General features: G+C 67.8%; 60 protein-coding genes and 1 tRNA gene (2 of these 61 running past the window's edge). 30 read left to right on the top strand and 31 right to left on the bottom strand.

Features of this window, described 5'->3' with window-relative positions:
- The 3 genes from ACFOPI_RS11405 to ACFOPI_RS11395 all read left to right on the top strand — a co-directional run.
- Positions 1–56: the 3' end of a rubrerythrin family protein gene (locus tag ACFOPI_RS11405; RefSeq protein WP_066158576.1), read on the top strand. It extends 367 nt beyond the left edge of the window; the window shows 56 of its 423 coding nt (coding positions 368–423); its start codon lies off the left edge, out of view; it ends in the stop codon at positions 54–56.
- A gap of 103 nt (positions 57–159) precedes the next feature.
- Positions 160–1509 (top strand): (Fe-S)-binding protein, encoded by a 1350-nt coding sequence (locus ACFOPI_RS11400; RefSeq protein WP_382173915.1) that lies wholly within the window; start codon positions 160–162, stop codon positions 1507–1509.
- Positions 1510–1520: 11 nt separating this feature from the next.
- Positions 1521–2111 carry a DUF3501 family protein gene (locus ACFOPI_RS11395; protein ID WP_382173913.1) on the top strand — a complete coding sequence of 197 codons (591 nt, stop codon included), beginning with the start codon at positions 1521–1523 and terminating at the stop codon, positions 2109–2111.
- A gap of 3 nt (positions 2112–2114) precedes the next feature.
- On the opposite strand, the gene ACFOPI_RS11390 is transcribed toward ACFOPI_RS11395, so the two are convergent.
- Entirely contained in the window at positions 2115–2807 is a 693-nt protein-coding gene (locus ACFOPI_RS11390; RefSeq protein ID WP_382173912.1) for a pseudouridine synthase, read from the bottom strand.
- A 79-nt stretch (positions 2808–2886) separates the two neighbouring features.
- Here ACFOPI_RS11390 and ACFOPI_RS11385 point away from each other — a divergent pair, with 79 nt between their 5' ends.
- From ACFOPI_RS11385 to queF, 4 genes are read left to right on the top strand one after another with little or no spacing between them, the layout of a single operon-like run.
- Positions 2887–3687, top strand: a complete 801-nt coding sequence (locus ACFOPI_RS11385) for a CsgG/HfaB family protein (RefSeq protein WP_382173910.1) — start codon at positions 2887–2889, stop codon at positions 3685–3687.
- Positions 3688–3693: 6 nt separating this feature from the next.
- Complete coding sequence (gene yaaA, locus ACFOPI_RS11380; protein WP_382173908.1) at positions 3694–4470, top strand: peroxide stress protein YaaA; 777 nt, start codon at positions 3694–3696, stop codon at positions 4468–4470.
- A gap of 21 nt (positions 4471–4491) precedes the next feature.
- Complete coding sequence (locus ACFOPI_RS11375) at positions 4492–5397, top strand: 2OG-Fe(II) oxygenase (RefSeq protein WP_382173907.1); 906 nt, start codon at positions 4492–4494, stop codon at positions 5395–5397.
- The gene (gene queF / locus ACFOPI_RS11370) at positions 5394–6236 is read left to right on the top strand and encodes an NADPH-dependent 7-cyano-7-deazaguanine reductase QueF (protein ID WP_382173905.1); all 843 of its coding nucleotides are present in this window, start codon (positions 5394–5396) and stop codon (positions 6234–6236) included. Before ACFOPI_RS11375 ends, queF begins: the two co-directional genes overlap by 4 nt.
- Here queF and ACFOPI_RS11365 read toward each other — a convergent pair whose 3' ends face one another.
- Genes ACFOPI_RS11365 through ACFOPI_RS11345 form a run of 5 tightly spaced genes read right to left on the bottom strand, consistent with a single transcriptional unit; the run spans position 6237 to position 9752 of the window.
- On the bottom strand, positions 6237–7016 hold the full coding sequence (locus ACFOPI_RS11365; RefSeq protein WP_382173903.1) for an anti-sigma factor: 780 nt from the start codon (positions 7014–7016) through the stop codon (positions 6237–6239).
- A gap of 8 nt (positions 7017–7024) precedes the next feature.
- Positions 7025–7594 carry a sigma-70 family RNA polymerase sigma factor gene (locus ACFOPI_RS11360; RefSeq protein ID WP_382173902.1) on the bottom strand — a complete coding sequence of 190 codons (570 nt, stop codon included), beginning with the start codon at positions 7592–7594 and terminating at the stop codon, positions 7025–7027.
- Positions 7595–7608: 14 nt separating this feature from the next.
- On the bottom strand, positions 7609–8277 hold the full coding sequence (locus ACFOPI_RS11355) for a plastocyanin (protein ID WP_382173900.1): 669 nt from the start codon (positions 8275–8277) through the stop codon (positions 7609–7611).
- A gap of 12 nt (positions 8278–8289) precedes the next feature.
- Positions 8290–8772, bottom strand: a complete 483-nt coding sequence (locus tag ACFOPI_RS11350) for a group I truncated hemoglobin (RefSeq protein WP_382173899.1) — start codon at positions 8770–8772, stop codon at positions 8290–8292.
- 26 nt (positions 8773–8798) lie between these two features.
- The gene (locus tag ACFOPI_RS11345; protein WP_382173897.1) at positions 8799–9752 is read right to left on the bottom strand and encodes a DUF3034 family protein; all 954 of its coding nucleotides are present in this window, start codon (positions 9750–9752) and stop codon (positions 8799–8801) included.
- A 214-nt stretch (positions 9753–9966) separates the two neighbouring features.
- On the opposite strand from ACFOPI_RS11345, the gene ACFOPI_RS11340 reads away from it, so the two are divergent.
- From ACFOPI_RS11340 to ACFOPI_RS11330, 3 genes are read left to right on the top strand one after another with little or no spacing between them, the layout of a single operon-like run.
- Positions 9967–10566 carry a ferritin-like domain-containing protein gene (locus ACFOPI_RS11340; protein WP_382173895.1) on the top strand — a complete coding sequence of 200 codons (600 nt, stop codon included), beginning with the start codon at positions 9967–9969 and terminating at the stop codon, positions 10564–10566.
- A 5-nt stretch (positions 10567–10571) separates the two neighbouring features.
- The gene (locus ACFOPI_RS11335) at positions 10572–10958 is read left to right on the top strand and encodes a c-type cytochrome (RefSeq protein WP_382173893.1); all 387 of its coding nucleotides are present in this window, start codon (positions 10572–10574) and stop codon (positions 10956–10958) included.
- A 43-nt stretch (positions 10959–11001) separates the two neighbouring features.
- The gene (locus tag ACFOPI_RS11330; protein WP_066255704.1) at positions 11002–11553 is read left to right on the top strand and encodes a DUF3455 domain-containing protein; all 552 of its coding nucleotides are present in this window, start codon (positions 11002–11004) and stop codon (positions 11551–11553) included.
- Positions 11554–11560: 7 nt separating this feature from the next.
- On the opposite strand, the gene ACFOPI_RS11325 is transcribed toward ACFOPI_RS11330, so the two are convergent.
- Entirely contained in the window at positions 11561–12622 is a 1062-nt protein-coding gene (locus ACFOPI_RS11325) for a histone deacetylase family protein (RefSeq protein WP_382173891.1), read from the bottom strand.
- A gap of 154 nt (positions 12623–12776) precedes the next feature.
- On the opposite strand from ACFOPI_RS11325, the gene ACFOPI_RS11320 reads away from it, so the two are divergent.
- From ACFOPI_RS11320 to ACFOPI_RS11305, 4 genes are all read left to right on the top strand, one after another.
- The gene (locus ACFOPI_RS11320; RefSeq protein ID WP_382173889.1) at positions 12777–13289 is read left to right on the top strand and encodes a TspO/MBR family protein; all 513 of its coding nucleotides are present in this window, start codon (positions 12777–12779) and stop codon (positions 13287–13289) included.
- 54 nt (positions 13290–13343) lie between these two features.
- Entirely contained in the window at positions 13344–14558 is a 1215-nt protein-coding gene (locus ACFOPI_RS11315) for a 6-phosphofructokinase (protein WP_382173887.1), read from the top strand.
- 72 nt (positions 14559–14630) lie between these two features.
- Complete coding sequence (locus tag ACFOPI_RS11310) at positions 14631–15278, top strand: YitT family protein (RefSeq protein WP_382173886.1); 648 nt, start codon at positions 14631–14633, stop codon at positions 15276–15278.
- A gap of 80 nt (positions 15279–15358) precedes the next feature.
- Entirely contained in the window at positions 15359–15919 is a 561-nt protein-coding gene (locus ACFOPI_RS11305) for a thermonuclease family protein (protein ID WP_382173884.1), read from the top strand.
- Here the strand turns inward: ACFOPI_RS11305 and ACFOPI_RS11300 are convergent.
- From ACFOPI_RS11300 to gpmA, 3 genes are all read right to left on the bottom strand, one after another.
- Positions 15904–16659 (bottom strand): HesA/MoeB/ThiF family protein, encoded by a 756-nt coding sequence (locus ACFOPI_RS11300; protein ID WP_382173882.1) that lies wholly within the window; start codon positions 16657–16659, stop codon positions 15904–15906. The genes ACFOPI_RS11305 and ACFOPI_RS11300 overlap by 16 nt on opposite strands.
- A 34-nt stretch (positions 16660–16693) precedes the next feature.
- Positions 16694–18169 carry a S41 family peptidase gene (locus ACFOPI_RS11295; RefSeq protein ID WP_382174926.1) on the bottom strand — a complete coding sequence of 492 codons (1476 nt, stop codon included), beginning with the start codon at positions 18167–18169 and terminating at the stop codon, positions 16694–16696.
- Between the two features lie 117 nt (positions 18170–18286).
- Positions 18287–19030 (bottom strand): 2,3-diphosphoglycerate-dependent phosphoglycerate mutase, encoded by a 744-nt coding sequence (gene gpmA / locus ACFOPI_RS11290; protein ID WP_382174923.1) that lies wholly within the window; start codon positions 19028–19030, stop codon positions 18287–18289.
- Positions 19031–19139: 109 nt separating this feature from the next.
- On the opposite strand from gpmA, the gene ACFOPI_RS11285 reads away from it, so the two are divergent.
- From ACFOPI_RS11285 to ACFOPI_RS11270, 4 genes are all read left to right on the top strand, one after another.
- Positions 19140–19550, top strand: coding sequence for a rhodanese-like domain-containing protein (locus tag ACFOPI_RS11285; protein ID WP_382173880.1), 411 nt, complete (start codon positions 19140–19142; stop codon positions 19548–19550).
- A 13-nt stretch (positions 19551–19563) separates the two neighbouring features.
- Positions 19564–19821 carry a glutaredoxin 3 gene (gene grxC / locus ACFOPI_RS11280; RefSeq protein ID WP_382173879.1) on the top strand — a complete coding sequence of 86 codons (258 nt, stop codon included), beginning with the start codon at positions 19564–19566 and terminating at the stop codon, positions 19819–19821.
- A gap of 95 nt (positions 19822–19916) precedes the next feature.
- Positions 19917–20360 carry a protein-export chaperone SecB gene (gene secB, locus ACFOPI_RS11275; protein ID WP_066158533.1) on the top strand — a complete coding sequence of 148 codons (444 nt, stop codon included), beginning with the start codon at positions 19917–19919 and terminating at the stop codon, positions 20358–20360.
- A gap of 21 nt (positions 20361–20381) precedes the next feature.
- Positions 20382–21404, top strand: coding sequence for an NAD(P)H-dependent glycerol-3-phosphate dehydrogenase (locus tag ACFOPI_RS11270; RefSeq protein WP_382173877.1), 1023 nt, complete (start codon positions 20382–20384; stop codon positions 21402–21404).
- Here the strand turns inward: ACFOPI_RS11270 and panC are convergent.
- Both panC and panB read right to left on the bottom strand, forming a co-directional pair.
- Positions 21401–22267: a pantoate--beta-alanine ligase gene (gene panC / locus ACFOPI_RS11265; RefSeq protein ID WP_382173875.1), complete on the bottom strand. Its 867-nt coding sequence runs from the start codon at positions 22265–22267 to the stop codon at positions 21401–21403. The two genes, ACFOPI_RS11270 and panC, sit on opposite strands and share 4 nt — an antisense overlap.
- Positions 22268–22308: 41 nt before the next feature.
- A complete protein-coding gene (gene panB, locus ACFOPI_RS11260; RefSeq protein WP_382173873.1) occupies positions 22309–23199 on the bottom strand; it encodes a 3-methyl-2-oxobutanoate hydroxymethyltransferase in 891 nt (296 codons plus the stop codon).
- 81 nt (positions 23200–23280) lie between these two features.
- Between panB and nadC the strand changes: the two genes are divergently transcribed.
- On the top strand, positions 23281–24144 hold the full coding sequence (gene nadC, locus ACFOPI_RS11255) for a carboxylating nicotinate-nucleotide diphosphorylase (RefSeq protein ID WP_382173871.1): 864 nt from the start codon (positions 23281–23283) through the stop codon (positions 24142–24144).
- A gap of 8 nt (positions 24145–24152) precedes the next feature.
- The gene (gene nadA, locus ACFOPI_RS11250; RefSeq protein WP_382173869.1) at positions 24153–25256 is read left to right on the top strand and encodes a quinolinate synthase NadA; all 1104 of its coding nucleotides are present in this window, start codon (positions 24153–24155) and stop codon (positions 25254–25256) included.
- 78 nt (positions 25257–25334) lie between these two features.
- Here nadA and rpoZ read toward each other — a convergent pair whose 3' ends face one another.
- From rpoZ to ACFOPI_RS11235, 3 genes are read right to left on the bottom strand one after another with little or no spacing between them, the layout of a single operon-like run.
- Positions 25335–25538 (bottom strand): DNA-directed RNA polymerase subunit omega, encoded by a 204-nt coding sequence (gene rpoZ, locus ACFOPI_RS11245; RefSeq protein WP_066158523.1) that lies wholly within the window; start codon positions 25536–25538, stop codon positions 25335–25337.
- 28 nt (positions 25539–25566) lie between these two features.
- Complete coding sequence (gene gmk / locus ACFOPI_RS11240; protein ID WP_066158521.1) at positions 25567–26187, bottom strand: guanylate kinase; 621 nt, start codon at positions 26185–26187, stop codon at positions 25567–25569.
- A 4-nt stretch (positions 26188–26191) separates the two neighbouring features.
- Positions 26192–27109, bottom strand: a complete 918-nt coding sequence (locus tag ACFOPI_RS11235) for a YicC/YloC family endoribonuclease (protein WP_382173867.1) — start codon at positions 27107–27109, stop codon at positions 26192–26194.
- A 61-nt stretch (positions 27110–27170) separates the two neighbouring features.
- Here ACFOPI_RS11235 and ACFOPI_RS11230 point away from each other — a divergent pair, with 61 nt between their 5' ends.
- Genes ACFOPI_RS11230 through hemW form a run of 5 tightly spaced genes read left to right on the top strand, consistent with a single transcriptional unit; the run spans position 27171 to position 31634 of the window.
- Positions 27171–28178 carry a serine/threonine protein kinase gene (locus ACFOPI_RS11230; protein WP_066255659.1) on the top strand — a complete coding sequence of 336 codons (1008 nt, stop codon included), beginning with the start codon at positions 27171–27173 and terminating at the stop codon, positions 28176–28178.
- Complete coding sequence (locus ACFOPI_RS11225) at positions 28175–29074, top strand: PP2C family protein-serine/threonine phosphatase (protein WP_382173864.1); 900 nt, start codon at positions 28175–28177, stop codon at positions 29072–29074. Before ACFOPI_RS11230 ends, ACFOPI_RS11225 begins: the two co-directional genes overlap by 4 nt.
- A 9-nt stretch (positions 29075–29083) precedes the next feature.
- Positions 29084–29812, top strand: a complete 729-nt coding sequence (rph, locus tag ACFOPI_RS11220) for a ribonuclease PH (RefSeq protein WP_382173862.1) — start codon at positions 29084–29086, stop codon at positions 29810–29812.
- The gene (rdgB, locus tag ACFOPI_RS11215; RefSeq protein WP_382173861.1) at positions 29809–30417 is read left to right on the top strand and encodes an RdgB/HAM1 family non-canonical purine NTP pyrophosphatase; all 609 of its coding nucleotides are present in this window, start codon (positions 29809–29811) and stop codon (positions 30415–30417) included. Before rph ends, rdgB begins: the two co-directional genes overlap by 4 nt.
- A complete protein-coding gene (gene hemW / locus ACFOPI_RS11210) occupies positions 30414–31634 on the top strand; it encodes a radical SAM family heme chaperone HemW (RefSeq protein WP_382173859.1) in 1221 nt (406 codons plus the stop codon). Before rdgB ends, hemW begins: the two co-directional genes overlap by 4 nt.
- 11 nt (positions 31635–31645) lie before the next feature.
- On the opposite strand, the gene ACFOPI_RS11205 is transcribed toward hemW, so the two are convergent.
- The 5 genes from ACFOPI_RS11205 to ACFOPI_RS11185 all read right to left on the bottom strand — a co-directional run bounded on the left by ACFOPI_RS11205 (position 31646) and on the right by ACFOPI_RS11185 (position 38542).
- Positions 31646–34261 (bottom strand): sensor histidine kinase, encoded by a 2616-nt coding sequence (locus tag ACFOPI_RS11205; protein ID WP_382173858.1) that lies wholly within the window; start codon positions 34259–34261, stop codon positions 31646–31648.
- Between the two features lie 29 nt (positions 34262–34290).
- Positions 34291–34674, bottom strand: a complete 384-nt coding sequence (locus ACFOPI_RS11200) for a response regulator (RefSeq protein WP_382173856.1) — start codon at positions 34672–34674, stop codon at positions 34291–34293.
- Positions 34671–35822: a sensor histidine kinase gene (locus ACFOPI_RS11195; protein ID WP_382173854.1), complete on the bottom strand. Its 1152-nt coding sequence runs from the start codon at positions 35820–35822 to the stop codon at positions 34671–34673. Before ACFOPI_RS11195 ends, ACFOPI_RS11200 begins: the two co-directional genes overlap by 4 nt.
- Before the next feature lie 53 nt (positions 35823–35875).
- Entirely contained in the window at positions 35876–37492 is a 1617-nt protein-coding gene (locus ACFOPI_RS11190; protein WP_382173852.1) for a glycosyltransferase family 39 protein, read from the bottom strand.
- A gap of 156 nt (positions 37493–37648) precedes the next feature.
- Positions 37649–38542, bottom strand: coding sequence for a LysR family transcriptional regulator (locus tag ACFOPI_RS11185; protein WP_382173850.1), 894 nt, complete (start codon positions 38540–38542; stop codon positions 37649–37651).
- A gap of 123 nt (positions 38543–38665) precedes the next feature.
- Between ACFOPI_RS11185 and ACFOPI_RS11180 the strand changes: the two genes are divergently transcribed.
- The 3 genes from ACFOPI_RS11180 to ACFOPI_RS11170 are packed head-to-tail and all read left to right on the top strand — an operon-like array spanning position 38666 to position 40508.
- Complete coding sequence (locus ACFOPI_RS11180; protein WP_382173848.1) at positions 38666–39532, top strand: MBL fold metallo-hydrolase; 867 nt, start codon at positions 38666–38668, stop codon at positions 39530–39532.
- Positions 39533–39543: 11 nt separating this feature from the next.
- Positions 39544–40179, top strand: a complete 636-nt coding sequence (locus tag ACFOPI_RS11175; RefSeq protein WP_382173846.1) for a DsbA family protein — start codon at positions 39544–39546, stop codon at positions 40177–40179.
- Between the two features lie 41 nt (positions 40180–40220).
- A complete protein-coding gene (locus ACFOPI_RS11170) occupies positions 40221–40508 on the top strand; it encodes a hypothetical protein (protein WP_382173844.1) in 288 nt (95 codons plus the stop codon).
- Positions 40509–40588: 80 nt separating this feature from the next.
- Here ACFOPI_RS11170 and ACFOPI_RS11165 read toward each other — a convergent pair.
- The 8 genes from ACFOPI_RS11165 to ACFOPI_RS11130 form a co-directional block, all read right to left on the bottom strand.
- Positions 40589–40676: transfer RNA gene (locus ACFOPI_RS11165), tRNA-Ser, on the bottom strand.
- 31 nt (positions 40677–40707) lie between these two features.
- Positions 40708–41376, bottom strand: a complete 669-nt coding sequence (ureG, locus tag ACFOPI_RS11160; RefSeq protein ID WP_382173842.1) for an urease accessory protein UreG — start codon at positions 41374–41376, stop codon at positions 40708–40710.
- Between the two features lie 11 nt (positions 41377–41387).
- The gene (locus ACFOPI_RS11155) at positions 41388–42155 is read right to left on the bottom strand and encodes an urease accessory protein UreF (protein WP_382173841.1); all 768 of its coding nucleotides are present in this window, start codon (positions 42153–42155) and stop codon (positions 41388–41390) included.
- Positions 42085–42672, bottom strand: a complete 588-nt coding sequence (ureE, locus tag ACFOPI_RS11150) for an urease accessory protein UreE (RefSeq protein WP_382173840.1) — start codon at positions 42670–42672, stop codon at positions 42085–42087. The genes ACFOPI_RS11155 and ureE overlap by 71 nt, the downstream gene beginning before the upstream one ends.
- A gap of 20 nt (positions 42673–42692) precedes the next feature.
- Complete coding sequence (gene ureC / locus ACFOPI_RS11145) at positions 42693–44411, bottom strand: urease subunit alpha (RefSeq protein WP_382173838.1); 1719 nt, start codon at positions 44409–44411, stop codon at positions 42693–42695.
- Between the two features lie 2 nt (positions 44412–44413).
- Positions 44414–44719, bottom strand: a complete 306-nt coding sequence (locus tag ACFOPI_RS11140) for an urease subunit beta (protein ID WP_382173836.1) — start codon at positions 44717–44719, stop codon at positions 44414–44416.
- A 10-nt stretch (positions 44720–44729) separates the two neighbouring features.
- Positions 44730–45320 carry a HupE/UreJ family protein gene (locus tag ACFOPI_RS11135; RefSeq protein ID WP_382173835.1) on the bottom strand — a complete coding sequence of 197 codons (591 nt, stop codon included), beginning with the start codon at positions 45318–45320 and terminating at the stop codon, positions 44730–44732.
- 19 nt (positions 45321–45339) lie between these two features.
- Positions 45340–45642, bottom strand: coding sequence for an urease subunit gamma (locus ACFOPI_RS11130; RefSeq protein WP_382173833.1), 303 nt, complete (start codon positions 45640–45642; stop codon positions 45340–45342).
- A 221-nt stretch (positions 45643–45863) separates the two neighbouring features.
- On the opposite strand from ACFOPI_RS11130, the gene ACFOPI_RS11125 reads away from it, so the two are divergent.
- Both ACFOPI_RS11125 and ACFOPI_RS11120 read left to right on the top strand, forming a co-directional pair.
- Entirely contained in the window at positions 45864–49268 is a 3405-nt protein-coding gene (locus tag ACFOPI_RS11125) for a hybrid sensor histidine kinase/response regulator (protein WP_382174920.1), read from the top strand.
- Positions 49268–50305: a response regulator transcription factor gene (locus tag ACFOPI_RS11120; protein WP_382173831.1), complete on the top strand. Its 1038-nt coding sequence runs from the start codon at positions 49268–49270 to the stop codon at positions 50303–50305. Before ACFOPI_RS11125 ends, ACFOPI_RS11120 begins: the two co-directional genes overlap by 1 nt.
- A gap of 54 nt (positions 50306–50359) precedes the next feature.
- Here the strand turns inward: ACFOPI_RS11120 and ACFOPI_RS11115 are convergent, their stop codons facing one another.
- The 3 genes from ACFOPI_RS11115 to ACFOPI_RS11105 all read right to left on the bottom strand — a co-directional run.
- On the bottom strand, positions 50360–50914 hold the full coding sequence (locus ACFOPI_RS11115) for a DUF3617 domain-containing protein (RefSeq protein WP_382173829.1): 555 nt from the start codon (positions 50912–50914) through the stop codon (positions 50360–50362).
- 97 nt (positions 50915–51011) lie between these two features.
- A complete protein-coding gene (locus tag ACFOPI_RS11110) occupies positions 51012–52082 on the bottom strand; it encodes an aldose epimerase family protein (RefSeq protein WP_382173827.1) in 1071 nt (356 codons plus the stop codon).
- Positions 52083–52095: 13 nt separating this feature from the next.
- A protein-coding gene (locus tag ACFOPI_RS11105; protein ID WP_382173825.1) for an L-talarate/galactarate dehydratase crosses the window boundary here: on the bottom strand, positions 52096–52617 show its final stretch. Its footprint extends 615 nt past the window's final position; 522 of the gene's 1137 nt are visible here — the last part of the coding sequence; its start codon lies beyond the right edge, outside the window; it ends in the stop codon at positions 52096–52098.

The following is a 52617-nucleotide window of genomic DNA, read 5'->3' as shown; positions in this document are numbered from 1 at the left end:
CCGAGCGCTCGCACGCGAATCGCTACCAAAAGGCCCTGAACGAGCTGGTGGACTGATCCCACTCTCTGCGCGCCGCACCCGCGGCGCGTTTTTGAAAGCGCTTTTTGCGAGCGCTTTCAAAAACCCACGAGCCAACCCGCACAGACGAGGACAAGAGACATGGCCACCGAAGGCAACCTGCAGGCGCCGACGCGCCATCCGCTGGACTGGAAGAACCCCGACTTCTATGACGAAGAGAAGTGCTTCCACGAGCTGGAGCGCATCTTCGACATCTGCCACGGCTGCCGCCGCTGCGTGAGCCTGTGTGGCTCGTTCCCGACCCTGTTCGACCTGGTGGACGAAGGCCCGAGCGGCGAGGTCGACGGCGTGCAGAAGGCCGACTACTGGAAGGTGGTGGACCAGTGCTACATGTGCGACCTCTGCTACATGACCAAGTGCCCCTACACGCCACCGCACGAGTGGAACCTGGACTTCCCGCACACCATGCTGCGCGCCAAGGCGATCAAGTTCAAGAAGGGTGAGGTCAAGACCAGCGAGAAGCTGCTGGCCTCCACCGACGTGCACGGCCAGTTCGCCGGCATTCCCATCGTGGTCCAGACGGTCAACGCGGTGAACCGGACGAAGTTCGCCCGCGGCGTGATGGAAAACGTGATGGGCGTGGACAAGAACGCCTGGCTGCCCGATCTGGCGACCCAACGCTTCCGCTGGGCCGCGCCCGACGCCAAGGCCGCCAAGGTTGTCGACGGCGAGAAGACGCCGGGCAAGGTGGCCATCTTCTCCACCTGCTACATCAACTACAACGAACCCGGCATCGGCCTGGACCTGCTCAAGATCCTCGACCACAACGACATCCCCTACACGATCGTCGAGAAGGAAAAATGCTGCGGCATGCCCAAGCTGGAGCTGGGCGACCTGGACTCGGTGCAGGCCAGCAAGGAGGCCAACGTCCCGGTGCTGGCGAAGTACGCGCGCGACGGGTTTGCCATCCTCGCCGCCGTGCCCAGCTGCGCGCTGATGTTCAAGCAGGAGATCCCGCTCATGTTCCCCGACGACGCCGACACGCAGCTCGTCAAGGAACACATGTGGGACCCGTTCGAGTACCTGATGGCGCGCAAGCGCGACGGCCTGCTCAAGACCGAATTCCCCCAGAAACTGGGCAACATCAGCTACCAGATCCCCTGCCACGGCCGGGTGCAGAACATCGGCAAGAAGACCGAAGAGATGCTCAAGATGGTCCCGGAGACCACGGTGAACACCATCGAGCGCTGCTCGGGCCACGCCGGCACCTTCGGTGTCAAGAAGGGCACGCACCAGCAGGCCATGAAGATCGGCAAACCGGTGTTCAAGGCCATGGCGACCATGAAGGACGGCGCCAAGCCCGACTACATCAGCTCCGACTGCCCGCTGGGCGGCCACCACATCGCACAGGGTTTTGAAGTGAACGGCCACGGGGCGCCCGAGCTGCAGCATCCGCTCAGCCTGGTCGCCAAAGCCTACGGACTCAAGTAAGCGAGAACACCATGCAACTCACCGGACACATCACCCCCGACAGCCTCATGAGCCTGGAGGCCTACAGCAAGTGGCGCAAGGTTCACAAGGGCGAGGTGATCGCGCACCGCAAGCTGCGCAGCGTGCAGCTGGGCGAGCACCTGAACCTGCAGTTCGAGAGCGAGACCACCATCCGCTACCAGATCCAGGAGATGCTGCGCATCGAGAAGATCTTCGAGGAAGAGGGCATCCAGCAGGAGATCGAGGCCTACGCGCCGCTGGTGCCCGAAGGCAGCAACTGGAAGGCGACGATGATGATCGAGTACATCGACGTCAACGAGCGCAAGCGCGAACTCGCGCGCCTGATCGGCGTGGAAGACCGCATGTTCGTCGAGGTCGAAGGCTACGAACGTGTCTACGCCATCGCCGACGAAGACCTGGACCGCGAGAACGAACAGAAGACCAGCGCGGTGCACTTCGTGCGTTTCGAGTTCACACCCGCCATGCGCGCGGCCATCAAGGCCGGCGCTGCCGTCAAGCTCGGCTGCGACCACACGCACTACCCCGCGCACCTGCAGATTCCGGCCGAGACGCTGGCGAGTCTGGCGGGGGATCTGAAGTAAGTCTCAGGCGCGGGGCCAGCGCGACCAGTCCGGATCGCGGGGTGCCTGCAGTGCCAGCGTGGCGCCGCTGACCGGGTGATGCAGCGCCAAGTGGCTCGCATGCAGCCACAGCCGCTGCACCCCGAGAAACGCCGCCACCGCCCGGTTCAACGGCCCCTTGCCGTGCGTCGCGTCGCCGATGATCGGGTGGGCGATGTGCTTCATGTGGCGCCGCAGCTGGTGGCGGCGGCCGGTCAGGGGTTGCAGCTCGACCAGGGCGCAGCGTGTGGCCGGGAAACTGCCCTGCGGCATCGGCAACTCGTAGCGCTCCTGCGTCACAAACCGGGTCTGCGCGTCCTGCACCTCTTCGCGTTCGACGCGCATGTCGTCGGGCATGCGCTTGAGCGGATAGTCGATCAGGCCGGCGTCGGCGGGCCAGCCGCGCACGATGGCGTGGTAGGTCTTGCGCATGCCATCACCCGATTCGAAGGCACGGCCGAGCAGGCTGGCGGTTGCCGCGTCCAATGCGAACAGCAGCACGCCGCTGGTGCCCTTGTCGAGCCGGTGCACCGGCCAGACCGGCTGGCCGATCTGGTCGCGCAGCAGTTGTACTGCAAAGCGCGTCTCGCCGGCGTCCAGCCCGGTGCGGTGCACCAGCAGGCCGGGCGGTTTGTCGATGGCGATCAGGTGGTCGTCCCGGTGCAGGATGCGCAGCATGGGGCGATTGTCCGGTGACTGATGTGTCCGGATGCCACGGGTACACTCGGTTTTTCCTGTTTTTTCCCCTGGAACCGCCATGTTTCGACGCGTCCCGACCCTTGCCGCGCTGGCCTTTTCGCTGTTGCTGGCCGCCTGTGGCAAGCAGGGGGTGGAGCTGGGCGAAGGAGGCTCCGTCGTCAAGGGTTCGGCAGGCCCGGACGGCGCGCACAACGCCGCCACGGAACTGAGGACCTGCACGGCGCCGGTTGCGGTGGTGGCGCTGATGGAGAACCCCAACGGGTATGTCGGCATCGGCCGCGGCGGCCTGCCCGATTCGCCCCTGCCGCTGGTGCGCGTCATGATGCAGCAGAGCGGGTGCTTCCGCATCGTCGACCGCCACTCGGGCCTGAACGCCACGGTCAAGGAGCAGGACCTCAAGGAGTCCGGCGTGCTGCGCCAGGACGACACCACGGTCAAGAAGGGCCGCGGCATCGTTGCGCAGTACACCCTGGTGCCCAGCCTGACGTTTTCCGAGCAGGACGCGGGCCGCCAGATCGGCGGCATCCTGGCGCAGATTCCGGGGCTGAACGTGATCGCCGGTGCGGCCGAGAACGTCAAGCTCAAGGAAGCTCAAGTTGTGCTGCTGCTGACCGACAACGAAACCACGGAGCAACTTTCTGCTGCCACCGGCGCCGCACGCAGCACCGATCTGGGCATTGGTGGCCTGGCCATCGGCAAGGCCGGCGGCGCGGGCGGTCTGGGCTGGAGCAACACCAACGAGGCCAAGGTGATCGCAGCGGCCTTCCTGGACGCGCACAACCACCTGGTCGATGAGGTGCAGCGTCTGGTCGAGAAGCCGCTGCCCGAACCCGTGCCCACCAAGAAGAAGGCTGGCTGAGCCACCATGCTGTTTGTCATTTCCCCCGCCAAGGCGCTCGACTACGAGACGCCGGCCCACGTCAAGACCTTCACGCAACCGCTGTTCGTGGAGCAGGCAAGCGAGCTGATCGACGTGCTGCGCGAGAAGTCGCCGCAGCAGGTGGCCGAGCTGATGGACCTGTCGGACCAGCTCGCAGGCCTGAACGCCGCGCGCTACCAGGCCTGGTCGCCCAAGTTCACCGCCAAGAACTCCAAGCAGGCCGTGCTGGCCTTCGATGGCGACGTGTACGGCGGGCTGGATGCGAAGACGCTGAACGAGGACGAGCTGGACTGGCTGCAGCAGCACCTGTGCATCCTCAGTGGCCTGTACGGCGTGCTGCGCCCGCTGGACCGCATGCAGCCCTATCGGCTGGAGATGGGTACGCGGCTCAAGACCGACAAGGGCAGCAACCTCTACCGCTTCTGGGGCAGCCAGATTGCCGACTACCTCAATAGCCGCGCCCGCGCCGACAAGAGCCCGGTGCTGGTCAACCTCGCGAGCGAGGAGTACTTCAAGGCGGTGGACCTCAAGGCACTGCAGCCGCGCGTGGTGAATTGCGTGTTCGAAGAGAAGAAGGGCGCGAACTACAAGATCGTGAGCTTCTTTGCCAAGCGCGCGCGCGGCCTGATGGTGCGCTACGCGCTGCAGCACCGGGCGTCCACACCCGAGCAGCTCAAGGGCTTCGATCTGGAGGGCTACCGTTTTGCGCCCGCCGCCAGCGAGCCCGACCGTTTCGTGTTCCGGCGCGACCAGGGCGCCTGACCGCCGAGAGAGGAGACGACCATGACCCAGACCGTCACCCCCGAACTGCGCCAGTGGATCATCGAGCAGTCCACGGCGGGTTGCATGCCCGAGGCGGTGCTCGACGCCATGGTCAAGGCCGGCTGGCAGGCGGATGTGGCCGAGGCTGCGCTGGAGCAGACCCTGCGTGACCACCTGCAGAAGCTCGGTGCCGGCCGCGCCGCCGCGCCCGCCCCGGGCCAGGCCCCAGCCCAGCAACCGGCCCAGGCCACGGCCCGCGAGATGGCCACGGTGCGCGTGCCCGACATCGCGCTCAGCGGGTCGCCGCGCCGGCTGGACGCGGGCGACCGCATGGTCGACGTGATCATCTCGGTGACGCAGCCGCGGGTGGTGGTGCTCGGCGGCCTGCTCAGCCACGAGGAATGCGACGGCCTGATCGAGGCCTCCCGGCCGCGCCTGGCGCGTTCGCTCACCGTGCAGACCGCCACCGGCGGCGAGGAGCTCAACCCCGACCGCACCAGCAACGGCATGTTCTTCAACCGCGGCGAAAGCGAGCTGGTCAAGCGCATCGAGGCGCGCATCGCACGCCTGGTGAACTGGCCGGTGGAGAACGGCGAAGGCATCCAGGTGCTCAACTACAAGGTGGGTGCGGAATACAAGCCGCACTACGACTACTTCGACCCCAACGAACCGGGTACGCCGACCATCCTCAAGCGCGGCGGCCAGCGCGTCGGCACGGTGGTCATGTACCTCAACGAACCGCCGCGCGGCGGCGGCACCACCTTCCCGGACATCGGTCTGGAGGTGGCGCCGGTGCGCGGCAATGCGGTGTTTTTTTCCTACAACCGGCCGCACCCCGGCACCATGACCCTGCACGGCGGCGCGCCGGTGCTCGAAGGTGAAAAATGGGTGGCGACCAAATGGATGCGCGAACGGGTATTCGAATGACGCCAGACCAATCTCCCCTGGGCAAGACCACCGACTACGTCGACCAGTACGACCCGTCCCTGCTGTTCCCGCTGCCGCGCGAGCCCAAGCGTGTCGAAATCGGCATCACCGGCAGCGTGCCCTTCCTGGGCGCCGACCTCTGGACCGCCTTCGAGCTGAGCTGGCTGAACATGAAGGGCAAGCCGCAGGTGGCCATCGCCCACATCACGATTCCCTGCGAGAGCACGCACATTGTCGAGAGCAAGTCGCTCAAGCTCTACCTCAACAGCTTCAACAACACGCGCGTGGACAGTGCGGACGCGGTGCGCGACCGCATCCGCGACGACATCAGCCGAGCCATTTGGGGCGGGGAGGCGGTGAAGTCGGTGGCCGGCGTGCGGCTGCTGCTGCCGCCGCTGTTCGAGTGCGAGCCGGTGAAGGAGCTCGAAGGCGTCTCGATCGACCGCCTGGATGTCGAGTGCGACACCTACCAGCCTGCGCCGCAGCTCCTGAGCGCGGCGCTGGACGAGAAGCCGGTGGACGAGGTGCTGGTCAGCGACCTGCTGCGCAGCAACTGCCCGGTGACCGGCCAGCCCGACTGGGGCAGCGTGCAGATCCGCTACAGCGGTCCACAGATCGACCAGGCCGGGCTGCTGCAGTACATCGTGAGCCTGCGCAACCACAACGAATTCCACGAACAGTGCGTCGAGCGCATCTACATGGACATCATGGCGCGCTGCAAGCCGGCCAAGCTGATGGTCTATGCGCGCTACACGCGCCGCGGCGGGCTGGACATCAACCCCTGGCGCAGCAGCCACCCGCAGCTGCCGCCGGCCAACACGCGTACTGCGCGGCAGTGATCAGAGCATCTTCTGGATCAGCGCGCCCTTGAACAGCACCGGTCCGGTCGGTCCGGTCTCGCTGGGCACGCCGCCCTTGGGCTCCAGGCTGATCGCCAGCGCGGGCACCTCGCGCACATCGCCTTCGCCCGCCGCAAGTTGCAGCAGCTTCTCCTGGCTCAGCACGCCCAGCGAACGCGGCTTGCTGCCCGGCGGCAGGGCCCAGAGCTGCAGCGACTTGTCGGCCGCTTCCTGGTAGCCGCCCACGCGCTGCAGCGTCAGCTTGCGGTTCTTCGGGTCGAAGGTCACCAACATCGAGGCGCTGGCCTGCTCGTCGTTGAGCACAGCCACGTATTCGATCTGCGGCTGGTTGCCCAGCTTCGCCTGCAGTTCGTCGATCTGTGCCCCGAGCCGGTCGCGCAGGCCCACGGTGGTGACCACGGCCAGCACGGTGGCCAGCGCGCCGGCACCGGCCGCGCCGCGCCAGAGCGCCAGGCTGCGCCACCAGCCGGTGGGGGGCGGCGGCGCTGGTGCCGCGCGGGCCGCGGCCATGGCGGCCTGCTCGCGCTCGGCCTCGATCAGGTTGTGGATGCGCGTCCAGACCACGGGCGAGGGCGTCACCGCGGGCTCCAGCTCGGTCATGCTGGCGACGCGGCTCTGCCAGACCAGGGCCGCCGCGCGCACCGGCGCACGCTCGCGCGCCAGGGTTTCGAAGCGGCGGCGCGCGCCGCCGCGCAGGGTGCCGATGGCGTAGGCCGCGGCCAGTCGGTCCAGCAGCTCGGGGTGTCGGTGGATGTCCATGGCGTTCCTCAGGCAAACCTTGCCATGCACACACGCAGCTGGTCCAGCCCGCGGCGGATCCAGGTCTTGACGGTGCCCAGCGGCAGCCTGAGCTGTTCGGCCAGCTCGCCATGGCTGAGGTCGCGCAGGTAGGCCAGGCTCACCACCTCGCGCTGCTTGTTCTCCAGCCGCGTCAGGCACTGGTGCAATGCCCAGGCCTGCTGGCTGGCCAGGCTGGTGTGCATCGGGTCGGGCGTGTCGCCTTCGAGCCGGTCGGCCATGCCGTCGTCGTCGATGTCGTCGCTCAGGTGCTCGCGCTCGGCCTTGCGCCGGCGCAGCAGGTCCAGCGCGCGGCTGCGCACGATCAGGCCCATCCAGGCCATGGGCGGGCTGAGTGAGGCGCGGTAGTCGGGGGCGGTGCGCCAGACCTGCAGAAAGGTTTCCTGCAGCGCGTCCTCGGCCCACTCGTGGCGCTCCAGCACCCGCAGCGCCAGGCCGTAGAGCTTGCCGCTGGTGAGGTCGTAGAGCGACTTGAGCGCGGCCTCGTCGCGCTGCGCCACGCGGTCGAGCAGCGCCATCAGGGTCTGGTCGGTGTCCATGCGGTGGGCGGGTCTCAGTAGGTGCTGCCGGAGTCGAACTGCACCCGGCGCGCCTTGCGCGGCTGAACCAGGGTCGGCACGTTCACCGTGGTGACCGGCTGCACCTGCAGCGCAACGCTGGCCTGGTCGACCAGCTGGTCCGGGTGCCAGACCCGCAGCTGCATCGCGCCCTCGGGCACCTGGGGCAGGGTGGCGGTGCCATCGGCGGATGTCTTGGCGGCCCAGGGCGTGGACGCCACGTAGACAAAGCCGCGCATGGAGCCGTGCAGGTGACAGCCGAGCTGGATCGGCCCGGCCTTCTCCATCGCGACTTCGCTGCTGGGAGGCGTCTGCCCCTGCACACGTCCCGCCAGCCGGAATTCAAAGGCGGTGGTGCCCGCGGCCAGCAGACTGGGCGTGCCGCCCTTGACGTGGTGGTCCCAGCGGTCGAGGTTGGAGAAGCGGATCTTCGAGCCGACCGGCACCACGCTCAGCATGGGGTCGAACTGCATCTTTTCCTGCGTCACCGTCTGGCTGACCGGCTGCGCCGCCGGCACCGGCTGGCCGGCGGCCGGCTCCAGCACCACCACTGCGTCGGGCAGCGGCTTGCCGTCTCGGGCGAGCACGGTGACCTGCACGGTGGCGGCCTGTGCCGCAGAAAGGCCGGCCAGCAGGCAGGCGGCCAGAAGGGGGGCGTGGCGCATGGGGTCTCCTTGTTATCGGACGTTGATCACGTCGCGGTGCATCGGGGCCAGCAGCGCGAGCAGCTGATTCTGCCGGGCAAACGGAATCCCGCGGGCGTCCATGCTCATTTGCAGCACCTCAACCAGCGCGTTGAAGTCGGCGCGGGTCACGTCCATGTTGCTGTGGGCTTCTTTCATGTTGGGGCCGTTGTAGACGCAGGGGCCGCCCGAGAGCTGACAGATCTGGTCGGTCAGCTGCTTGGCGAGGTTGGCGCCGTTGGCTTCCTTGAAGGCCTCGGCCAGGCGCGCGTCGGCCTTGAGGCGGTTGACGAAGTCGTTCATCAGGGTGCGCAGGCCGGTCTGGCCGCCCAAGGCGTCGTACAGGCCGGGGGCCGGGGCCACCGGGTAGGCCGATGCGGCCGAGGGCGCCAGGGGTTTGTCCATGGACTGGGCGCTGGCCGGGGCGCCGATCAGGGTCAGCAGCGACAGGGCGGAGAGGGTGATGAGCTGTTTCATGGTGGTGGTGTGTGTGGAGGGGGAGTTCAGAACGCGAACTGGGCGGAGAGGTAGGTGCCGGTCTGCTTCTTGCCTTTCGTGGTGGCCGGCACGACGGTGCCCAGGTCCACATAGGCCAGGGTGAGCGAGACGTTCTTGCTCGGTGCCCAGGCGATGAAGATGTCCTTCCAGTCGCCGGCGCGCAGGCCGTCGCCCAGGCCGGCGGCGGCGCCGGCCTTGTTCAGCTTGTCGGGCATGGCCCGGTACTCGAAGCCGACCGCCAGGTTCTTGCGCAGCAGGTAGGCGACCGAGAGTTCGGGCATCAGCTCATAGCCGTTGTCGGCACCGCCGAGCGTGGCGCCGTGACCGAGCAGGCCGCCCTGGTTGGCCTTGGTGGCGCGCAGCGTGCCGTTGACGAGCAGGCCCTGGGCCAGGAACAGCTTGGTGGCGCTCACATAGAGATCCGTGCCCGAGCGCTTGGCGCCCAGGGCCGACAGCGTGGCGTCCAGCCCGGTCGAGCCCAGGCGCTTGGCCATCACGCCGACCGCGATTTGCGGCATCAGGGAGTCGCTGTCGAGGATGGCATCGCCCGCCACGCGGAACTTGGCGCCGACGATGTCCTGTTTCAGTTTCAGGCCGGGCAGGCCCAGCAGGGTGCCGGTGATGCCGGTGTCGAAGTCCTGCCGGGCCACGGACAGTTCGACCCGGTCGTTGATGCCGACCGCGGCGCCGAAGGCGTTGAGCTTGTAGTCCTGCGTGCGCGCATGGCTGAGATGGGTCGAAAAGCCGGTCTGGCCTTCGCTCGCCTGGCTGCCGATCACGGCCCAGGGCGAGAGGCCGCCGCCGGCCGCGCCGTCGATGGTGCTCACGCCGCCGGTCAGCAGCAGCTTGCCAGTGTCGGCTTGGGCGGGTGCGTGGGCCAACAGGGCAGCGGTGGCGCCCAGGGCGAGCAGGTGGCGGGCGGGGTGCCGGCGCAGTGGGGAGTGGAAGGTGTGGGGCATGGTGGGGTGTGTGGGTTGGGGAAGGGTGCCGGTTGCTGAGCAGACCCGACCCACTCTTTACGCGGCCGGCGGGCCAACGGATTCAGGCACGGCATGTCCACAAAAAAATTGTGGGTTTCTGAATCCGTCGGGGGACCGGCCTGCGTATCAGAACCGTCGGTGCTGATTTCTCGACCGGCGCTGTTTCCCTCACCCACCACACAAGGACCCCACCATGTCGAACATCATCCTTCCCGCTTCCGAACTCGTCGGCCCGCCCGCCTCGCGCCGCAACTTCATGCGCCGCGGCGGCGCGCTCTCGGCCGTGGCCGTGGCCCTGCTGGCCGGCAAGGACGCCCTGGCCCAGGGCATGTCCGCCGATGTGTCCAAGGACGTGTCCATCCTCAACGTGGCGCTTGGGCTGGAGCACGAGGCCATCAACGCCTACCAGCTGGGCGCCGGCAGCGGCCTGCTGCAGAAGGGTGTGCTGGATGTGGCCGTGAGCTTCCAGGGCCACCACAAGGCGCACCGCGACGCGCTGATCGCCACCATCCAGAAGCTGGGCGGCACGCCGGTGGCCGAGAAGAAACTGGACGACTACGCCAAGGCGCTCAAGGCCGACACGCTGCGCAACCAGGCCGACGTGCTGGACCTGGCCGCGCGGCTGGAGCTGGGCGCCACCAACGCCTACCTCGGCGTCATCCCCTCGCTGGGCAGCAAGGACCTGGCCAAGGTGGCGGCGCGCCTGGCGGCCGACGAGACCATGCACTTCACCGTGCTGACCAACGCCCTGGGCCGTCCGCTGCCCGGTGGCGCCCTGAGCTTCGGCGCCTGATGGCCATGTCGTTGCGCCGCGCCGCACTCGCGCTGGGTCTGCTGGCCGCTGCGCTGCCGGCGGCCCAGGCCCAGTCGGGCGATGTGGCGCGTGGCCGCGGGCTGTTCGAGTCGCGCTGCGGCGGCTGCCACAGCCTGGACGAGAACCGCGTCGGGCCCGCGCTGGGCAATGTGGTGGGCCGCGCGGCGGGAAAGAAGGCGGACTTTGCCTACTCCGCCGCGCTGGCCGCCGCCACCCATGTCTGGACACCCGAGAAGCTGCAGGCCTGGCTGACCGACCCCGAGGCCCTGGTGCCCGGCCAGGCCATGGGCTACCGGCTGTCCGAAGCGGCCGACCGGCGCGACGTCGTCGCCTTCCTGCAATCCCTCGCCACGGGCCAGCCGGTCCGCTGAGTTCCGTTCACCCACCTATATAGATACACACAGGAGCTGTTCCATGTTCTCCCGCTTCACCACCACCGCGCTGGGCGGCGCCGCCGTCCTCGCGCTCTCCGCCTGCGCCAGCGGCCCCACCATGGCCCCGTTCTCGCAGGCCGATCTGCCGGCCGCGGTGCAGGTGCCCGCCGGCCACCGCGTGGCCTTCGAGACCGCTGCCGCCGGCGACATCACCTACCAGTGCCAGGCCAAGAAGGACATGGCCGGGCAGTACGAGTGGGTGTTCATGAGCCCCGACGCCGGCCTCAAGGGCCGCAAGGGCGAGCGCCTGGGCAAGTACTACGGCCCGCCCGCCACCTGGGACTTCAACGACGGCTCCAAGGTGAGTGGCGCGCAACTGGCGGTGGCGCCCAACGGCAGCGGCAACATCCCGCTGCAGCTGGTCAAGGCCAACCCGGCCATGGGCAGCGGCATGGCCCAGGGCGTGAGCCACATCCAGCGCGTGGCCACCAAGGGCGGCGTGGCCCCGGCGGCACCCTGCGACGCGGCCACCATGGGCAGCAAGCGCGTGGTGACCTACACGGCCGACTACATCTTCTGGAAGCCGGCCTGAGCCGGCGTCAGATCGAGCGGCAGTAGGCTTCGAGCAGGTTGACCGCGTTGACGCCGACCTCGTCCACCGCGTAGCCACCTTCGAAGGTGAACACGGTGGGCAGGCTGGCGGCGGCGAGCAGGCGGCCGACGGTGTCGTAGTCGCTGCTCTCCAGCGTGAAGCCGGAGATCGGGTCGCCCTTGAAGGTGTCCATGCCCATTGGCACGACCAGGGCGTCGGCGCCGAAGTCCTCCACCGCCTCGATGGCGGTGTCCAGCGCGGCGCACCAAGCGGAAAAGCCGGTGCCGCGCGGCAGCGGGATGTTGAGGTTGAAGCCTTCGCCGGCTCCCGCGCCGCGTTCGCTGGCGTGGCCCAGGAAGAACGGGTACTCGGTCGCCGGGTCGCCGTGGATCGAGACGGTCATCACGTCGGCGCGCTCGTAGAAGATGGTCTGCGTGCCGTTGCCGTGGTGGTAGTCGATGTCCAGCACCGCGACCTTGGCATGGCCCAGGTCACGCAGCGCCTGCGCGGCGATGGCGCCGTTGTTCAGGAAGCAGTAGCCGCCGAAGAAGTCCGGTCCCGCGTGGTGGCCCGGCGGACGCGTCAGCGCAAACGCCGCGCGGGCGCCACCGTGCACCTCGCGCGCCGCCGCCAGCGCACAGGCCGCGCCGGACCGCGCGGCGGTCCAGGTGCCGGCCATCAGCGGCGAGCCCGAATCGAACGAGAACAGGCCCAGCCGCGCCGCAAAGTTCTGCGGCAGCACATCGGTGCGGAAGGCGTCTTGGTTGCCCAGTGGCCAGACCGAGGGCAGAGCGTCGCGCTGCGCGTTCGCCGGGTCCATCGCGACCCATTCGTCCCAGGCGCCGGCCAGGAACTGGGTGTAGCGCGCGTCGTGCACACGGGCAATGGCGGCGTCCAGGTCGGTGTCGCCCACCTCGGGCAGGAACAGCCCGCCCTGCGAGCGCCGCTGCAGCTCGGCCAGCACGTAGTCCAGCCGTGCGGGCACTTCGTGGCAGGGCACCATGCGGCCACGGAACATCTCTTCGCGCCCCTGGTGCAGAGCGTGGTGGGGGTTGTGGAAGGTCTTCATGCGGAGCAGTGTCTCATCTGGGCGGCGCCGAGCCAAGGGGCGCGGCGCGGGCCATTCGCGATGGCTGCGGGCAAGGCCGAAAAAGCCCGCTACGATGGCCTGCGCGGCCATTGACGGCCGCGTGTCCGATCCACCCGAGAGTTCCCGTCCAGCGATGAATGCCCCCATCCGAGCGCTCACGCGCACCGAACAGACCCTCGGCCTCGTCGGCTGGCTGGCCCTGTGTTTTCTCACCGCCGGGGCGGGTGCGGTGGCGTCGGCCAATGCACAGTCCTTCTACGCCGCGCTGGTGCAGCCGTCGTGGTCGCCGCCGGGCTGGCTGTTCGGCCCGGTGTGGACGGTCCTGTTCACCCTGATGGCGGTGGCCGCCTGGCTGGTCTGGCGCGCGGCGGTGCGGCCTTCGGACCGGAACCGGGCGCTGGTCCTGTTTGTGGTCCAGCTCGTGGCCAACGCGCTGTGGAGCTGGCTCTTTTTTGCATGGCAGAAGGGCGGCTGGGCTTTTGCCGAGGTCGTCGTGTTCTGGCTGCTGATCGCGGCCACCTGCGTCGCCTTCTGGCGCGTCCGCCCGCTGGCAGGTTTGCTGCTGCTGCCCTACCTGGCCTGGGTGGCGTTTGCCGCGTACCTGAACTGGGTGCTGTGGCAGGCCAACCCCGCCATCCTGGGCTGAACCGCACGCGCGCCGCCCGTCTGTCCATCGTTTCACTTGCTGGAGGAAACCACCATGTCGTCCGGAAAAATCCTCGTCGCCCAGGGCGGCGGCCCCACCGCCGTCATCAACCAGTCCCTCGTGGGCGTGGCGCTGGAGGCGCGGCGCTTCCAGAACGTGCAGCGCATCTACGGCGCGCGCCACGGCGTGCGCGGCATCGTGGACGAGAACTTCGTCGACCTCACGCAGGAGACCAGCCACAACCTCGAAGCCGTGGCGCGCACGCCGGCTTCGGCGCTGGGTTCCACGCGCGACAAGCCCGACCTCAAGTACTGCCAGGAGATCTTCAAGGTGCTCAGGGCGCACGAGATCGAGCACTTCTTCTACATCGGTGGCAACGACTCGTCGGACACGGTGCGCATCGTCAGCGAAGAGGCGCGCAAGGCCGGCTACCCGCTGCGGTCCATCCACATCCCCAAGACCATCGACAACGACCTGGTGGGCAACGACCACACGCCGGGCTTTCCGTCGGCGGCGCGCTTCGTGGCGCAGGCCTTCGCCGGGGCGAACCTGGACAACGCGGCCCTGCCGGGCGTGTACGTGGGCGTGGTGATGGGCAGGCACGCGGGCTTCCTCACGGCGGCGTCGGCGCTGGGCAAGAAGTTTCCGGACGACGGCCCGCACCTGATCTACGTGCCCGAGCGGGTGTTCGAGATCCCGAAATTCCTGGCCGACGTGAAAACCATGTACGACCGTTACGGCCGCTGCGTGATCGCGGTCAGCGAGGGCATCCACGACGCCTCGGGCCAGCCCATCATCACCCAACTGGCCAAGGACGTGGAGAAGGACGCGCACGGCAACGTGCAGCTCAGCGGCACCGGCGCGCTGGCCGACCTGCTGTGCGAGGAGATCAAGGCCAAGCTGGGCATCAAGCGCGTGCGCGGCGACACCTTCGGCTACCTGCAGCGCAGCTTCATCGGCTGCGTGAGCGACGTGGACCAGCGCGAGGCGCGCGAGGTGGGCGAGAAGGCGGTGCAGTTCGCCATGTGGGGCCAGGTGGATGGCTCGGTGGCGATCAAGCGCACCGGCTTCTACTCGGCCGACTACGAACTGCTGCCGCTGGTGGCCGTGGCTGGCAAGACACGCACCATGGAGGACGAGTTCATCGCGCCCAGCGGCACCGACGTGACCGACGCCTTCCGGCTCTACCTGCGGCCGCTGCTGGGCTCGGACATGCCCGATGCCTTCCGCCTGCGCTACAACCCGGTGGCCAAGGTTCTGCGTCCCTGAGCGGTGCTGACCTGGGTCAAGGCGGCGGGCGGCCACTGCGGCGACACTGTGCGCCCCCCTGACGACCGACCAATGCCGATGACCGCCGTTGCCCGATCCACCGCCATGCCCGCTGCCGCCGCAGTCCCCTCCCGCCACCGGCCGCACGAAGACGTGCAGGCCCTGCTCACCGGCACCCTGTTCGTCGGTCTGGGCGTGGTGCTGTTCGGCCACGTCGGCCTGCTCAGCGGCGGCACGGCCGGGCTGGCTTTTCTGCTGCACTACGCCACCGGCGTGAGCTTCAGCCTCTGGTTCTTCCTCATCAACTTGCCGTTCTACTGGCTGGCCTGGCGCCGCATGGGCGCGCCGTTCGCGCTCAAGACCTTCGCCGCGGTGGGCCTGCTCTCGCTCTGGGCTTTCCTGATCCCGCGCTGGATCTCCATCGGCGCGCTGGCCCCCGGCTTCGCCGCGGTGGCGGGTGGGCTGCTGGTGGGCGCGGGCATGCTGATGCTGTTCCGCCACCGGGCCAGCCTGGGTGGTTTCAACGTGCTGGTGCTGTACCTGCAGGAGCGCTTCGGCTGGCGCGCCGGCCACATCCAGATGGGGCTGGACTGCGCCATCGTGCTGACCGCGTTCGCGCTGCGCGAGCCGGTACAGATCGCCTGGTCGGTGCTGGGCGCGGTGGTGCTGAACATGACGCTGGCGATCAACCACCGGCCGGGCCGGTACATGAATGTATGAAGAGGCCCCCCCTGCGCCGCTTCGCGGCTTCCCCCCGGAGGGGGGACGCACCCTGTGGCCCGGCGAAGCCGGTTCCACGGGTGCCTTGGTCCTTGTTCGCGCCGCTGCTTCTGGTGTTCGGCGCATCGCTGGTGCTCGCGCAGTCTCCTGCTTCTTCGGGTTTCCGTCCTAGGTTTGGCGAGGCCTACGAGGCCAGGGTGACGCGGGTGCCGGATGGGGACACCTTGTGGGTGAAGCCGCTGGCGGGTGGGACCTACCGCAAGCTTCGGCTGGATGGGGTGGATGCGCCGGAGATCTGTCAGGACGGGGGCGTGGCGGCGCGGGAAGCGCTGACCACCCGTTTGCTGGAGCAGACGGTGACGGTGACCGAGCGGCGCCGCGACGACTATGGGCGGGCGCTGGTGCGGCTGAAGCACCGGGGTGAGGACGTGGCGGGCTGGCTGGTGCGCGAGGGCTGGGCCTGGTCGTACCGCTGGCGGCACAGCGACGGACCGTTTGCCATTGAGGAGGTGCTGGCCCGCAAGGACCGCAAAGGCATCTTCGCGTCGGCGGGTGCCGAGAATCCGAGGGACTTCCGCAAGCGCCACGGGCCCTGCCCGATGCCGCCGCGAGCCGAAGCGAAGGCTCAACCAGCGCGTTGAGCGCAGACCGCGCAGTGCGGCTGGCGCGGCAGGGCGATGGTGTTGAAGGCCAGATCGCGGCCGTCGATCATCAGCAACTGCCCGGTCAGGCGCGAGCCCAGGCCGCTGAGGATCTTGAGTGCCTCGGCCGCCTGCATGGTGCCCACGATGCCCACCAGCGGCGCGAACACGCCCATGGTGGCGCAGCGGGTTTCTTCCACACCGGCGTCTTCGGGGAACACGCAGGCGTAACACGGCGAGGCGGCGTCGCGCGGGTCGTACACCGCCAGCTGCCCGTCCATGCGGATGGCGGCGCCCGAGACCAGCGGCACGCCGTGGCGCACGCAGGCGCGGTTGACCATGTGGCGGGTGACGAAGTTGTCGCAGCAGTCGATCACCACATCGATCTCGGGCAGCAACTGGTCCAGCAGCGAATCGTCGGCGCGCTGCACCAGGGCCGTGACCTGCGGGTCGGGGTTGATGGCGGCGATGGCATGGCGCACCGACTCGGCCTTGGGTGTGCCCAGGCGTTCGAGGTTGTGAGCGATCTGGCGCTGCAGGTTGGTCGCGTCGACGGCGTCGTGGTCGACCACTGTGATGCGCCCGACCCCGGCGCTGCCCAGGTAGAGCGCCACCGGCGACCCCAGGCCGCCGGCACCGATCACCAAGGCGTGCGACGCCAGCAGCTTCTCCTGGCCTTCGATGCCGAGTTCGTTGAGCAGGATGTGGCGCGAGTAGCGCAGGAGCTGCTGGTCGTCCAAGATCGCGCCACCGACCCGTTCACCGGGCCGGGGATCAGTTCTCTTTCTTCTCTTCCGGACGCTCGGTCAGGGTCTTGCTGACCAGCACCGGACGGCCCTTGAGCTTGTTGAGCGCCTGCTGCAGCTGGAAGTCTTTGTCGCTGCCGAATTCCGGCACCAGGCGCTGGCCCGGGTTCTTCTTGGACTCTTCTTCCAGACGCTTGCGGGCTTCTTCGCGCTCCTGGTCGCGCTGCTGCTCGGCCGCGCGCTGGGCGTCGGTCATGCGCTCGCCGGCCTTGGCCTCTTCGCCATTGGTCAGATGCTTGGTCAGGTCGGCCTCGCGGGTGCGCAGGGCGGCGAACAGATTGCCTTCGGGCGTCTCGTCGACCATCACGTCGGGCACGATGCCCTTGGCCTGGATCGACTTGCCGGCTGGCGTGTAGTAGCGCGCGGTGGTGAGCTTCAGGCCCGTGTCTGGGCCCAGCGGGCGCACGGTCTGCACCGAGCCCTTGCCGAAGGTCTGGCTGCCCAGGATGGTGCCGCGCTTGTGGTCCTGCAGCGCGCCAGCCACGATCTCGCTGGCCGAGGCCGAGCCTTCGTTGACCAGTACCACCAGCGGCACAGTCTTGAGGGCGCCGTTGGTCGCCTTGGTCAGACGGGCGATCGGGTCCGGACCGCCGCGGCGCAGGTAGTGCTGCGGGTTGGCGGTGTAGGTGAACTTGCTGTCGGCCAGCTGGCCGTTGGTCGAGACGACCGTGACGTTCTCGGGCAGGAAGGCCGCCGACAGGGCCACTGCGGCGTCCAGCAGGCCTCCCGGGTCGTTGCGCAGGTCCAGCACCAGGCCCTTGAGCGGACCGGCCTTGTACAGCTCCTCGACCTTGCGGGCGAAGTCGTCGACGGTGCGGTCCTGGAACTGCGAGACACGCACCCAGGCGTAGCCGGGTTCGACCAGCTTGCTCTTGACGCTCTGGGTCTTGATCTCTTCGCGCGTGATCGTGACCGGGAAGCTGCGGTTCTCGTCCTTGCGGAAGATCGTCAACAGCACCTTGGTGCGCGGCTCGCCGCGCATGAGCTTGACGGCGTCGTTGATCGACAGGCCCTTGACGGCGGTGTCGTCGATCTTGGTGATCAGGTCGCCGGACTTGAGGCCGGCGCGGAAGGCGGGCGAGTCCTCAATCGGCGAGACCACTTTGACCACGCCGTCTTCCATGGTGATTTCGATGCCCACGCCGACAAACCGGCCGCTGGTGCCTTCGCGGAATTCCTTGAAGGACTTCTTGTCGAAATACTGGGAGTGCGGGTCCAGGCTGGACACCATGCCCGAAATCGCCTCGGAGATCAGCTTCTTTTCGTCGACCGGCTCGACATAGTCGCTCTTGACCATGCCAAACACGGCGGCGAGCTGCTGCAGCTCCTCCAGTGGCAGGGGGGCGAGCGAGCCGCGCGCCACCGCCTGAAGCTGCACCGTGGTCAGCGCACCGGCCACGGCGCCTGCCGCCACCCAGCCGACGATTTTCAGCTTCTGATTCACTTGCTTGCCCATCCATTCACCCCGAAAAAAACGCCGGCCCGGGCGGTTGCGCCTCGGGCCTGCGAACCAATATACACCTAGGAGTCAAGCCTTGTGATTCGGTTCCGTCCGGGCGGCTCAGCGTTTGCCCTGAGCGGCCACGGCGGCGGCGGCCTTGGCGGCTGCTTCGGCGTCGCCCAGGTAGTAGCTCTTGATGGGCTTGAGGTCGGCGTCGAGTTCGTAGACCAGCGGGATGCCGTTGGGGATGTTCACGCCCACGATGTCGGCGTCGCCGATGTTGTCCAGGTACTTGACCAGGGCGCGGATCGAGTTGCCGTGGGCGGCGATCACGATGCGCTGGCCGGCCTTGATGGCGGGCGCCAGCGAGTCGTTCCAGCAGGGCAGTACGCGGGCGACGGTGTCCTTCAGGCATTCCGTCAGGGGCACGGCGTCGGCCGGCAGCTTGGCGTAGCGCAGGTCCTGGCGCTGGCCGCGCGGGTCGTTGGCCTCCAGGGCCGGCGGCGGCGTGTCGTAGCTGCGGCGCCAGATCAGCACTTGCTCGTCGCCGTACTGCTTGGCCATGTCGGCCTTGTTCAGGCCCTGCAGGCCACCGTAGTGGCGCTCGTTCAGGCGCCAGTCCTTGACCACCGGCAGCCAGCTGCGGTCCATCTCATCCAGGCAGTAGTTCAGCGTGTGGATGGCGCGCTTGAGCACCGAGGTGTAGGCGATGTCGAACTCGTAACCCTCGGCCTTGAGCAGCTTGCCGGCGGACATGGCCTGGGAGACGCCGGTGGGGGTCAGCTCCACGTCGGTCCAGCCGGTGAAGCGGTTTTCGAGGTTCCAGGTGGATTCGCCGTGGCGGATCAGGACGAGCTTGTACATGGGCGTGAAGGCGTTGGGGGCAGGAAAAAGGGGCATGGGGGCTGGCCGGACCGCGCCGGACAGCCCCACATTCTAAAATCCCGGGCTTGTCTGACCTGAAAGGTGCTTCGTGAGTTTTTTTCTCGACAACTGGATGCTGTTTGCCATCGCCCTGGCCTCGGGCGGCATGTTGATGTTTCCCGCCCTCACATCGGGCGGCGGTGCGGCGGGCCTGACCCCCACCGAAGTGGTGCAGCTGATCAACCGTGAGAAAGCCGCGGTGGTGGATGTGTGTGGGCCCGACGAGTTCGCCGCCGGACACGTCACCGGCGCCAAGAATGTGCCGCTGCCCGAGCTGGAGGCCAAGCTGGGGGGCGTCGTGAAGAACAAGAGCCTGCCGCTGGTGCTGGTCTGTGCGTCCGGCATGCGCTCCAAACGTGCGGTGTCGATCGCCAAGAAGCTGGGTTACGAGAACGCCCATTCGCTGACCGGCGGCATGGGCGCCTGGCGCTCGGCCAACTTGCCGGTCGAGAAGGCCTGAAACGGAGCGTGCCATGGCCCATGTGAAGATCTATTCCAGCGACTACTGCCCGTACTGCTCGCGCGCCAAGGCGCTGCTGCAGCAGCGCGGCGTCACCGACTACGAGGAGATCGTGGTGGACGGACGGCCCGAGGTGCGTGCGCAGATGACGCAGCTCACCGGCCGCACCAGCGTGCCCCAGATCTTCATCGGCCAGACCCATGTGGGTGGCTGCGACGACCTGCACGCGCTGGACCGGCAGGGTGGTCTGGAGCCCTTGCTGAAGGCCTGAGCCGTTCCTGCGCTGCTGAGATAATCCCCGTCCGGCCCGCTTCGGGACCCCTCCCGGGCGGGCCCTGTTCATTCCCGAATCATCCGAAAGCTCTTATGGCCGACCAAGATCCCGTTTTCCAGATCCAGCGCGTCTACCTCAAGGAGGCGTCCCTGGAGCAGCCCAATTCCCCGGCCATCCTGCTGGAACAGGAGCAGCCCTCGGTCGACATCCAGCTGGGCGTGGAAGCCACCCCCGCCGCCGAAGGTGTGTACGAAGTGGCCGTGACCGCCACGGTGCAGACCAAGATCAAGGACAAGACCGTGTTCCTGGTCGAGGTCAAGCAGGCCGGCATCTTCGAGATCCGCAATCTGCCGGAGGACCAGATGGGTCCGATCATGGGCATCGCCTGCCCGCAGATCGTCTACCCCTACCTGCGTGGCAATGTGGCCGACCTGATCCAGCGCGCCGGCTTCCCGCCCGTGCACCTGGCCGAAATCAACTTCCAGGCGATGTACGAGCAGCAACAGGCGCAGGCCGCCGGCGCCGTCACGCAATAAGCCAGGCTTGATCCGCAGGCGATGAACATCGTCGTTCTCGGTGCCGGTGCCTGGGGCACAGCGCTGGCCATTGCGGCCGCCCGTCTGCCGGGCGATCCTCACAAGGTGACCCTCTGGGCGCGCGACGCAGCGCAGGTCGCGGCCATGCGCGCAGCGCGTCAAAACACCCGGTATCTGCCGGGCATTGCGTTGCCGGCCGCCTTGCTGCTCGCTGGCGATGAGTCGCCCTGGCCCGCGGCCGCTCTGGCCGACGCCGGTCTGGTGGTGGTGGCCACGCCGATGGCCGGACTGCGCGGCATGCTGGAGCGGCTGTCTGGCCACCCGTCGCCAGTGGCTTGGCTGTGCAAGGGCTTCGAGGCACCCAGGGAGGGCGATGGGGCGCCGGGCCTCCTCGGTCATGAGATCCAGGCCGCCGTGGCGCCCGGCTTGAAGACCGGCGTGCTCAGCGGCCCCAGTTTTGCGCAAGAAGTGGCGCGTGGCCAGCCGACAGCCCTGGTGGCGGCCAGCGCCCATGCCGAGGTCCGCGAGGCCCTGGTGACCGCGTTCCATGGTCCGTCGCTGCGCATCTATGCCAACGACGATGCGGTGGGGGTCGAAGTCGGCGGGGCCGTCAAAAACGTGCTGGCCATTGCCACCGGGCTGTGCGACGGCCTTGCGCTTGGGCTCAACGCCCGCGCGGCGCTGATCACGCGTGGGCTGGCCGAGATGACGCGTCTGGGGCTGGCGCTGGGCGCACGTGCGGACACCTTCATGGGGCTGTCCGGCCTTGGGGATCTGGTACTGACCGCGACCGGCGATCTGTCGCGCAATCGCAAGGTGGGCCAGCTCCTGGCGCAAGGGCTGAGCCTGCAACAGGCGGTGGATTCCCTGGGCCACGTCGCCGAAGGCGTCTACAGTGCCCGCACGGTGGTGCAGCGCGCGCGTCTGCTGGGCATCGACATGCCGATCAGCGAAGGCGTGGTGGCCCTGCTGGATGGCCGTCTGCAACCTGCGCAGGCCGTCGCGGCCCTGATGGGGCGCGACCCCAAGGAAGAAACCCTCTAGATTTCGAAGTTGTCGATGAGGCGGGTGCGTCCCAGTCGGGCGGCGCCCAGCACCACCATCGACTGCGGCGTCAGCGCGTCCTCCGCGCGGGGCGGCTGCAGGTCGGCGCGGCGCCGCACGGTCAGATAATCCGGTTGCCAGCCCCGCAGGGCCAGGGCCCGCATGGCTTGCGCCTCCAGTGCCTCGCGCTTCTCGGGCAGAGAGCCGGCGGCGGCCAGCGCGTCGCGTGCCAGTGCGCGCAGCGACATCGACAACTGCACCGCCTCGGCGCGTTCGGTCTCGCTCAGATAGCCATTGCGCGAGCTGAGCGCCAGGCCGTCGGCCGCCCGTTGCGTTTCACCGGCCAGGACCTGGATCGGCATGCAGAACTGCTGCACCATGCGCCGGATCACCATCTGCTGCTGGTAGTCCTTCTTGCCGAACAGGGCGTAGCGAGGCCCTTTGGCCTCAGAGAACACGCACTGGAACAGCTTCATCACCACGGTGCAGACGCCGATGAAGAAGCCAGGCCGGAAATGGCCTTCCAGAATGTCCGCCAGATCCGCAGGCGGCTGGATCTTGTAGCCCTGCGGTTCGGGGTACAGCTCTTTTTCGGGCGGCGCGAAGACGATGTCGCAGCCGGCCTGCTCCAGACGGGCGCAGTCGGCCTGCAGGGTGCGCGGGTAGGTGTCGAAGTCCTCGTGCGGCGCGAACTGCAGCCGGTTGACGAAGATGCTGGAGACCGTCACGTCGCCCAGCGGTTGTGCCTGGCGGACCAGGTCGAGGTGGCCATCGTGGAGGTTGCCCATGGTGGGCACGAAGGCGGGGGACCGGAAGGGGGCCAGCGCTTCGCGCAGGTCGGCAATGGTGTGGACGAGTTGCATGTGAGGAAGCGGATCTGTTCGGGTGGTGCCGCGGGAAGGGTTCACCAGGCGTGCAGCTGGTCGTCCGGGAAACTGCCGTCCTTCACGGCGGCGACGTAGGCGGCCATGGCATCGCGCACGCTGGCGGCGCCGTCCATGAAGTTGCGCACGAATTTGGGGTTCTTGCCCAGGTTGATGCCCAGCATGTCGTGCATCACCAGCACTTGGCCGGCCGTGCCCTTGCCGGCGCCAATGCCGATGGTGTGGCAGGTGGGCAGCGCGACCGTGATCTCGGCGGACAGGGCCGCCGGCACCATTTCCAGCACGAGCATGGTGGCGCCAGCGTCCTGCAGTTCCAGCGAGTGGGTGCGCAGGGTGCGTGCCGCGGCCTCGTCGCGCCCTTGCACACGGTAACCGCCCAGCGAGTGGACGGTCTGGGGCGTCAGGCCCAGGTGAGCGCAGACCGGAACGCCGCGTTCGACCAGAAAACGCACGGTGTCGGCGGTCCAGCCACCACCTTCGAGTTTGATCATGTGGGCGCCCGCATGCAGCAACTGCGCCGCGCTGCGCATGGCCTGTTCCTTTGACTCGTGGTAGCTGCCAAACGGCAGATCGCCGATGACCCAGGCGGTACCTTGCACACGCCGCAGGCCGCGCACCACGCTTTCGGTGTGGTACACCATGGTTTCCAGCGTAACGCCGGCCGTGCTCGACAGCCCCTGGCAGACCATGCCCAACGAGTCGCCGATCAGGATGCATTCCACGCCTGCTGCGTCAGCCACCGCCGCGAAGGTGGCGTCGTAGGCGGTGAGCATGGTGATTTTTTCGCCCCGATCACGCATTTCCTGGAGGCGGGGCAGGCTGACCGGCTTGCGCTGCGGCAGCGGGGATGCCGAGGGCAGGGTGCCGTAGGGTGTGCCGGTGGCAGGTGCTTGGGAGGCGGTCTGGCTCATGGTGATGTCCCCTCGGCGGGTGGTCGATTTGGGGCGGACTATAGTCCATCCCGCCCATTCGTTCCCGTTATGCTCCGCCCCATGAAACACCTCTCTGAATTCAATGCCTCGGACCTGGCCGAGCTGGCACGCAGCGACGTGGCGCGAGCGCTGGCCGAGGACGTCGGTGCGGGCGACCTGACCGCTGCGCTGGTCGATGCCACCCGCCCGGCGCGGGCCCGCATCCTGGCCCGTGAAGCGGCGGTGATCTGTGGCCGTCCCTGGGTGGAGGCGGCGGTGCTGGCCTGCGATCCGTCGGCGCGCCTGAGCTGGCAGGTGCAGGAAGGCGGGCGCTGTGGCGCCGACCAGGTGGTGCTGCACATCGAGGGCAATGCCCAGGCCCTGCTGACCGCTGAACGCACCGCGCTCAACTTCCTGCAACTGCTGTCCGGGGTGGCGACCAAGACGTCGGTGTTTGTCGATGCCGTAAAAGGCACGCGCGCGGCCATCGTCGACACCCGCAAGACCATCCCCGGCCTGCGCCTGGCGCAAAAGTACGCCGTGAAAACCGGTGGTGGTGTGAACCACCGCATCGGCCTGTACGACGCGGTGCTGATCAAGGAAAACCACATTGCAGCGGCGGGTGGCGTGGCTGCGGTGCTCAAGCGGGTGCAGGAAACAGCCCCTCAAGCGCGCTTCGTCGAGATCGAGGTTGAGACGCTGGTGCAGCTGGACGAGGCCCTGGCCTGCGGCGCGACCATGGTCTTGCTGGACAACATGGACATCCCGACGTTGCAGGAGGCGGTGCGCCGTAACGCCGGACGGGCCATCCTCGAGATTTCCGGCGGCGTGAACCTGGACACCGTGCGAGCTCTTGCTGAAACCGGCGTGGACCGTATCTCCATCGGGGCACTGACCAAGGACGTCAAGGCCACCGACTTTTCCATGCGCTTCGAAACCCTGTGAGCCCCACCATGACCGCCAACGCCATCATCGACGTCGAGTACGAACAGCCCGCCTGCCCGACGAGGCACGCCTGGGCAAGGGTGCCCGTCGAGCCCGGACCGAAGCAGCGTGCCGAACTCAAGGAACGCATCCGAGCGCTGCTGAAAGAGCGCAATGCGGTGATGGTCTCGCACTACTACGTGCACCCGGACCTGCAGGATCTCGCCGTCGAAACCGGGGGGATTGTCAGCGACTCGCTGGAGATGGCGCGTTTCGGACGTGACCACGCGGCGCAGACGCTGGTCGTGTCGGGGGTTCGTTTCATGGGTGAGACGGCCAAGATCCTCTCGCCCGATAAGACCGTGCTGATGCCCGATCTGGACGCCAATTGTTCGCTGGATTTGGGTTGCCCCATCGACGAGTTCAGCGCCTTCTGCGACCAGCATCCGGACCGCACGGTGGTGGTCTACGCCAACACCAGCGCCGCCGTGAAGGCCCGCTCGGACTGGCTCGTCACCTCCAGCTGCGCGCTGGACATCGTCCGGGCGCTCAAGGACAAAGGCCACAAGATCCTGTGGGCGCCCGACAAGCACCTGGGGGGGTACATCCAGCGCGAGACCGGGGCCGACATGCTGATGTGGACGGGGTCGTGCATCGTGCACGACGAGTTCAAGGCCTTCGAGCTCGAAGCGCTCAAGAAGGAGCACCCCAAGGCCCGTGTGCTGGTCCATCCCGAGAGTCCTGCCGAGGTGGTGAAGCTGGCCGATGCGGTGGGCTCGACCTCCGCGATCCTCAAGGCGGCGCGAGAGATGGAGGCGCGCGAGTTCATTGTTGCCACCGACAACGGCATGATGCACATGCTGCGCCAGCAAAACCCGGACAAGGTCTTCATCGAGGCCCCCACCGCCGGTAACAGTGCCACCTGCAAGAGCTGCGCGCACTGCCCCTGGATGGCCATGAACGGGCTGGCGGGCGTGGCCCGCGTGCTGGAGACGGGCGAGAATCAGATCCACGTCGACCCGGCGCTGATCCCGCGCGCGCGCCTGCCGATCGACCGCATGCTGGCCTTCACGGCCGCACACAAGGCCGGTCAGGACGCGGGTGCGCTGGTTCCCAACATCGGAGCCGCCTGATCGGGCGACCCTCCAGGCCAAAGAAAAAGCCCGCTGATCAGCGGGCTTTTTCTTTGGGGCAAGTCTGATCTTGGTCGATCAGGTCGGCACTTTCTTCAACATCTCCAGGCCCACCTTGCCTTCGGCGATCTCGCGCAGGGCGGTCACACCCGGCTTGTTCTTGCTTTCGATCTTCGGTGCATGCCCCTGGCTGAGCATGCGGGCGCGGTAGGTGGCAGCCAGTACCAGCTGAAAGCGGTTGGGAATCTTTTCCAGACAGTCTTCGACGGTGATGCGTGCCATGTGCGGGCCTCGGTAGGAAAGCGGGGTATCAGGAGATATTGAGCGCTTGGAAGGTGTCGCTGCGGGCGATGCGCTGGGCGGTGAACCGCAGGCGCTGCGCGTGGACGATGGCCTTGAGGTCGAACAAGGCGCGCTCAAACAACTCATTGATTATAACGAAATCGAATTCCTTGGCATGAGCCATCTCCTGGGCGGCATTCTTGAGTCGCACCTCAATCACGTCAGCGCTGTCTTCGGCGCGCCGCTCCAGCCGGGAGCGCAGTTCCTCCCAGCTGGGCGGCAGGATGAAGATGAGCACGGCGTTCGGAAAGATGCGCTTGACCTGGATGGCTCCCTGAAAGTCGATCTCCAGCACCACATCGGCCCCCTGGGCCATGCGCTGCTCGATCGCGTGCTTGGAGGTGCCGTAGCGGTTGCCATGCACGTGGGCCCATTCCAGGAACGCATCCTGTGCCACCATCTGGTCGAAGGTCTCGCGGCTGACGAAGTAGTACTCGCGACCATGCACCTCCTGGCCTCGTGGCGCGCGCGTGGTGTGCGAGATGGACGGCGAGACGCGCTGGTCCAGCTCCATCAGGGCCTTGACCAGGCTGGACTTGCCGGCCCCGCTGGGGGCCGCAACGACAAACAGGTTTCCCGGGTATTGCATCAGTTCATTCCAGGTTCTGGACCTGTTCACGCATCTGTTCGATCAGCACCTTCATGTCCACCGAAATGCGGGTGAGTTCGAGGCTGGAGGACTTGGAGCCCAGGGTGTTGGCTTCCCGGTGCAGTTCCTGGATCAGGAAGTCCAGCCGTTTTCCCACGTCGCCGCCTTTCTTGATGAGCCGCTCGATCTCCACCAGGTGGGAGTCCAGCCGCGTCAGTTCTTCGGCCACATCGATGCGGATGGCGAAGGCGGTGGCCTCCGCCAGGGCGCGCTCCTGCACCGTGTCGGTGGACAGGGGTGGCGTGCCGCCGGTGTTGCCGGCACCCAGCGCCTCGTTCCAGCGGTCGATGAAGCGCTGGCGCTGTTGTGCCACCAGTTCGGGGATCAGTGGTTGGGCTTCGCGGGCGAGCAAGCGCAACTGCTTCAGGCGGTCCAGCAGCATGTCCGCCAGCCGTTTGCCCTCGCGTTCACGCGCACCCACAAAGCTGTCCAGAACGGTCTGGGCGAGGGTGAGCAGGTGGTCGTGCAGCCCGCTGGGCAGGGCCTGCTGGCGGGAGGTCAGCTGGATGAGTTCGGCGACTGACAGGGGGGTGGCTTTGGGGTGCCAGGCGACGATGCTGTCCTGCAGGCCGACCAGACGCTGCAGTTCGGCGGGCGAGGGCGCACGCAGCCCGCCTTCCGCGCGGCCTTCGATCCAGGCGCGGATCTCGACCTTGCCGCGTTTGAGGCGCGCGCCGAGCAAGTCCCGCAGCGCGGGCTCGGTGCCACGCAACTCGTCGGACATCTTGAAGGCCAGATCCAGGAACCGACTGTTGACCGATCGAATCTCCATGCCCAGCACGGGCAGGGGGTCGCGTCCGGCCTCGTCCGCAGGCCCGGTGTACTGGGCTGTGGCATAGCCGGTCATGCTGTAAACTGCCATGAGACTGGGTCCGATCCGGTTGAATGGTCCACAACGAGGCGTTCCGGACTCCTCCCGAATTATGTCAAAGGTCAAACCAGCTTCCTTGCCACCGGACACGGTGATCGGTGGTTACCGGATCGTTCGCAAGCTGGCGGCGGGCGGTTTTGGCGTCGTTTACCTGGCTGTCGATACCGAAGGTCAGCAGGTGGCCGTCAAGGAATACCTGCCGTCGTCGCTGGCCACCCGCGCTCCGGGCGAACTGTTGCCGCAGGTCCAGCCCGAAAAGCTTTCCCTGTACCGCCTGGGCCTCAAGAGCTTCTTCGAGGAGGGCCGTGCGCTGGCCCAGATCTCCCACCAGTCGGTGGTGAGCGTGCTGAATTTCTTCCGCGAGAACGAGACCGTGTACATGGTCATGAACTACCTGGAGGGCTCGTCCCTGCAGGAGTTCATCATCACCGCGCGTGAACTGAAGAAGCAGAAGGTGTTCCGTGAGTCGACCATCCGCTCGCTGTACGACGAGGTGCTGCGCGGTCTGCGCATCGTGCACCAGCACAAGATGCTGCACCTGGACATCAAGCCGGCCAACATCTTCATCACCGACGACAACCGTGCGGTGCTGATCGACTTCGGCGCCGCACGCGAGGTGCTGAGCAAGGAAGGCAACTTCATCCGTCCGATGTACACGCCCGGCTTTGCCGCGCCCGAGATGTATCGCCGCGATTCGAGCATGGGTCCGTGGACCGACATTTACGCCATCGGCGCCTGCATCTACGCCAGCATGCAGGGCTATCCGCCCAACGATGCGCCGCAGCGGCTGGAGAAAGACCGCCTGTCGCTGGCGTTGTCCCGTCTGCGCGGTGTGTACTCCGACAACCTGATCGAGGTGGTCGAATGGTGCATGTCGCTTGATCCGCTGTCCCGCCCGCAATCGGTGTTCGCTCTGCAGAAGGAACTCAGCCGAGAGACCGAACGCAGCTACACCAAGCTGACAGTGGCCGAGAAGATGCGCCTGCAGTTCGACAACATCGTGTCTGACAACAAGAAGTCGACCCGCAAAACCACCGCTGGCGGAACCAAGTTCAAATGAAGTTTTCGGTCTACCAGATCAGCCGACAGGGTGGTCGGGAGCGCAACGAAGACCGGATGGGCTACGCCTACACGCGTGAGTCCGGCCTGTTTGTGCTGGCCGACGGCATGGGTGGGCATCCCGAAGGCGCCATGGCCGCCCAGCTGGCACTGCAGACGCTGTCGGCCTACTTCCAGAAAGCCGCCAACCCGACGGTTCGTGAGGTGCCGGAGTTCCTCTCCAGCGCGCTGATGGCGGCGCACCACCAGATCATCCGCTACGCCGCCGAAAAAGGCATGCTGGACACGCCGCGCACCACGCTGGTGGCAGCGGTGATGGAGCGTGGTTCCATGCACTGGGTGCACTGCGGCGACTCGCGGCTGTACCTGATCCGCAACGGTGAGTTGCTCACACGTACGCGCGACCACTCCTACATGGAGCAGCAGGCGCATCTGGGGCGGGCCACCTCGCACATCAACCGCAACATTCTCTTCACCTGCCTGGGATCGCCGGCCAAGCCGGTGTTCGACCTCTCCGGGCCGGTGCAGCTGCAGCAGGGCGACCGCGTGCTGCTGTGTTCCGACGGGCTCTGGGGCACGGTCAAGGACTTCGAGATCGCTGCCGAGATGGCGTCGCAGCCGCTGGAGCAGGCGGTGCCCGAACTGGTCGAGATGGCACTCAAGCGCGGCGGCCCGCGCTGTGACAACGTGACCGTGCTGGCGATGGAGTGGGAAACCCCGGACGAGTACCAGACCACGCGCATTTCCACCGAAGAGATCGAAGAGGGCGTCTTTGCGTCCACCATCCAGTCCGGTGTGCCCGATCCCACGATCGAGGACATGGACGACGAGGCGATCGAGCGTTCGATCGCCGAGATCAATGAAGCGATCCGGCGCACCGCCGAACGCAACTCCTGAGGTTTTCCCATGAGCATTTCCAGCCGGCCCGGACAGCGGGCCAATGATTCTTTGCGTCCGGTGCGCATCACCCGTGGCTACACCATGCACGCCGAAGGCTCGGTGCTGATCGAGTTCGGCCACACCAAGGTGCTGTGCACCGCGTCGGTGGAGGAAAAGGTGCCGCCGCACAAGAAGGGCAGCGGCGAAGGCTGGGTGACGGCCGAGTACGGCATGCTGCCGCGCGCCACCCACACCCGCAGCAGTCGCGAGGCTGCCAAGGGCAAGCAGAGCGGGCGCACGCAGGAGATCCAGCGCCTGATCGGCCGCTCGCTGCGCGCGGTGTTCGACCTCAAGGCACTGGGCGAGCGCACGATCTCGCTGGACTGCGACGTGCTGCAGGCCGACGGCGGCACGCGCACGGCCAGCATCACCGGTGCCTTTGTGGCCGCGCAGGACGCGGTGAACAAGCTGATCGCAGAGGGCAAGCTGGCCGCCTCGCCGATCAAGGACCATGTCGCCGCGATCTCGGTCGGCATTCTGGACGGCCAAGCGCTGCTGGACCTGGAGTACGTCGAAGACTCGGCCTGCGACACCGACATGAACGTAGTGATGACCGGTGCCGGCCATTACGTGGAGGTGCAGGGCACGGCCGAGGGCGCAGCCTTCACCCGCAGGGAAATGGACGCGCTGCTGGCGTTGGCCGACAAGGGCATCGGCGAGCTGATCGTGGCGCAGAAGAAGTCGCTCGGCGAATGAGACTGGTCCTCGCCTCCAACAACAAGGGCAAGCTGGCCGAGCTGCAGGCCCTGTTCGCGCCGCTGGGCGTGGAGCTGGTGCGCCAGGCCGATCTGGGTATTCCCGAGGCGCCCGAGCCCCACAGGACCTTCATCGAGAACGCACTGGCCAAGGCGCGCCACGCATCGCAGGTCAGTGGCCTGCCGGCGCTGGCCGACGATGCCGGCCTGTGCGTGGAGGCCTTCGGCGGCCTGCCCGGCGTCGACACGGCGTTTTACGCCACGCAGTTTGGCTACGAGAAGGGCGACGACAACAATGTGCGCGCGCTGCTGGAGCAGATGGATGGCATCACCGACCGCCGCGCCGCGCTGGTGAGCACGCTGGTGGCGTTGCGCAGTGCCGACGATCCGGAACCGCTGGTGGCCACGGGCCGTGCGGCGGGGCTGATCACGCAGGAACGCATCGGCGACCAGGGCTTTGGCTTCGATCCCGTGCTGCTGCTGCCCCCGTTCGGCAAGACCTTTGCCCAGCTGCCCGCCGAGGTGAAAAACGCCAACAGCCACCGTGGCAAGGCGGCCCAACAGATGCTCGCCCTCATGCGCGAGCGCTGGTTCACGCAGCCATGAGCGAGTCCCCGCACTGGAGCGACATCCGCCACTGGATGCGCCCCGGTACCCTGCAGCTGCAGGGCCTGCCGCCGCTGTCGCTCTACATTCACCTGCCGTGGTGTTTGAAGAAGTGCCCGTACTGCGACTTCAACTCCCACGAATGGAGCGCGACCTCGGCGCCGGGGCAGCCGTTGCCCGAGCAACCGTATCTGGACGCGCTGCGCGCCGACCTGCAGGCCGCGCTGCCGCTGATCTGGGGGCGCCCCATCCACACTGTGTTCATCGGTGGTGGCACGCCCAGTCTGTTCTCGCCCGAGGCCATCGACCGCCTGCTGGGCGACGTGCGGGCGCTGACGCGCCTGGACGCCGACGCCGAGATCACGCTCGAAGCCAACCCTGGCACGTTCGAGAAGGACCGCTTCACGGCCTTCCGGCAGGCCGGCGTGACGCGGCTGTCGATTGGTGTGCAGAGCTTCCACAACGAACACCTCAAGGCGCTGGGCCGGGTGCACGACCGGGCGCAGGCGCTGGCGGCGGTGGAGGAAGCAGCGGGCGCGTTCGACACCTTCAACCTGGACATCATGTACGCGCTGCCGGGCCAGACGCTGGCGCAGTGCGAGGACGACATCCGCACCGCGCTCGGCTTCAACCCGCCGCACATCTCGATCTACCACCTGACCATCGAACCCAACACGGTGTTCGCCAAGTTCCCGCCGGTGGTGCCCGAGGACGACGACGCCTACGCGATGCTCGACCGCATCACCGAGCTGACCGGTGAGGCCGGTCTGGAGCGCTACGAGGTCTCGGCCTATGCGCGGCGTGGCCACCGTTGCCGGCACAACCAGAACTACTGGCAGTTCGGCGACTACCTGGGCATCGGCGCTGGCGCCCATAGCAAGCTGAGTTTTGCGCACCGCGTGGTGCGCCAGGTGCGGGCGCGCGAGCCGCGTCTGTACATGGACAAGGCGCTGGCGGGCGACGCGGTGGTGGGCGTGGAGGAGGTTGCGCGGCGCGACCTGCCGTTCGAGTACATGCTCAATGCGCTGCGGCTGCGCGAGGGCTTCAGCCTGACGGACTTCAGCGCACGCACCGGTCTGCCGCTGTCCGCCATCGATGGCGCGCTGCGCGATGGGCTGGCCAAGGGCTGGCTGGCGCAGGACGGCGTGTGGGTGGCACCCACCATACGCGGCTTCGATTTCCTGAGCGACCTGCAGTCGCTGTTCCTGCCCGGCTGACTCCGGTTGAGTCAGGCTGTGGCGGGTTCGACGGCCGGGACGGTCGACGGGGCGCGCCGCAGCCGCATGCGGGCCGTGGTGCCCGCGCCCAGTTCGCTGGCCAGTTCGATGGTCCCGCCATGGATCTCGACGATTTCCTTGACCAGGTTCAGTCCCAGCCCGGTGCCAGGGATGTTGCCGGAGGTGTCGGCGCGGTAGAAGCGCTCGAAGGCGCGGGCCAGTTGTGCGGGGGTCATGCCGATGCCCTGGTCGCGCACCTCGATCACCACGGCTTCTTCGCCCTCGCGCCCATCCAGCTGAACCTGCAGCGACACCTCACCACCGGCGGGCGAGTACTTGAACGCGTTGCTCAGCAGGTTCGTCAGCGCCTGTTCGATCTTGCTGGCATCGGCCATCACATGCACCTCCGGGAGCGGGTCCACCGTGATCTGTCGCCCCAGCTCCTGATGCCCGATGCCATCGAGCGCGGCGTTCACGATGGCCGCCAGCGGCGTGGGGACGATGTGGAAGTCCTTGCCCTGGCGCGCCTCGATGCGCGAGAGGTCCAGCAGTTCCTGGATCAGGCTGTTCAGCAGGGTGCCCTGCCGGTGCACGGTTTGCAGCAGGTCCTTCTGTTTTTCTTCGCTGTACTTGCGATGGATCATCAGCTCGGTGAAACCCAGGATGCTGGCCAGTGGTGTGCGCAGCTCGTGCGCCGCCGTGGCAAGAAACTCGCTCTTCATGCGGTCGACCTCGAACTGGTGCGTCACGTCCCGGAAGTACACGAAGGTTTCGCCGCTGCCGCCGAGGTGACGCCGCACCTCGCGCTCCAGCACCTTGCGCGAGGGCCGCGCCAGCACCAGGGTGTGCCGCGAGCCGTTGCCGGCATCGCTGGCCACCGGCCCATAGCGCTCGGGGTCTTCGCACAGCTGTCGCATCCAGTCGTCGAAGCTGGACAGGGGCATCCAGGAAGACACCTCGCCCACCATGGCGCGCAACGCTGGGTTGCTGGTGATGAGCTCGCCCCGGGCATCGAACACGGCGAACCCGTCGGGGCTGAGGTCGAACGTGGCGTTCAGCCGCGCGGTGCGCTCGATCAGCCGCTGCTTGACCTCGACCTGGGCGGTGACGTCCTCGATCACGTTGATGTAGTGCGTGATCTCGCCTTTGCCGTCTCGCACGGGAGACACCGAGAGCTTGTTGTGGAACACGCTGCCGTCCTTGCGGTAGTTGCGCAGCGTGACCTTCATCTCGGCCCCGTTCTGCACCGTTCGTGCGAGCAGGGCGAGATCGTCCGGGTCGGTCAGCGGCCCTTCCAGCAGGCTGGCGTCCCGCCCAAGCACCTCGTGCGGCGCGTAGCCGGTGATTCGGGTGTACGCCGGGTTGATGTGCACGATGGGCTGCGGGTAGCGGCGGGCGTCGCTGACCGAGATGCCGTTGGGGGTGCAGTCGAGCACGCGACCGTACAGCGTCAGGTACTCCTCGGCCAGCTTCATGTCGGTGAGGTCGCGCACGATGCAGGTGTAGCGGATCTCCGGGTCGCCCGAGATTTCGCCCAGCAGTACCTCCACCGGGAACGAGGTGCCGCCGTGGCGCACGGCCTCCATCTCGACCCGGCCGATGCGGCTCTGCGTGCTGTGGATGAGCATGCCGTCGGCCATGGTCTGGCGCAGCCGGTCGGCGTCCATGCCCGGCAGCACCTCGGCCAGCGGACGCCCGATCAGGTCCTTCTCGTCCGATCCGAACATGCGCTCGGCGGCCGGGTTCGCGCCGACGATCTGCCCGTCGGAGCCGATGCCGACGATGGCGTCGGCGGCGGTGTCCAGCACCGCCTTCATGCGCGTGAGGCGCTGGCGGGTTTCGGCCATCCGGCGGGCCAGCTCCTGCGAAGACCAGTTCAGCGCGCGGCCGAGTTCGCGCACCTCCTGGCTGCCCCAGCGCAGCTGCAAGGTGTCGCCGGGCGACTCGGCCATGGTGCTGGCGTAGGCCGCCAGGGCGCGGATGGGCTGGACCGTGCGCCGCAGGAAAAGGGCGAAAGCGGCCAGCGCCAGCAGCCCGAGGATGAGGATACCGGTCGAGGTGATCACCCAGTTCTTGCGCGCGGCGGCCATGCGGGCCGCGAAGCTGAACTCCACCTCGACCCAGCCTTCGCGGACGAACTGCGGATAGTCCACCGGCTGACCCTCGCCGCCGCGGTTGGCGGTCAGCAGGCTGGCCACCGCGTGCAGGCGCTCCCCGGACAGTGCATGTCCACGTGCCGGTGCCGGCAGGGCCAGACCACTTCGGGACCGAATGGATACGATGTCGCCGCCCGCGCGCTGCTCCACCCGCATGGCCTCGTACCCGCCCGGCCGCATCACACGAACCGCCTGCACGCCGGGCAGGGCCACGACCTCCTGCAAGGCCTCGTCCAGGGCGCCGAAATCGTTGTCCGCCAGCGGCACGCTCGCGGCGTGTGCGGCCATCCTGGCCAGCGCCTGCGCCCACTGGATGCTCTCCCGTTCGGTCTGTTGCTGGACACTGGACAGCGACAGCGGCACCGTGATGGCCATGGCGGCCATGCACAGGCCGATGGCGATGCTCATCAGCTGTGTGCGCAGCGAGCGCATGGCCACCCATTGGCGGAACAGTTCGGGCATCGATTTCATCGGAAATCCGACGATCACCGTTGCGGGAGTCAGACCGTGCGACCCAACATGTCGTCCACAAGGTCGAGCAGCTTGAGCGGGCTGAACGCCTTGGTCAGGTAGGCATCGCTGCCGGCCTTGCGACCCTGTTCCTGGTCCTCCGCCTGGGCGCGCGCGGTCAGCAGGATGACCTTGGTCTGGCCTTTGAGCATCGGGTCGTTCTTGACCTTGGTGCAGACCTGGTAGCCGTCGAGTTCGCCGGGCATCATCACGTCCAGCAGCATCAGGTCGGGCCGGATGTCCTGGGCCAGACGCCAGCCGTCGCCGCCGTTGTCGGCCTCGTGGATTTCGGCGTCGTCCAGGTGCTGCAACGTGAGCCGGATCAGTTTGCGGATGTCGGGCTGGTCGTCGACGATGAGGATGCGGGCGGTCATGCGGGGCTCCTTCGGCGGGTGCGGGCCATCAGTTTCGACAGGTCTTCGGCGTAGATCTGGGCCTGCAGCATGTCGAGGTGGTGTGTGTTGCGCATCGGTGCGCCGGTGGGCAGTTCCAGCATCACCTGGAGCCCGTCGGCGTTGTCCTGCTCGATGCGAAGGCGGCCGCCGTGCAGCTGCAGGATGCGCTGGGTCAGGGGTAGGCCGATGAGCAGGGCGTCGGTGTCGCCGCCTTCTGCGCCCTTCGGGTCGGCCACAGGGCGGAAGACGGCCGCGGCGTGTCGCGACAGCGCGGCGGCCGAAAACACGCCCAGGTGGTGGATGCTCATCAGCAGGTGGTTGCCGGACGGCCGGAAGCCGATGCCGATGGCCACCGACTCCCTGCTCTGAACCCCCTGACGGGCCTGGGTCACCGCGTTGTGCAGGCACTCATACAGCGCCCGGCGCATCAGTCGCCGGCTGCCGTAGACCGGCGGCAGATCGTTGTGGTCGCCTTCGATCACGAAGGACACGCCCTGCTGGTCGGTCAGCGGCGTCAGTTCCTGCGCAATGCTGCGCACCAGCTCGGGCAGCAGCATCCGGTCTTCACCGATGAGCACGTCCTCTCCGAACACGTTGACCAGGTCGACCATGCGTTCCAGCCGCTCCTGCAGGTCGCGGACCGACTGCGCCAGCACCGGGTTCGATGAGGGTTCGAGCAGGCCCGTGACCTGCTGGATGGGGGGTAGCAGCTCTGCCTTTAGCAATTCCATGATCTGCTGCAGCGACAGGCGCTGCTCGGATTCGGTCTCCGGACCGGGAGCGGGCTTGAGCGGGTCCACCTCGGCCACAGCGACCGAGACCGGCACCAGACCAGCCACGGGCCGGGGGGCGCTGCGGCAGAGCAGCCGCGCGATGCCGTCGTCGGACATCGCCTCCACCCGCAGTTCCAGGCTGGCCCGCGCGCGGCCGCCGGCCACGTCCCGCACCAAGGCCTTGACGTCGGGGTCGCTGCCCAGCAGCAGGTGGGGGCGGCAGCGCATCGCCTTGGCCGCCTGGTTGGTGAACACCACCTGCCCTTCGGGGTTGAAGAGCAGCAACGGACTGGCCACGAAGTCCAGCAGGATCAGCAGCGGGTTGTTGGCGGCAGGAGTGGATGTGGCGTTCATGGCGAGTCCGAAGCTCCGGGAGCTGTGACTCCCGGGCATCCTCTTCAGACTGGCTATCGGCCGGGCGGCGGCAAAGTTGAGCGGTAGCGCTGGCAGAACTCGGTGGACCGGAAGTCGTGCAGGAACAGTGCGGCACCCTCCATCGGCAGGGTGAACAGGGGCGGGGAGGTGGTCTGGAGCGCTTCCAGAAACGCCCGGTTGTTGGCAACGATCTGGTTGGTGGCCAGCACCCAGGTGCGGCCCGAGGCGGGGTCCTGGCAGATCCGCCGCACCGTGGCACGGATGTTGTGGACCTCGTTGGCGGTGGGCTGGTAGACGAAGCTGGGCATGTCGCCCAGCCCCGTCCGCGGGGCGTAGAAGCTGTAGGCGGGGTAGGTCCAGCTGCTGAGCATGGCGTGGTCACCGGGCTGGCGGTGGTCGGCGATGTACTGCAAGGCGCCCCGAATGTCCTGGTAGTTGTGAGGGTGCCGGACGTAGTGCAGGCTCAGGCGCAGTGGCATCCACGAGACGCCAGCGGCCAGTCCCGCGGCCAGCCAGGGGGCTGCCCGCTGCAGGGGCAGCTCGTGCAGTTGCTGTACCAGCGCCGCCAGAGCGAGGAACACGAACGGCACCAGAAACAGGATCAGGCGGGCGCGGAACGGGTACAGGTGCAAAGAGGAAGCCCCCAGCACCGCCATCAGGGTGATGGCTCCCATGGCAGCGGCCCGCACCCGCTGGAACGCCAGTGCCACGCAGCCCAGCAGGGTGAGCGCCAGCAGGGCGTACACGGGGCCGCTGAACCAGCCGGGCAGCACCTCGCGGAACGCTGTGCCCATCTGCAGGAAGCCCAGGTACACCAGGCCCAGGGCCGCTTCCCGGTACCAGTGGAGGTCGGCCAGCGTGGCGGGTGGGATGGGGGCGAAACTGGTGGCCCAGAAGCCGGCGAGGTAGGCGTTCTGCGGCACTCCCCGGAGGGCCAGGAGGTAGTCGGCCAAGAAGCTGGCCAGCCAGACCAGGCCAACGAGATTCACCGAAAGCCAGGCTGCCCGTTCCCGCCGCCGGGCCATCTCCAGCCAGAGCGCGAGCCCGCTGCCGGCGAGCACGAAGTCGATGGGGTGGGAGAACCAGATGCCCACCGCACCCACCAGCGCGAGCCACAGCGCATCGCGCCGATGCTGTTCGGGCCTGAACCGCAGTGTCAGCCAAAGGATGAGCAGGGTGCAGAGCACGTCGCCCTGGTACTGCTTGAATTCGGTGCTGTAGTACACCAGCACTGGCGAGACGGCTACCAGCCCCACCAGGGTGGCGCGGGCTGCGAAGGACACAAAGCCCAGCCGGGCCACGGCCACCGCCAGCGGCAATGTGGCCAGGCCGCTGAGCAGGGACACCAGGCGCAGCGTCCATTCGTGGGAGCCCAGGAGGACGGTGACCAGCTTCACCAGCAGCAGGTAGCCGATCGGGGCCGCCTGGTTGTTGGCCAGTGGCTCAAATATCAGCTGTGCGAAGCCGTGATCGACAAACGCCGTGGCGAGCAGGGTTTCGTCGTGCCAGAACGAGCGGTTGACGACGAACTGCTGCAGCCGGAACAGTGCACCGGTGGCGACGATCAGCCAGAGCCACAGGGCGTTCGAACGCAGCAGGTCCCGCGCGGCGGGCAAGCGGTGTGTGGTCGCTGGAACTGTGGTGGCCATGGGTCCCCCGATTCGTCTGGTGTCGGGGCCGACGTCCGTCGCGCCAGCGGCGGCGGCGTGCTCCGCAGAGGCGGCACTATACGCACGAGAACTTAAGAGATCCTTGATTTTCTTAAGGAAAATCTGAATCCGGGGCGGCAGGCCGCGCCGCGCACTTCACGACCAACTCGGGGTGGCAAACCGCTCCACCAGAAAGTCCAACAGCGCGCGCACCGCGGGCGACAGGTGCTTGCGCGAAGGGTAGAGCGCGTGGATCGCCATATCCGGCGGCTGCCAGTCGGGCAGCACCGCCTGCAGGCGGCCATCGGCCAGGTGCGGGTTGGCCAGGTAGGTCGGTTGCAGCGCGACGCCGCCGCCCGCGAGCGCTGCTTGCAGCAAGGCGGTGGCTTCGTTGGCGCTGAGCTGGCTGCGCACCTGGATCTGACAACGCTCATCGCCGCGGCGCAGGAGCCAGGTGCTTTTGCCGAAGTTCGCAAAGCTCAGGCACCGGTGGTTTTCCAGGTCGGCCGGCTCCCTGGGCACGCCGTGCTCGGCCAGGTAGTCCGGGGACGCCACCAGCACCGAGGCGCAGGGTGCCAGCACCCGGCCGATCAGGCTCGGGTCGGGCTCGGCGCTGATGCGGATGGCCAGGTCGATGCGCGCCTCCACCAGGTTGAGCGCACCCTCGCTGGCGTTGAGGTCGATCTTGAGCTGGGGGTGGCTTTTGAGGAAATCGGCCAGCGCGGCCGCCAGCTGCGCGTAGGCGAAGGAGATGCTGCAGGTCACCCGCAGCTGACCGCGCAGGGCGGTGCCGTGGCGGCTGGTCTCCTGCTCCACATCCTCCATCAGCGCCAGCATCTGCTGGCTGCGGCGCAGGCAGCTTTCGCCCGCGTCGGTGAGCGTGACGCTGCGCGTGGTGCGCTGCAGAAGCCGGGCGCCCAGCCACTGCTCCAGCGCGCCGACGTAGCGCGTGACCATGGCGCGTGACATCTCCAACTGGTCGGCTGTGGCGCTGAAGCTGCCACTCTCGGCCACGGCCACGAACACCCGCATGGCGGTCAGTCGGTCCATGATTTGATCGATTGGTGAAACAGATATGGGCAAATTATGCGGTTTATATGTTCGTTTATTGAAACTACAGTCCGCTTCGGCACTGAAGAGTGTCACCGTCCCACACCCTCTCAGGAGCCTTTCATGATCCGCACCACCCTCGTCGCCGCCTCGCTGGCCATCGCCTTCACCACCGCCCAGGCGGCACAACCGCTGAGCGTCAAGGTCTACAACGCCGGCGGCAACAGCTTCAACGTCAACTCGACCCTGGTCTATGGCGAGAAGGAGGCCATGGTGATCGACGCCGGCTTCACCCGCGCCGACGCGCTGCGCATCGCTGCCAACGTGCTCGACAGCGGCAAGCAGCTCACCACCATCTACGTGAGCCAGGCCGACCCGGACTACTACTTCGGCGTCGAAACCCTCAAGGAGATCTTTCCCCAGGCCGACGTGGTGACCACGCCCGCGGTGCTGGAAAAGCTGAGCGCCAAGATGGCCGGCAAGGTGTCGTTCTGGGGCCCGAAGATGGGCGCCAACGCGCCGCGCAAGCCGGTGGTGCCGCGTGCGCTGGAAGGCAACAGCCTGAAGCTGGAAGGCCAGGTCATCGAGATCCGTGGCACGCAAGGCCCGCTGGCCCACCGCCCCTACGCCTGGATTCCGTCGATCCAGGCGGTGGTGGGCAACATTGGTGTCTTTGGCAGCATGCACGTCTGGACCGCCGACACGCAAAGCGCCGCCGAGCGCGCCGCCTGGGTGGCCCAGCTGGATGAGATGGCTGCGCTCAAGCCCGTGCTGGTGGTGCCCGGCCACATGAAGGCTGGCACGGCGGTGGACGCCAGCGCCATCACCTTCACCAGGGACTACCTGCAGACCTTCGAGAAGCACCTGGCCGCCAGCAAGGGCAGCGCCGAACTGATCGACGCGATGAAGAAGGCCTACCCGCAGCTGACCGACGGCGCCTTGTCGCTGGACATTGGCGCCAAGGTCAACAAGGGCGAGATGAAGTGGTGAGGATCTGAAGCATGCGCACCACCGTCACCTACCTGTTCGACCCGCTGTGCGGCTGGTGCTACGGCGCCTCGCCGGTGATCGGGGCGCTTGCGCAACACCGCGACATCCAGCTGGCGCTGGCTCCGACCGGCCTGTTTGCTGGCAGCGGACAGCGCATGGACGCGTCCTTTGCCGCGTTCGCCTGGGCCAATGACCAGCGCATCGCCAGCCTGACAGGGCAGCGCTTCACCGAGGCCTACCGCCAGAACGTGCTGGGGCGGCACGACGGCGCATTCGATTCGTCGGCCATGACATTGGCGCTCACAGCGGTCGCCGAGTCCGAGCCGGTGCGCGAGCTCGAGGTGCTCAGGGCGCTGCAGGAAGCACGCTACGTGGATGGCCTGGACACCGGCAGCGCCCAGGTGGTTGAAACAGTGTTGCGCCGGATGGGGCTGGAAGGTGTCGCCGACCAGGTGGCCGAGCCGGATCTCGCGCTGCGGGAGCGCAACGCGTCGCGGCTTCAGCACGCCCGGCGGCTGATGCGGTCGCTGGGCGCGCAAGGGGTTCCGGGGCTGGTGGTGCACGGCGCCACGGGCCAGCGCCTGCTGGGCGGCAACGCGTTGTATGGCGACGTCGAACAGCTGCTGCGGCAGATCCAGACGGATTGACGGGCGCCCGACCGCACAATGCCCCTTGAAAGGATTCCATGATGAACACCCTTCAAGACGTTCTGCTGCACTTGCGCGCCGGTCGCTGGACCGAGGCACACAACCTCGTCCAGCACGATAGCTCGCCCCTGGGCGCCTGGCTGCACGGCATCGTGCACATCGTGGAGGGAGATCTGGAGGACGCCGAGTACTGGTACGGCCAGGCCGGACGCCATTTCCGCAGCCGCGGCGCGCTGGACGAGGAGCTGGCGCGCTTCGAGGCGGCGCTGTTGCAGAACGGGGCAGCGCCCGCTTCAACACCGGGCCATGCCGGGGCCGTGGAGCGGTGACACGTGCCGCCGCCAGTGGTGGGTAGGGGGGTGGGTAGAAAGCAGAAACGGGCCGCGAGGGCCCGTTTTGCTTGGTGTCCTGGCGGAGACGGTGAGATTCGAACTCACGGACCCTTGCGGGTCGGCGGTTTTCAAGACCGCTGGATTAAACCACTCTCCCACGTCTCCGGGGTGGGCGGCATTGTAGCTGCCGGCGTGCTCAGGTCGAGGCGCTGGCCGGGGTCAGCATGCCGCGCTGCTCGATGAAGCGCACCACGTCCTGCACGCCGTCCAGGGTCTTGAGGTTGGTCATCACCCAGGGCTTGCGCGCGGTGTCCGGCCGCATGCGCGCGGTGTCCTGCTTCATCACCTCCAGGTCAGCCCCGACGTGGGGTGCCAGATCGGTCTTGTTGATGACGAAGAGGTCGCTTTTGGTGATGCCAGGACCGCCCTTGCGCGGGATCTTCTCGCCAGCGGCGACGTCGATCACATAGATCGTGAGGTCGCTCAGTTCGGGGCTGAAGGTGGCAGCGAGGTTGTCGCCGCCGGATTCCACGAACACGATGTCGGCGTTCGGGAACTCCCCCAGCATGCGGTCGATGGCCTCGAGGTTGATCGAGCAGTCTTCGCGGATGGCGGTGTGCGGGCAGCCGCCGGTTTCCACACCCATGATGCGTTCGGCCGGCAGCGCGCCACTGACGGTGAGCAGACGCTGGTCTTCCTTGGTGTAGATGTCGTTGGTGATGGCGACCAGGTCATAGCGCTCGCGCATGGTCTTGCACAGCATTTCAAGCAGCGTGGTCTTGCCGGAGCCAACCGGGCCGCCGATGCCCACGCGCAGTGGAGGCAGGGTCTTGGTGCGGTTCGGGATGTGGTGCAGGGCGGTCATCGTGTGCGTCGTCAGGATCGGAACAGGCGGGAGTACTGGGTTTCGTGGCGGGCGCTGAGGATGGCGAGCAGGGGCGTGAAGGCCTGGCGGTCGTCGTCGCCCAGCGACATCGCGTGGGCCACGGCTTCGGGGATGTCGGCCACCAGGCGCGCCAGCATGCGCTGGCCCGCGCTCTGGCCCAGCGGCACCGACTTGATGGCCGCCTGCACCATGTTCTCGGCCCAGCCGAAGGCGAAGCCGGCCAGGCTGTCGGCCAGGGCGGCGCCCGAAGCTGCGGCGGCGCAGGCCATGGCGACCGGGTAGGCGGGTGGCTGCAGGTCGGCGGCCTGCAGGCGCTGCAGCACATCGCCTCCGAGCGCACCGAGCGACTGCGCCCAGGCCTGCAGCGAGCGGCCCATCTGTTCGGTCTGCAGGCGGAACTCCTGCGTCTCGCGGGTGCTGAGCACCCATTCATTGAGCGCGCGGATGCGGGCCAGGTCATCGGCCCGCCAGGCGGGAATGGCCTGTGCCACCACCGCCAGGTCGCTGCGAGCGAGCGAGAGCTGCAACTGGTCGGTGAGCCAGCCGGCGGCGCTGGCCTCGTCGTGCACCAGCCCGGCGTCCACCGCCGCTTCCAGGCCTTCGGAATACGAGAAGCCGCCGACCGGCAGGGCCGGCGAGGCGAGCCAGAGCGTGTGCAGCAGGCCCGCCGCCACGCTGGCCGGTGCGTCAGCCGTGGTCGTGGGCATGCGCGGGGTGGTGGCCGTGACCATGGTCGTGTCCATGGTGATCGTGGCCATGGCTGTGGCCGTGGTCACCGCCCTGGTGGTGGCTGTGTCCATGGCCCGCTGCGTAGGCGCCGCCCTCGGGCTCGAAGGGTTCGCGCACTTCGGCCACGTTCAGGTGCATGGCGCGCAGCATGTCTGCCAGCACGTGGTCGGGCTCGATCTTCAGGTGGTCGGGCCGCAGCTCGATGGGCACATGGCGGTTGCCCAGGTGGTAGGCCGCGCGCATCAGGTCGAAGGCCGGGTCGTGGTCGTGACCGTGATGGTGATCGGTGCAGGCGGTGACCTTGAGCACCGGCTGCGGCGCCGCGATCACGCGCAGCAGCGAGCCATCTTGCGTGATCAGCACGTCACCGCCGCGCACCACGGTGCCGCGGGGCAGGAACACGCCGACACGGCGACCGTCCGAAGACTCGGCGTCGAAGCGGCTTTTCTGGCGCACATCCCAGTCCAGCGTGACGGTGGCGGCGCGGCGCACCAGCACCGCTGCCAGCCCCTGGCCCTGGGGGACGAGTTTGGAGACTTGAAGCATGGAACTTCCCTGTTTTGCTATCAAAACAGGAAGTATCGCTGCGCCATCGGAAGTTTGCTGGCGGGCTCGCAGGTCAGCAGCACGCCGTCGGCGCGCACGGTGTAGCGCTGCGGGTCGATCTCCATTACCGGCAGGTAGCTGTTGTGCACCATGCTGGCCTTGGTGACGCCACGGCAGCCCTGCACCGCCACGGTGGTCTTGGCCAGACCGTAGCGCTGCGCGACACCCGCTGCCTGCGCGGCCTGCGACACGAAGCTCAGGCTGCCTCTGGCGAGCGCGCTGCCCAGGGCGCCGAACTGCGGGCGGTAGTGCACCGGCTGCGGTGTGGGGATGGAGGCGTTTGGGTCGCCCATGGCGGCCAGGGCGATGCTGCCGCCCTTGAGCACCAGCGCCGGCTTGACGCCGAAGAAGGCGGGCTTCCAGATCACCAGGTCGGCCCACTTGCCGACTTCGAGCGAACCGACGATGTGCGACATGCCGTGCGCGATGGCCGGGTTGATGGTGTATTTGGCGATGTAGCGCTTGACGCGGAAGTTGTCGTTGCGGCTGCTGTCTTCGGGCAGCGTGCCGCGCTGGCTTTTCATCTTGTCGGCCGTCTGCCAGGTGCGGATCACCACCTCGCCCACGCGGCCCATGGCCTGGCTGTCGCTGCTCATGATGCTGATGGCGCCCATGTCGTGCAGCATGTCTTCGGCCGCGATGGTCTCGCGGCGGATGCGGCTCTCCGCAAAAGCCAGGTCCTCGGGGATGGAAGCGTCCAGGTGGTGGCAGACCATCAGCATGTCGACGTGTTCGTCGAGCGTGTTGACGGTGTAGGGCATGGTCGGATTGGTGGACGAGGGCAGGAAGTTGGCCTCGCCGACCACGCGGATGATGTCGGGCGCATGGCCGCCACCGGCGCCTTCGGTGTGGAAGGCGCAGAGCGTGCGGCCCTTGGTCGCGGCAATGGTGTCTTCCACGAAGCCCGATTCGTTGAGCGTGTCGGAGTGGATGGCGACCTGGGTGTCGGTTTCCTCGGCCACGTCCAGGCAGTTGCTGATGGCGCTGGGCGTGGTGCCCCAGTCTTCGTGCAGCTTCAGGCCGATCACGCCGGCGTCGATCTGTTCGCGCAGCGGCGCGGGCTGGCTGGCGTTGCCCTTGCCCAGGAAACCGATGTTCATGGGCAGGCCATCGGCCGCCTGCAGCATGCGCTCGATGTGCCAGGGGCCGGGCGTGCAGGTGGTGGCGAAGGTGCCGGTGGCCGGACCGGTGCCGCCGCCGAGCATGGTGGTCACGCCCGAGGCCAGCGCCTCGTCGATTTGCTGCGGGCAGATGAAGTGGATGTGGCTGTCGATGCCGCCGGCGGTGACGATGTTCCCCTCACAGCTGATGATCTCGGTGCCGGCACCGATCACGATGTCCACACCGGGTTGCGTGTCGGGGTTGCCGGCTTTGCCAATCGCCACGATGCGCCCGTCCTTCAGCCCGATGTCGGCCTTGACGATGCCCCAGTGGTCGACGATGAGCGCGTTGGTGAGCACCGTGTCCACGGCGCCTTCGGCACGCGTGCGCTGCGATTGCGCCATGCCGTCGCGGATGGTCTTGCCGCCGCCGAATTTCACTTCCTCACCGTAGCCGCCAGCAGCCAGGGTGAAGTCTTTTTCCACCTCGATCAGCAGACCGGTGTCTGCCAGGCGGACGCGGTCGCCGACGGTGGGGCCGAACATGTCGGCATAGGCGCGTTTGGGAATGCTGGCCATGGTCAGAGTTTTCCTTGGGTCAGGCCGCGAAAGCCGTACACGACGCGCTCGCCCGCGAAATCCACCAGCTCCACCGTGCGCTGCTGGCCGGGCTCGAAGCGCACGGCGGTGCCGCTGGCGATGTTCAGTCGCTTGCCTTGCGCGGCGGCGCGGTCGAACGAGAGTGCCGCATTGGTCTCGGCAAAGTGATAGTGCGAGCCGACCTGCACCGGCCGGTTGGCGGTGTTCTGCACCACCAGGGTCAGCGCGGCGCGGCCGGGGTTGAGGGCGTGTTCGCCGTCGTCGATCAGGTATTCGCCGGGAGTCATGGCGCGCTGCTCACAGTTGGGCGAACAGGTACAGGCCGGCGCCGCCGAGTGCAGCGCCCAGACCACCGAGGGCCACACCCCGGCGTTCGCTGAACAGGCGCCGGATGGCCAGGCCCACACCCAGGCCGCCAATGTGCAGGGCGGCGGTGGTCAGCAGAAATCCGGCGGCGTAGCCGGCAAAGCCGGTGTCAGGCGTTTCCGATCCGTGCGCGAGACCGTGCAGGGCAGACGCCATGGCGATCAGCCCCAGGCCCACGGCCGGCAGCAGAGGGCGGGTGGCGATGGCCAGCATCAGCCCGAACAGCACCACCGACAGCGCGACGCCATGCTCCAGATAGGGCAGGGAGGCGCCCATCATGCCGGCGAAGGCGCTGACCACCAGCGCCAGCAGGAAAGTGGCGGGGCCTTGCCAGGCTTTGCCCGCCGGCAGGGCCGACACCGACCACACACCCACGGCCACCATGGCCAGCAGGTGGTCCAGGCCGAAGGGATGGACCAGGCCTTCCATCAGGCTGTTGGTGCCGTGGCCGGTGTGGGCCTGTGCGGCGAGGGCGGTGGTGGCCAGTGCGGCGGTGAACAGGTATTTGGGGAGCCGTTTCATGGGTGCCTCTGCAGTGAATTCAGGGAATCGGAGTGTGAACGGTGACCAGCTTGGTACCGTCCGGGAAGGTGGCTTCGACCTGGATGTCGGGAATCATCTCGGGCACGCCCTCCATCACGTCCTCGCGCGTGAGCACGGTGCGGCCCTCGCTCATGAGCTGGGCCACGGTCTTGCCGTCGCGGGCGCCTTCCATCACCGCGGCGCTGATCAGGGCGACGGCTTCGGGGTAGTTGAGCTTGAGACCGCGGGCCTTGCGCCGCTCGGCCAGCAGGGCGGCGGTGAAGATCAGCAGCTTGTCTTTTTCGCGCGGAGTGAGTTCCATGGGAGGGAATGAGCAAGGCGTGTGCCGGGATGGTGGACCAGTATGCCGCCGGGCGCCGAGTTGCGTATCCGGCATCCGGCGTATGGCACGAAAGGTGCGAAAACCACAGTGTGAACACCCCTTCTGACCCCGCCACCGATCCGCTGGCCGGGCGACCCGAGCCGGTGCAGCGCATCATCAAGGTGCGCCGCGACTACAACAGCTGGGTCGGCCGCGAGACCATGGAGGACTACGCGCTGCGCTTTACGCCGCAGCGCTTTCGCCAGTGGAGCGAGTGGCGCGTGGCGAACACGGCGTTTGGCGCGGCCTCGTTCCTGATCCTGGAAGCGGTGGGCGCCACGCTGCTGGTGCAGTATGGCTTCGTCAACGCCTTCTGGGCCATCCTCGCCACCGGCCTGATCATCTTCCTGGCCGGCCTGCCGATCAGCGTCTACGCCGCGCGCTACGGCGTCGACATGGACCTGCTCACGCGCGGTGCGGGCTTCGGCTACATCGGCTCGACCATCACCTCGCTGATCTACGCCTCGTTCACCTTCATCTTCTTCGCCCTCGAAGCCGCGGTGATGGCCTATGCGCTGGACCTGGCGCTGGACATTCCACCGGCCTGGGGCTACCTGATCTGCGCGCTGGTGGTGATTCCGCTCGTGACCTACGGCGTGTCCATCATCAGCCGCTTCCAGGTCTGGACTCAGCCGCTGTGGCTGGTGATGATGGTCGTGCCCTTCGTGGCGGTCTGGACGCTCGATCCGGGTGCGTTTTCCAATGTGGTGCATTACGGTGGCGAAAGTGGTGCGGGCAGGGTATTTGATTGGCACCTATTTGGTGCGGCTCTGACCGTGGGCATCGCGCTCATCACGCAGATGGGCGAGCAGGCGGACTACCTGCGCTTCATGCCCGCGCGGCAGCCCGGCAAGGCTGCCCGCTGGTGGGCCGGTGTGCTGGCTGGCGGGCCGGGCTGGGTGGTGCTGGGCGTGCTCAAGATGCTGGGCGGTGCGCTGCTGGCGTATCTCGCGATCAGCCACATGGTGCCGACCGAGCGCGCGGTCGACCCGAACCAGATGTACCTGGCGGCCTACGAATACGTGTTCCCGAACTACGGCTGGGCGGTGGCGGCCACGGCACTGTTCGTGGTGATCTCTCAGCTCAAGATCAACGTCACCAACGCCTACGCCGGCTCGCTGGCCTGGAGCAACTTCTTCTCGCGTCTGACGCACAGCCACCCCGGCCGTGTGGTCTGGGTGGTGTTCAACACGCTGATCGCCTTCATGCTGATGGAGATGGAGGTGTTCCGCGCGCTGGGCGAGGTGCTCGGGCTCTACAGCAACATCGCCATCGCCTGGATCATGGCGGTGGTGGCCGACCTGGTCATCAACAAGCCCCTGGGCTGGAGCCCGAAGGGCATCGAGTTCAAGCGCGCCCATCTCTACGACATCAACCCGGTGGGCGTTGGCGCCATGGGACTGGCCTCGGTGCTGTCGATCGCGGCGCACATGGGCCTGATGGGCGCGGGCGCACAGGCCTTCTCGGCGGTGATCGCGATGGTGACGGCGCTGGTGACGGCGCCTTTCATTGCGTGGGCGACAAAGGGGCGCTATTACCTGGCACGCCAAGAAGAGACTGGCACTTACCAGCGCTTGTCCGTTCAACGGTGCTCGATTTGTGAACGTGATTACGAAGGCCCCGACATGGCCCACTGCCCCGCCTACCAGGGGCCGATCTGCTCGCTGTGCTGCACGCTGGACGCGCGCTGCGGCGACCTGTGCAAGCCGCACGCGCGGCTGTCGGTGCAGTGGCAGTCGGCGCTGCGCACGGTGCTGCCGCAGCGCGTCTGGCCCTATCTGGAGGCGGGTCTGGCCCACTACCTGCTGATCATGCTGGTGATAGCGCCGGTGCTGGCGGCGGTGCTGGGGTTGCTGTACCGGCAGCAGGTCGAAGGTCTGGGCCAGGGGGTTGCGGCGGTGGGCGACGTCGGCCTGCTGGACGCCGCGCTGCGCTCGGGCTTCCTGCGCGTCTACGCGGTGCTGCTGCTGATCGCGGCCACGGTGGCCTGGTGGCTGGTGCTGGCGCACAAGAGCCGCGAGGTGGCGCAGGAAGAGTCCAACCGGCAGACGCGGCTGCTGATGCAGGAGATCGAATCGCACCGCCGCACCGACGAGCAGCTGCAGCGCGCGCGCGAGATCGCCGACCAGGCCAACCAGGCCAAGAGCCGCTACATCAGCACCATCAGCCACGAGCTGCGCACGCCGCTCAACAGCATCCTGGGCTACGCGCAGCTGCTGCAGGAAGACCGCGAACTCGCGCCGCACCGCGCGCAGGCAATCCGCGTGATCCACCGCGGCGGCGAGCACCTGCTCTCGCTGATCGAGGGCACGCTGGACATCGCGCGCATCGAGTCGGGCAAGCTCAAGCTCGATGTCAAACCCATGGCCTTCGCCGACACGGTGCGCGAGGTGGCGAGCATGTTCGAGCTGCAGGCGGCGGCCAAGGGCCTGCGCTTCGTGTTCGAGCCGGGGCCCCGCCTGCCCGAGGCGGTGCGCGCCGACGAGAAGCGGCTGCGCCAGATCCTGATCAACCTGCTGGGCAACGCGGTGAAGTTCACGCGCGCGGGCGAGGTGCGGCTGACGGTGTCCCACGCGCGCGAGATGGCGGTGTTCGAGGTCAGCGACACCGGTCCTGGCATGACCACCGCCGAACTGGACCGCGTGTTCGAGCCCTTCGCGCGCGGCCAGCAGGCCGAGGGCGGTTCCGCGGCGGCGGGCGGCGGCACCGGTCTGGGTCTGACGATCGCCAAGATGCTGACCGACCTGATGGGCGGCGAGATGACCGTGCGCAGCGCGCCGGGCCAGGGCACGGTGTTCAGCGTGCGCCTGTTCCTGCCGGCGCTGCACGGCGCGGTCACGCGTCCGGCCGCGGTGGCGGCGCCGGTGACGGGCTACGAAGGCCCGCGCCGGCGCGTGCTGGTGGTGGACAACGAAGAGAGCGACCGCGAGCTGATCGCGCGCTGGCTGCAGCCGCTGGGCTTCGAGGTGCTGATGGCCACCAGTGGCCACGACGCGCTGGCCCTCCTCGACGGCGTGGCGCCAGGCAGCGAGCGGGCACCGCATGCGATCTTCATGGACCTGGCCATGCCCGGGATCGACGGCTGGGAGACGCTGCGCCGGCTGCGCGCCGCGGGCTGGTCGGCGGTGCCCATGGCCGTGGTATCGGCCAACGCCTTCGACAAGGGTCTTCAGGCCGACGCCGCCGACGGTCGCCCGGCCGACCAGGCCTTCTTCGTCAAACCGGTGCGGCGCGACGACCTCACGGGCTGGCTGCAGCAGCAGCTGGGCCTGCGCTGGGTGCACGCGCCGGTGGCTGCCGACGCCGTCACGCCCGCAGCGACCACACCGGCCGCAGTGGCGCCGCCACCCGCCGCACACGACTTCTCGCCCCTGCTGGAACTGGTGCGCCTGGGCTATGCCAAGGGTGTGATGCGCTGGCTCGACGACTGGGTGGCCGACCATCCGGACCAGGCGGCGTTCGCCGATGCGTTGCGCGCCCTGGCGCGCGAGTTCCGCTTCGAGGCCATCGAACAGCGCCTGCTGCCGCTGGGCGCGGGCCGACCTTCCACCGACCGCACCGCATGATGATCCGTTCGCCTGACCACCCCACCGCCGACACCCCGCTGGCCGCCGAACCCGGCGCGGTGGTGCTGATCGTCGACGACGTGCCCGACAACGTGGCGCCGCTGCACGACGCGCTGGACGACGCGGGCTACACGGTGCTGGTGGCGCTCGACGGCGAGGCCGCGATCCGCCGCGCGCGCCAGGCCCTGCCCGACGTGGTGCTGCTGGACGCGGTGATGCCGGGCCTCGATGGCTTCGAGGTCGCGCGCCAGCTCAAGGCCGACCCTTCGACGGCGCACATCCCCATCCTGTTCATGACCGGCCTGACCGAGACCGAGCACCTGGTGGCCGCGCTGGAGGCCGGCGGCGTCGACTACGTGACCAAACCGATCAAGCCGCGCGAGGTGATGGCGCGCATGGGCGTGCACCTGCGCCAGTCGCGCCAGTCGCGCCAGGGCGCGCTCGAACGCAGCCAGGCGCGCAACGCGCTCGACGCCTTCGGCTACGCCACCATCACCGTGCGCGCGCGCGACGGCCGCCTGATGTGGCAGACGCCGCTGGCGCGCGACCTGCTGCAGCGCTACTTCGGCACCGAAGCACCGGTCACACCCTCGCCGGTGTTGCAATGGCTGGAGCGCCTGCTGCCCGAGTTCGCGGAGCCACCCGCGCCAGGCCAGCCGGTGCGCGAGCCGCCGCGCCTGACCATCGACCACGGGCCGCGCCGCCTGAGCTTCCGGTTGCACCAGCAGATCGGCGACGAAGACGAGGCCCAGGGCGAACCCGGCGACTGGCTGATCGTGATGCAGGAGACCTCGGACGCGGCCGTGCTCGAAGCGCTGGCGCAGGCCTTCGGCCTGACGGCGCGCGAGGCCGAGGTGCTGTACTGGGTGGTCAAGGGAAAGATCAACCGCGACATCGGCGACATCCTCGGCTCCAGCCCGGCGACGGTGAAGAAGCATCTGGAGCGCATTCACGCCAAGCTGGGTGTGGAGACGCGCACTGCGGCGGCGGCGATGGCGATCAACCGCGTGCCCTTGCTCCAGCCGCGCGGGGGCTAGGCGACATCGGGCCTGCTCCGTCGCAGGGCGACGTGGCTCGCGGCCGTCGGGCTCTTAACAGTCGCCCAGGCGTCGCGCGCGCGTGATGCTCGACATCGGCGGCTGGTTGCCGCCTGACGCCGACTCTTCCAGGACATAGGCTTCCTCGCCGGACACTTCGAGGGTTTTCATGTAGCGCCGGTCCATGGCCAAAGCTTCGACTTTGCAGGTCGAGGCCTGGGTGTAGCGGTTGCCGCTGCGGCGGGTGTCTTCGTAGGTGCAGCCTATCTTGGTCATGGACTTCTGCCAGAAAGACATGGTCGAAACCGGATCGGTGCAGTTCCGGGATGTGATGTCTTTGTTCGCGCCGTCGATCACGAAACTGCGGCGAAATTCCCACAGCCCATGGCGCAACTTTGGCGCGTCTCCGGCAGCGGCGGCGCCGGCAACCCTGCCCGGCAGAACAGTGGCCTTGGCACCCTGATTCGAGTCGGGTGGCTTGTCGCTGTAGGTGACAGTGCCGTCAGGGCCGATCACCTTGTGAACCTGGGCCAGTGCGGCAGCCGGCCAGGCAAGGGCGATGCAAGACGCCACCAGTGCATTGGTGGGAAGCAATCTAGACAAAGTCATGTTTCACGCCGGTCCAAGCCGGAAGCTTTGTGGGAGACACGCTCTCCGAGGATGACCGCAGAAGCGGTTGCTGGACGATATTGTTATCCAGCCGACGTCACTGGCCCCGGCTGATGTCTCCGGTGCCAAATCGGAACGCCGTTCGAGCGCGGTAGGGCTGGCCCACCGCCACGCGCATAAGGGGAAACGCCGGGCAGTTCACCGCGTTGGGGTACTGCTGCGGTTCCAGGCACAGGCCCGCGCGCGGGCGGTGCACCACACCGCGTTTGCCGATGTCCGGCGCGGCGCCGGTGCCCAGCGCGCCCGCGGTGTAGACCTGCATCACGGGTTCGGTGGTCCACACATCGAGTGTTCGGCCCGAGACCGGGCTGTGGGCCTGGGCCACCCGTCGCAGACTGCCGGGGGTTGAGCCGGCGAGTTCATAGGCGTGGTCGATGTCCGGCAGCCCGCCCAGACGCCGGGGCTGGCGCAGGTCCAGCGCATGGCCGTCCAGCGGTGTGCGTTCGCCGTTGGCGACGTTGTCGGCGTCGGCGGCCAGAAGGCGATCGGCGAAAACCTGCAGCCGGTGCTCGTCAACGAGCGTGTCGCCCGGGCCGTCCAGGTTGAAGAAAATGTGTGGCGTGAAGCTCGCAGGGGACGCCGGGCTGGCGTTGCAGACCGCCACCGCCTCGTGTTCCACCACCAGGGTGTGCCCGTCGGTCAGGCGGTAGCTCAGCGTGAGGTCGAGGATGCCGGGGTGGCGGTCCACCGAGGGCTCGAAGCGCAGGCGCAGCGTGAGCGCGTCGGGCGTGTCCTGGTGGGCCGAGAACACGCGGTGGCGCGAGCCGTTGGGGCCCCCGTGGATGCTGTGCGAGCCGGCGTTCGGCTCCAGCGCATAGGCCGTGCCGTCCAGCGTGTAGCGCGCCTGCGCGATGCGGCCGGCGACGCGACCGATGAAGGCGCCCATGGAAGGCGCACCGGCCTGCAGCGCGGCCAGGCTGTCGTAGCCGAGGGCCACATCACCCAACACGCCGTCGCGATCCGGTACGAGGATCTGCAGCACCTTCGCGCCGAGGTTGCACACGGCCACTTCCATGCCATTCGCATGGCGCAGGCGGAAGAGGGCGACGGGTTCGCCGCCGACCTCGCCAAAGAAACGTTGCGGATTCAGGGGTATGTGCGCTGCCATCGAGGCAGTGTAGTCAGACCCGCGCGCCGACCTCGGCGCGTTCCCGCGTCCAGGCCCGCGCCTGCTCGCTCAGCGACAGGCCCAAGCCCGGCCGCGTGGGCACGAGCATGCGGCCGTTGGCGATCTCGATGCGCTCGTTGAACAGCGGCTCCAGCCATTCGAAGTGCTCCACCCAGGGCTCGGTCGGGTAGGCCGCGGCCAGGTGCACGTGCAGCTCCATCGCGAAGTGCGGCGCCAGCATCAGACCGGCGTGGTGGGCCAGCCCGGCGACCTTGAGGAAGGGCGTGATGCCGCCGACGCGCGGGCCGTCGGGCATCAGGTAGTCGGCCGCGCGGTGGCGGATCAGGTCCCAGTGCTCGCCCGCGCTGGTCAGCATCTCGCCGGTGGCGATGGGTGTGTCGAACTGCTGCGCCAGCGCGGCGTGGCCTTCATGGTCGTACGCGTCCAGTGGCTCCTCGATCCACACCAGGTTGAACCCCTCAAGCGCCCGGCACATGCGCTGCGCCGTCGGCCGGTCCCACTGCTGGTTGGCGTC

The sequence above is a fragment of the Hydrogenophaga luteola genome (assembly GCF_042648585.1).
GTDB lineage: Bacteria > Pseudomonadota > Gammaproteobacteria > Burkholderiales > Burkholderiaceae_C > Hydrogenophaga > Hydrogenophaga luteola.
This window is presented reverse-complemented; position numbering and strand designations above follow the sequence as displayed.

What these genes read in the sequence shown, in the direction of transcription:
- ACFOPI_RS11130 (WP_382173833.1), bottom strand. Translation starts at nt 45,642, where the DNA reads ATGGAACTCACTCCGCGCGAAAAAGACAAGCTGCTGATCTTCACCGCC.
- secB (WP_066158533.1), top strand. Translation starts at nt 19,917, where the DNA reads ATGGCCGACCAAGATCCCGTTTTCCAGATCCAGCGCGTCTACCTCAAG.
- ureE (WP_382173840.1), bottom strand. Translation starts at nt 42,672, where the DNA reads ATGCTTCAAGTCTCCAAACTCGTCCCCCAGGGCCAGGGGCTGGCAGCG.
- gpmA (WP_382174923.1), bottom strand. Translation starts at nt 19,030, where the DNA reads ATGTACAAGCTCGTCCTGATCCGCCACGGCGAATCCACCTGGAACCTC.
- ureG (WP_382173842.1), bottom strand. Translation starts at nt 41,376, where the DNA reads ATGACCGCCCTGCACCACATCCCGAACCGCACCAAGACCCTGCCTCCA.
- ACFOPI_RS11355 (WP_382173900.1), bottom strand. Translation starts at nt 8,277, where the DNA reads ATGCGCCACGCCCCCCTTCTGGCCGCCTGCCTGCTGGCCGGCCTTTCT.
- rdgB (WP_382173861.1), top strand. Translation starts at nt 29,809, where the DNA reads ATGAGACTGGTCCTCGCCTCCAACAACAAGGGCAAGCTGGCCGAGCTG.
- ACFOPI_RS11385 (WP_382173910.1), top strand. Translation starts at nt 2,887, where the DNA reads ATGTTTCGACGCGTCCCGACCCTTGCCGCGCTGGCCTTTTCGCTGTTG.
- ACFOPI_RS11190 (WP_382173852.1), bottom strand. Translation starts at nt 37,492, where the DNA reads ATGGCCACCACAGTTCCAGCGACCACACACCGCTTGCCCGCCGCGCGG.
- panC (WP_382173875.1), bottom strand. Translation starts at nt 22,267, where the DNA reads ATGCAACTCGTCCACACCATTGCCGACCTGCGCGAAGCGCTGGCCCCC.
- queF (WP_382173905.1), top strand. Translation starts at nt 5,394, where the DNA reads ATGACGCCAGACCAATCTCCCCTGGGCAAGACCACCGACTACGTCGAC.
- ACFOPI_RS11310 (WP_382173886.1), top strand. Translation starts at nt 14,631, where the DNA reads ATGCCGATGACCGCCGTTGCCCGATCCACCGCCATGCCCGCTGCCGCC.
- ACFOPI_RS11390 (WP_382173912.1), bottom strand. Translation starts at nt 2,807, where the DNA reads ATGCTGCGCATCCTGCACCGGGACGACCACCTGATCGCCATCGACAAA.
- ACFOPI_RS11345 (WP_382173897.1), bottom strand. Translation starts at nt 9,752, where the DNA reads ATGCCCCACACCTTCCACTCCCCACTGCGCCGGCACCCCGCCCGCCAC.
- ACFOPI_RS11350 (WP_382173899.1), bottom strand. Translation starts at nt 8,772, where the DNA reads ATGAAACAGCTCATCACCCTCTCCGCCCTGTCGCTGCTGACCCTGATC.
- grxC (WP_382173879.1), top strand. Translation starts at nt 19,564, where the DNA reads ATGGCCCATGTGAAGATCTATTCCAGCGACTACTGCCCGTACTGCTCG.
- ACFOPI_RS11195 (WP_382173854.1), bottom strand. Translation starts at nt 35,822, where the DNA reads ATGAACGCCACATCCACTCCTGCCGCCAACAACCCGCTGCTGATCCTG.
- ACFOPI_RS11270 (WP_382173877.1), top strand. Translation starts at nt 20,382, where the DNA reads ATGAACATCGTCGTTCTCGGTGCCGGTGCCTGGGGCACAGCGCTGGCC.
- ACFOPI_RS11225 (WP_382173864.1), top strand. Translation starts at nt 28,175, where the DNA reads ATGAAGTTTTCGGTCTACCAGATCAGCCGACAGGGTGGTCGGGAGCGC.
- ACFOPI_RS11365 (WP_382173903.1), bottom strand. Translation starts at nt 7,016, where the DNA reads ATGGACATCCACCGACACCCCGAGCTGCTGGACCGACTGGCCGCGGCC.
- ACFOPI_RS11315 (WP_382173887.1), top strand. Translation starts at nt 13,344, where the DNA reads ATGTCGTCCGGAAAAATCCTCGTCGCCCAGGGCGGCGGCCCCACCGCC.
- ACFOPI_RS11110 (WP_382173827.1), bottom strand. Translation starts at nt 52,082, where the DNA reads ATGGCAGCGCACATACCCCTGAATCCGCAACGTTTCTTTGGCGAGGTC.
- ACFOPI_RS11335 (WP_382173893.1), top strand. Translation starts at nt 10,572, where the DNA reads ATGTCGTTGCGCCGCGCCGCACTCGCGCTGGGTCTGCTGGCCGCTGCG.
- nadA (WP_382173869.1), top strand. Translation starts at nt 24,153, where the DNA reads ATGACCGCCAACGCCATCATCGACGTCGAGTACGAACAGCCCGCCTGC.
- ACFOPI_RS11135 (WP_382173835.1), bottom strand. Translation starts at nt 45,320, where the DNA reads ATGAAACGGCTCCCCAAATACCTGTTCACCGCCGCACTGGCCACCACC.
- ACFOPI_RS11235 (WP_382173867.1), bottom strand. Translation starts at nt 27,109, where the DNA reads ATGGCAGTTTACAGCATGACCGGCTATGCCACAGCCCAGTACACCGGG.
- ACFOPI_RS11320 (WP_382173889.1), top strand. Translation starts at nt 12,777, where the DNA reads ATGAATGCCCCCATCCGAGCGCTCACGCGCACCGAACAGACCCTCGGC.
- panB (WP_382173873.1), bottom strand. Translation starts at nt 23,199, where the DNA reads ATGAGCCAGACCGCCTCCCAAGCACCTGCCACCGGCACACCCTACGGC.
- ACFOPI_RS11140 (WP_382173836.1), bottom strand. Translation starts at nt 44,719, where the DNA reads ATGACTCCCGGCGAATACCTGATCGACGACGGCGAACACGCCCTCAAC.
- ACFOPI_RS11375 (WP_382173907.1), top strand. Translation starts at nt 4,492, where the DNA reads ATGACCCAGACCGTCACCCCCGAACTGCGCCAGTGGATCATCGAGCAG.
- ureC (WP_382173838.1), bottom strand. Translation starts at nt 44,411, where the DNA reads ATGGCCAGCATTCCCAAACGCGCCTATGCCGACATGTTCGGCCCCACC.
- ACFOPI_RS11115 (WP_382173829.1), bottom strand. Translation starts at nt 50,914, where the DNA reads ATGACTTTGTCTAGATTGCTTCCCACCAATGCACTGGTGGCGTCTTGC.
- ACFOPI_RS11400 (WP_382173915.1), top strand. Translation starts at nt 160, where the DNA reads ATGGCCACCGAAGGCAACCTGCAGGCGCCGACGCGCCATCCGCTGGAC.
- ACFOPI_RS11360 (WP_382173902.1), bottom strand. Translation starts at nt 7,594, where the DNA reads ATGGACACCGACCAGACCCTGATGGCGCTGCTCGACCGCGTGGCGCAG.
- ACFOPI_RS11120 (WP_382173831.1), top strand. Translation starts at nt 49,268, where the DNA reads ATGATCCGTTCGCCTGACCACCCCACCGCCGACACCCCGCTGGCCGCC.
- ACFOPI_RS11325 (WP_382173891.1), bottom strand. Translation starts at nt 12,622, where the DNA reads ATGAAGACCTTCCACAACCCCCACCACGCTCTGCACCAGGGGCGCGAA.
- ACFOPI_RS11175 (WP_382173846.1), top strand. Translation starts at nt 39,544, where the DNA reads ATGCGCACCACCGTCACCTACCTGTTCGACCCGCTGTGCGGCTGGTGC.
- ACFOPI_RS11170 (WP_382173844.1), top strand. Translation starts at nt 40,221, where the DNA reads ATGAACACCCTTCAAGACGTTCTGCTGCACTTGCGCGCCGGTCGCTGG.
- nadC (WP_382173871.1), top strand. Translation starts at nt 23,281, where the DNA reads ATGAAACACCTCTCTGAATTCAATGCCTCGGACCTGGCCGAGCTGGCA.
- hemW (WP_382173859.1), top strand. Translation starts at nt 30,414, where the DNA reads ATGAGCGAGTCCCCGCACTGGAGCGACATCCGCCACTGGATGCGCCCC.
- ACFOPI_RS11395 (WP_382173913.1), top strand. Translation starts at nt 1,521, where the DNA reads ATGCAACTCACCGGACACATCACCCCCGACAGCCTCATGAGCCTGGAG.
- gmk (WP_066158521.1), bottom strand. Translation starts at nt 26,187, where the DNA reads ATGCAATACCCGGGAAACCTGTTTGTCGTTGCGGCCCCCAGCGGGGCC.
- ACFOPI_RS11155 (WP_382173841.1), bottom strand. Translation starts at nt 42,155, where the DNA reads ATGGCCACGATCACCATGGACACGACCATGGTCACGGCCACCACCCCG.
- ACFOPI_RS11185 (WP_382173850.1), bottom strand. Translation starts at nt 38,542, where the DNA reads ATGGACCGACTGACCGCCATGCGGGTGTTCGTGGCCGTGGCCGAGAGT.
- ACFOPI_RS11330 (WP_066255704.1), top strand. Translation starts at nt 11,002, where the DNA reads ATGTTCTCCCGCTTCACCACCACCGCGCTGGGCGGCGCCGCCGTCCTC.
- ACFOPI_RS11205 (WP_382173858.1), bottom strand. Translation starts at nt 34,261, where the DNA reads ATGAAATCGATGCCCGAACTGTTCCGCCAATGGGTGGCCATGCGCTCG.
- ACFOPI_RS11340 (WP_382173895.1), top strand. Translation starts at nt 9,967, where the DNA reads ATGTCGAACATCATCCTTCCCGCTTCCGAACTCGTCGGCCCGCCCGCC.
- ACFOPI_RS11125 (WP_382174920.1), top strand. Translation starts at nt 45,864, where the DNA reads ATGGAGGACTACGCGCTGCGCTTTACGCCGCAGCGCTTTCGCCAGTGG.
- rpoZ (WP_066158523.1), bottom strand. Translation starts at nt 25,538, where the DNA reads ATGGCACGCATCACCGTCGAAGACTGTCTGGAAAAGATTCCCAACCGC.
- ACFOPI_RS11200 (WP_382173856.1), bottom strand. Translation starts at nt 34,674, where the DNA reads ATGACCGCCCGCATCCTCATCGTCGACGACCAGCCCGACATCCGCAAA.
- ACFOPI_RS11180 (WP_382173848.1), top strand. Translation starts at nt 38,666, where the DNA reads ATGATCCGCACCACCCTCGTCGCCGCCTCGCTGGCCATCGCCTTCACC.
- ACFOPI_RS11230 (WP_066255659.1), top strand. Translation starts at nt 27,171, where the DNA reads ATGTCAAAGGTCAAACCAGCTTCCTTGCCACCGGACACGGTGATCGGT.
- yaaA (WP_382173908.1), top strand. Translation starts at nt 3,694, where the DNA reads ATGCTGTTTGTCATTTCCCCCGCCAAGGCGCTCGACTACGAGACGCCG.
- rph (WP_382173862.1), top strand. Translation starts at nt 29,084, where the DNA reads ATGAGCATTTCCAGCCGGCCCGGACAGCGGGCCAATGATTCTTTGCGT.